We start from the raw sequence: 48,921 nt of genomic DNA, 5'->3' as shown, positions 1-48,921 counted from the left end.
CGAGATCTACACGACGGTCAACAAAGCCAGCACCACGGAAACGCTGGTCAACGCCGCCAAGCGTCTGGTCGATGAATTGCCCGAGGGCACGCCGCCCGATCAGGTCATCAAACATTGGCTCGAACGCGCGAAGGCGGACGATGCCGCGCGCGGTGTGATCTGGCCGACGATCACGCCGGATCAGATGTCCAAAGCGGGCCTTGCCTGGAGCATCTTCCCGAACATGGCGATCCTCCAAGGCATCACGTTTGCCTTGTGTTATCGCGCGCGCCCGTATGGCGACGATCCTCACAAGTGCGTGTTCGAGTCTTATGCAATCGAGCGTTATCCCGAAGGCGGCGAGCCGAAGACCGAGTGGGTGTACGCCGACCCGACCGAGGCGAACTGGGGCCTCGTGCTCTCGCAGGATTTCTCGAACATGGCGGCGGTGCAGAAGGGCATGCGTTCTCGCGGCTTCCGCGGAACGCTGCCGAACCCGCACCAGGAACGAAAGATCACCAATTTCCACCGCAATCTGGCCAGGTACATGCGCGCTGGCGCACCCAGTGTCTTGCCAAGCGGCTCCAAGTAACCAAACAGTCAACGAGCATCCGACCATGGCCGTCAAAGTTTACGAACGCATCCTGCACTTGTTCGAGGCCGAGGGCATCGACACCCTTTTCGGCATTCCCGATCCGAACTTCGTCCATATGTTCATCACTGCGGAGAAGCGCGGCTGGAAAGTCGTTGCGCCTCACCATGAAGAATCCGCGGGATTCATGGCCGAAGCGGCGTTTCGCATGACCGGCAAGCCGGGGCTTTGCATCGGCACGCTCGGCCCGGGTGTGGCGAATCTCGCTGGCGCCATGATGTGCGCGAAGGTCGAGAATTCGCCCGTCATCTTCCTGGGCGGGCAGCGTGCGCGCATCACCGAGCAGCGCGTGCGTCGTGGCCGCATCCAGTTCATCAAGCAGTCGGGCTTGTTCGAACCTTCGGTGAAGTACTGCGCGAGCATCGAGTACGCGAATCAGACCGATGAAATCATCCGCGAAGCGCTGCGCGCGACTCAGACTGGCACGCCGGGCCCGGCCTACATCGAATATCCCGCCCATGTGATTCAAGAAGAGCTCGATGTCGGCGAGCCGCTGCCGCCACCGGCGTATCGATTGGTGGAGCAGGGCGCCAGCGCGCAGATGATCGAGAAGGCGGTGCAGCTGATCAAAGCGGCCAAGAATCCCATCCTGCTCGTCGGTCACGCCGTGCATTGCTTCCGTGGCGGCGAGTCGGTCAAGGCGCTGGCAAACATTCTGAACTGCCCGGTCATTCAAACGTCCGGTGGCACCTCGTTCATCTCTGGCCTGGAAGATCGCACCTTTCCGTACGGCTTCTCGCCAGCGGCGGTCGAGGCCGTCGTCAAGTCGGATTGCTGTATCGCCATTGGCACCGAGCTGGGCGAGCCGGTGCACTACGGTGTCGGTCGGCACTGGAAAGAAAACGATGCGAATCGCAAGTGGATCTACGTCGAGCTGGATCCGAAAGCGATTGGCGTGAATCGCCGTTTCGATGCGCCGCTGGTCGGTGACCTGCGTGCGATCGTCCCGCAGTTGGTGGAGGCGCTGAAAGACTCGCCACGGAAGGCGGCGCCGGATCTGGCGACGTGGGTGAAAGCCGATGAGAAACGCATCGCCGATCTGGGCGAGTCTGCACCGAAGGGCGGCGAGCGCGTTCACACCGCGCGTTTCGTGGTGGAAGCGACCAAGGCTTTTCCAAAGGACGGCATCATGATTCGCGATGGCGGCGCGACCGTCATCTTCCAGTGGACGTATTCGCAGGCGAAGCCGCGCGATGTGATCTGGAATCAGAACTTCGGTCATCTCGGCACGGGTCTGCCGTACGCCGTTGGCGCGATGGTTGCTGAAGGCGGCAAGCGGCCCGGCATGTTGCTCACCAGCGATTCGGCATTCCTCTTCCATGTCTCCGAGCTGGAAACCGCTGCGCGCTTGAAGCTGCCGCTGGTTTGCGTCGTTGGTGTCGATCACCAATGGGGCCTCGAGGTCGGCGTCTACAAGCGCACCTTCGGCAAGGGCTCGGCCGAGACGGGCGTCCATTGGAGCAAGGATGTGCGCTTCGACAAGATGGCGGAAGGCTTCGGCTGCTACGGCGAGTACGTCGACAAGGCAGAGGACATCGGGCCGGCGATTGCGCGAGCTTATGCGAGCGGCAAGACGGCCGTCATTCACGTCGCCATCGATCCGACGGTGAATTCCGAGGAGATGCCGAACTACTCGGAATTCCGCACCTGGTACGCCGAAGGAACTCAATAACCATGCGCGAATATCTAAAGTTCTATATCGACGGCAAGTGGGTCGACCCCGTCGAGTCGAAGATAGCCAACACTGTCAACCCGGCGACCGAAGCGGTGTCCGGCACGATTGCGCTCGGCACGGCGGCTGATGTCGATCGCGCGGTCAAGGCTGCGAGGCAAGCTTTCACGACGTGGTCGAAGACGAGTCGTGAAGAGCGGCTGCAGGTGCTGGAGCGGATTCTGGCCGAGTATCAGAAACGCGTCGGCGATCTCGCGGCGGCGGTCACTGAGGAGATGGGTGCACCGAAGGCGCTGGCCAGCGGATATCACGTCGGGCTGGGGCTCGGTCATCTCACCACTGCGATCGCGATCCTGAAGAGCTTCAAGTTCGAGGAGCAGAAGGGCGGCACGCTGATCGTGAAAGAGCCGATCGGGGTGTGCGGCATGATCACGCCGTGGAACTGGCCGATCAATCAAGTGACGGTCAAGGTGTTTCCGGCGCTCGCGACGGGTTGCACGATCGTGCTCAAGCCGTCGCAAGAGTCGCATTTCTCGGCGCACATCCTCGCGGAGATCTTCGATGCCGCGAGGGTGCCGCCGGGGGTGTTCAATCTCATCCAGGGCAAAGGCTCGGTCGTGGGTGCGGCGATGTCGACGCATCCGGGGATCGACATGATCTCCATCACGGGCTCGGAAGCGGCGGGCATCGAGGTCGCGAAGAACGCAGCTGGCACGGTGAAACGCGTGTGTCAGGAGCTGGGCGGCAAGAGCGCGAACATCGTGCTGGATGACGCGGACTTCGCAAAGAATGTGGCGAAGGGTGTCGCGGGCATGATGGTGAATTCCGGCCAGACGTGTAGCGCGACGTCGCGCATGTTGGTGCCGAAGTCACGAATGGTTGAGGCAATTGCTGCGGCGAAGGCGGCGGCAGCGTCGGTGACGGTCGGCGATCCCAATGGCGATGCGGCGATGGGGCCGGTGGTCTCCAAGGCGCAGTTCAACTCGATTCAGGAATACATCCAGAAAGGGATTGCGGAAGGCGCAACGCTCGTTGCGGGCGGGCCCGGTCGGGTCGAGGGACTGGCGAAGGGTTTCTATGTGAAGCCGACGGTGTTCGCGAATGTCAGCAACGACATGGTGATCGCGAGAGAGGAAATCTTCGGCCCGGTGCAAGTCATCATCGGTTACGACAACGTCGAGCACGCTGTGCAGCTTGCCAACGACTCGGACTTCGGGTTGGCAGGCAATGTTGCCGGCGTCGATGTCGAGAAGGCGCGAGCCGTGGCGAGGCAGATCCGCGCCGGCTGGGTGTCGATCAACGACGGCTTCGATTTCAACGCCGCGTTCGGTGGCTACAAGAAGAGTGGCAACGGGCGCGAGTGGGGCGAGTTCGGCTTTCACGAGTATTTGGAGATCAAGTCGTTGCTGGGCTACGCACCGACCTGAGCCGCGGGCGTGGGAAGGGGGATTTAGTGAGCAAGTCTGTTGTCGTTGTCCTTTGCCAAACCGTTCTTCTCTCCACCATTGCAGCCGAGGCAGCCCAGAGTCAGGAGGTATCGGCGCGGTCACTGGAAGAAGTCGTCGTTACCGCTCGTAAGCGGGAGGAGTCGCTTCAAGACGTTCCCGTAGCCGTGGCCGTCGTCGGTCAGGAGCAGCTGAGGAACAACGTCGCAAGCGATCTCTCCAAAGTCGGCGAGCTCGCGCCGCAGGTGAGCATGTCCCAGGGTGGCTCCGGCACGGGTGCCGTCATCACCGTGCGCGGTGTCAGCTCCGCATCGAACGACTCCGGTCTCGATCAGAGCGTGGCAATCGAAGTCGACGGCGTGCCCATCAGCCGTGGCCAAGTCATCTCAGCGTCGGTTTTCGACTTGCAGCAGGTCCAAGTCCTCCAGGGTCCGCAAGCTTTGTTCTTCGGCAAGAACTCCCCCGCCGGCGTGATCTCGCTGCGCTCAGCGGACGCCACCGATACGTTCGAAGCCTACGTCACGCCTGGCTACGAATTCGAATCCGAGCAGCGCTTCGTGGAAGGCGCCGTCTCCGGCCCGCTCAGCGATACATTCAAAGCGCGCCTGGCGTTCCGAGGCAGCGAGATGGACGGCTGGGTGAAGAACACGGCGACACCGGTCACCGACATCGTCAATCCCACCGTCACCGATCCCGGCGCGACGATGGGCCGTACCGGCCCGGATGACGAGATCTACGCAGCGCGACTGACGCTGCAATGGCAGCCCAGCGACGACTTCGATGCGAATTTCAAGCTGATGATGAACTCGCAAGAGCGCAACGCCGGCAACGCCAGCTCCGAGCCGTTTTGTATCAACGGCCAGACGACGCCCGTCATCCTGGGCACGCGCCCCATCCCCGGCGCCGATTGCAGGAAGGATCGAACGAAATCGCACGGTGCGGTCGCGCCAGTCTACGCCGCGAATGTGCCGTACTCGAACGGCGGCGTGCCCTACCTGGATTCCAGATTCACGCTCGCGTCGTTGAACCTCAACAAGACCTACGACTCCCTGTCGCTGACATCGACGACCGGCTACTACGACCAGACCGTGCAGCAGATGAGCGTCTCGGACTGGAGCCCGTACGCGACGATCTGGGCGGCGAGCAAGGAAACGTATGAATTGATCACGCAGGAAGTCAGAGCGAGCAGCGACTTCGACGGGCCGCTGAACTTCATGGTCGGCGTGTACTACGAGACCTTCGATCGTCCGTACCTGAACTCATCCGACCTGTTCCACGTCTTCAATCCGGCCGCGCAGAACTACGCAACGGTGATCATGGACTCCAAGTCGAGCGGCGACTACTTCTCCGGATTCGCGCAGCTCCGTTGGGACATCACGGATGCATTGGAGCTGGCAGCGGGCGCGCGCTACAGCCACGACGAGAGGGACATTCGCATCGTGAACCTGGAAACGGGGCCGGCGCAGCCGACGCTCTATGCACGAGGGCAGGCGCTCACGTCGAGCTACAAGGACGACAACGTCTCGCCCGAGGTGACGCTGACCTGGAAGCCGGTAGACGATCAAACCCTCTACGTCGCCTACAAGACGGGCTACAAGGCCGGCGGCATTTCCAATCCGTTCCTGGTCTTCAGGAACGCGACAGCCGACAACTTGCAGTTCGAGCCCGAGGAGGCGAAGGGCGTCGAGGCCGGCTACAAGGCCACGTTGCTCGACCGCACGTTGCGGTTGGATCTGGTCGCCTATCGCTACGATTATGAGGATCTGCAGGTCGTTTCGTATAACGCCGAGACCATCAACTTCACCATCAACAACGCGGCGCAGGCGGAGATCAAAGGGGTGCAAGGCTCGTTCGAGTGGTCGGCCCTCGATGAGCTGACTTTGCGCGGAAACGTCGGTTACAACCGCGCCGAATACGACAGCTTCCCGAATGCTCAGTGTTACCCAGGTCAAACCGCGGCGCTCGGGTGCGTCGGCGGCGTGCAGAGCCTTGCCGGCAAAGCGTTGCTGCGCGCGCCGGAGCTCACGTACAGCCTGGGCTTCGACTACCAGCCGCGGCTCGTCTCGGGTTGGGACACGACGATCTCGGCACTCGCATCTCACAGCGATGCTTACCAGGCGGCGACCGATTACGCGCCTGGGGGTTTCCAAGAATCGTACTGGCTGGTGAACGCAGCGCTGCGAGTCGGGCCGGACAGCGGTGCGTATGAAGTGGCCTTGATCGGCCGCAATCTCACCGACTCCTACTACATGCTCAACGTCAACGGCTGGTCGGGCGCCAGCAATCCCAACCAGTTCGTCGGTTTCTTCAATCGGCCGCGAGAGCTGGTGCTACAGGCGACCGTGCGGTTTTGACGTTCAGTCCAGTATGAGGTCAAGGATCGGCGCCAGCGCCTCGAAGCCGGACCTTTCGGCGAGCCAGTTGTAACCTTCGCTCATGGATTGGCGTGCGGCGCTGACGCTGGGCAGACTGCCGGCAGGGCAGGAGACCAGTGGAATGCACAAATCGAGCGCGTGCTCGGCTTCTGCAATCAGATGCAGCTTGCTGCTATTCACACCGGAGCCACTGCACGTGAACCGCTTGCGATAGACGCCGGCCGCAGCGTTGCCGCCATCATTGGTCGCCGGCCCGACATCGAAATCCGCAGCGGAGCTCGATTTGCTCAGCGCATTGCAGAGCCTCACGGACTGCCGCGAAGGCACCAGGGGGTCGGCGCGGCCGTGAATGAGGAAGTAGCGCGATCGTGTCGAGCTGTCGGCGATGCGGGTCGGCAAGCTGTTGCGCGCCACGAACGCATCGTTGGTGTTCACCGTCTTCACCGACTGACCGAGGTAATCTTCGAGAATGCTCAGTGCTTCCGGTGAATCGACGACCGGCGGCACCTGCTGATAGCGGCTGATGATGTCCCTTGCATCGGTCGGCGAGTAGAGCATCAACGCGCGCTTGACCTCCGAAGGATGCTCCACGGCGAGGATACCCGCCAGGTGAGCGCCTGCGGATTGGCCCATGACGTAAACGTCGTTGTTGGCCGCGGCTCCGAAGCGAGTCTTGTTGGTCTGCACCCACGCAAAGGCATCGTTCATGTCCTGCAGGATGTCGGCGCCCTTCGCATCGTTGCATTCGAGGTTGCCATCGCTGCTGCCGACGAGCCGATAGAAGGGCGCGAAGACCACGAACCCTCGCTGTGTCAGGTGAGAGATCTGCGACTCCAGGCCGAGGAACGCGGCGCCTCGGTATTTCCAGCTGCCGCCGTGCACGGCGATCGCCGCTCGCTGATTGTTGGCCGCGAGGTCCTTTCTGTAGACGCGCATTTCGAGCTTGCAGGGCGTGGTCTCGACTTGCGTATACAAGGGACCGTTACAGACTCTGCGGCGTGGAATGGAGTCCAGCCACTCGCACGTTTGCGGCGCGATCTGTCGCGTGTAGCGCCGGATTGTCTTGTAGTTGACGCGCTTCATATACGGCTGATTGTTGTTGCCGATGCTGAGCACTCCCACGTCGAGGCGGTTGCCCGGCGTCAACGTCCAGGGTCGTTCCGTGATCAGCGTGGTGTCGCCATCCCAGATATCGGCGTTGCCGAGCTTGCGCTTCGAATCGACGGCCACTTCGCTGCAGTAGTCCGCAAGCGAGGTCGCCTGGAAGTCCGTGGTGCCGGCAGGCAGCGGCGCGATGCTCATGTCCCTGAACAGGTTGCCGCTCGCCTGGCAGGCGACACTCGTGCCGAGCAAGGTCACCAGCTGATCGCCGTCGCCGAGATACAGGGCCCGCAGCACCTGGTCCTGGTTGTCACGGAGAAACTCGTAAGACACCGGGAATCGCAACGGATATCGGTTGACGAATCTCAGCAGCTCTTTGGCCAGGTCGACCGCGACGTACGGGACGAAGAACGATCTTGCGTTGAGGTTCGCGTTGAGGTTGGACTGCGTCGTCGCCAGCCAGGCGGCCAGGTTGCTGTTGGCGACGTTGACTGTCAGCGCGTTGGACTCCGCGTAGCTCTCCACGAAGTAGAGGAAGCCGTCATCCAGGGCTCGCCCGAGGATGCCGCCAAAGGGTCTGCCATCGAGAAGGCGCAGCAACGGCGAGAAGTCACGGACGCGGAAGTCGACGGCCTTGTTCGTGATCGAGATGAATTCGCCTTTGAGCTCGGCGGTGGGATCGAACGAGATCTGCAGCCCGTTGGCGACGGGGGTCACCACCGGATTGAGGCGCAGGATGAGCGACATGGTCATCGCTACGTCCGCGTTTGCGCTGACATCCAGGGTCTCTTTGTCATAGCGAATGCACTTGCCGAGCACGCGGTGCCCGAGGCGCACTGTGACGCGTCCGTCGACTTCCACCGTGCCATAGATGTCCATCGTGGCGACGATCGGTTTCGCCAGCGCTTCGAGCTGCACGGCAAAGGAGGAGTCCGCGGAGAGTTGGGCGCTGACGTGTTGTCTGCTGAGCACCGTGCGGGCCGTGCAGCCGCTTCTGAGCGTGACATCGTCGAGGGATCGCTGCCAGAACAAGGCTTCCTCCGTCAGGCGGATTCCCTGCTGATCCAGGACCTGCTGGACCTGGTCGCCGAGCAGGCGCGACAGCGGTTTGCCGGAGGTTCGGGAGTCCGCGACGAACTGCGCGATGTCGCCGACCGTGAAACTGAAGGTCTGCGCGTGAACTGAGATGCTGCTGAAGAGTGCGACCAATGCAGCGCCCATGAGCACTGCGAATCTACGGCTGTCCGCCATGAAGCCCATCTACTTCTCCCTGATATTCCCTGGCCTGAAGCGTCGTCCGACGTGCCTGATGCGCGGTCCCGCCGCAGATCAAGCGTTGTGAGAGTGCTGGTCGATCAGCGGACGTCGCTGAGTTGCAGTAGCCCTTCCGGGGTCGTGCAGTCGCCCGCGATGGCGTATGTGATCTGCACCGGAGTACCCGTTGCCTTCGCCGTCGCCATCAGGGCGTAAAAGTCGGTGAAGTCGGCGGACTGTTTGCTCAAGAAGGCGTGAGCCTGCCGGTACTCGCCCGCGCAGTCCGTGGGACGCGCGACGAATCCGACGTAGATGCCGCCATCGCCTTGGACGATCAGCTTCACGACTACGCCGTTCTGGGTCTTATCGGCAGCGTGGGCGCTTAGAGGGAGCTGCAGCGCTGTACATAAGCAGAGTGCAGCCAGGTAACCCAAGTTCTTCCTGATCACGAGTGGTCCTTCATTCTCACGTGAGCCGACGATCCTTCGCTCGCGCAGCCGCTGTTACATTCTGATTGCGAAGCGATGTAGCTTGTCGATCCCACATCCGTGGGCTTCGTTCTTGTATGTAAATTAACGACTATGCGTGAACCAAGTCAACAACGAATTCACGGCGTCGGTCCAGGCAGTTCGGCTGTTGACAATGGCCACTGCCTGTTGCACGTTACTTTCGACCTTGAGTGGCCATGGCAGCGAAAAGAACAAGCGCAGCGCGGATCAAGGAACGTCGAATTCGGGAGTAATTCGTGAAGCTGTGTCTTTTATTGCTGTTGCCGGTGGCGTGGTTCGCCACGACGGCGCACGCGGATGAGCCCATCATGGGCGCCTATGTGGGTGCGGGCGCGGGCCGGGCGACTCTGCACCGCGAGCGCTTCGGCAGGTCGGGCTTCGAAGCGCACGATGCGGCATTCAAAGCTTTGATTGGCTACCGAACGTTGCGGGGGCTTGCGTTCGAAGCGAGCTACGCCGACTTCGGCGAGATGAGCAACGGCGACCGATTGACCGGCGATATCCAGGCGCTCAGCGTCGCTATCGTCGGGTTGATCCAGCTCAGGCAGGTCGACCTGTTCGGTAAAGCCGGTTTCGGGGCCTGGCGCGGCACGACCGCCGACCGTATCGGACAGGAAGTCCGCGATGACGATATCGATCCCATCATGGCCCTGGGCGTGCAGCTGCGCAGCGGACGCTTCGCCGTTCGCGCCGAATTCGAAGCCCAGTTTCTCAGTTTCGCTGCCGGCGAACATGGCCGCGACGGCGATTGGCTCGATTGCATTTCTGTCAGTGCGAACTGGAGTTTCGGTCGCTAGTGTTTTGTGTTCTCGAAGGATGAATTCATGAAACGGATGTTTGCGTCGTCTGCTTTGGCTCTGGTCATGGTTCTGTTGTCCCAGCACGCAGCGGCCGAAGCCGTTGGCCGTGTAGTAGCGGTCGGCTGCCACAATACCGACAACGTGTGCTGGGTCGAGGTCGAGGGCTTCACGGGCTCACCTGCTTGCGGCACGAGTTATCAGCTTCGCTGGGACGCTGGCACGGCATGGGGGAACCGGTGGTATGCAACGCTGTTGGCAGCGAAAGCGTCCGGTAACCGGGTCCGGTTGGAGATCGCCTCGTACTGCTCGGCGCAGGGCTATCCAACCTTTCTCTATGGATCGGTCATCGACTGAGTCAGGACCATTCCAGCAGCGTTTCCCCACTGAGCTGATTCGACAGCGTCTGCGCCGACGAGCGCAGCGCCGTGGCGAGCGACGATAGCCCGGAACGCTGCGCGCTGCCGATGCCGATTGCCACGAGGGCGTGGCTCAGCTTGGCACGCGCTTTCCAGACTGGTGCGGCGACGACGGTGACACCGGAGATGTAGTTGCCATCGTCGACGGCATAACCCTGCGCGCGCGTTTGTTTGACTTGCGTTTGCCACTGCTCGAACGTCGGCGCCTCGTCCCACCGCAATGTTTTGAACTTCGTTTCGAGCCTCGCCTCGGGGTAATCGCCAAACGCCGCTATACAGCGGCCGGTCGCGCTGATGAGCGCGGGAAAGCGACTGCCGATCTGCGTGCTGAGCTGCAGGTTCTGGCCTGACTGCGCGATGGCGACCACGATGATGTGATCCAGCCCGACGATGTGCACGCCAAGCATGGTCACGCCGAACGACTGAGCCAGTCGATCCAGCGTGGGCTGGGCGAGATCGGTGAACTGGTTTCGTCGCAGCCAGTGCCGCGCCAAGGTGAGCACGCCGGCCTCGAGCGAATAACGCTTGGTGTCCGGGTCGAAAGAAACAAACTCCTCCGCGACCAGCGCCCGCAACACATGCAGGCAAGTGCTCGGCACCAACCCGAGCTCACGCGCAACCGATTGCACACCGAGCGGGGCGTCGCTCTTGCCGAGCAGACGCATGACAGCGGCTGCGCGTGAAATCGCGGGCGCTTTGCTGGTTTCCATGGCCTTCGCGAGCTCGCGCGGCGAGGAGGAGGTCTGGCGTTTGGTCATCATGGGAATCCCCTGGCAGCCTGGATCGGATGTTCTATATATCGAATAACATTGAATATTTGCAATAGCTTATCTCGTTGTGGCAAGTTGCCGCCGTGCCCGCGACGACAAAATTTATGGCGCTCACCGACTACACCCGCTTCGCAGATGCTCAGCAGTTTGCAAACTCCAAGGCGCTGTGGGAGTTGTTCGAGGGCAATAGCGAATATTTGAACATCGCGCGCGAGTGCATCGGTCGTCACGCCGACGGCTCGGGCCGCACCGCTGTCCGTATCGCTCATGCCAACGGTACCGACGAGATCCTGTCGTTCGACGCCATCGCCGCCGGCTCGGCGCGCTTTGCGCATTGGCTGGCGGCGAACGGCATCCAGCCCGGCGACCGGATCGCCTTCATGCTCGACCCGTCGCTGCCGTTCTACATCAGCCTGTTCGGCGCGATGATGACGGGCGCAATCAGCGTGCCATTGTTCACGCTGTTCGGTCTTGACGGCCTGCGACTGCGGGTCGACGACTGTCAGCCGAAATTGCTGATTACCAACGCCGAGAAGGCACCGATCGCCCGACAGATCGAAGGCGTCCGCGTGGTTGTGGCCGATGCCGCGCTCCTCGAGGAGATCTCGCGCTTTCCGACGACGTATCAAACCAGGACGCGCGCCAACGACATGGCCGTGTTCCAGTACACGTCCGGCACGACCCGTGAATTGCCGGCAGCGGTGAAGCACACTCATCGCGCTATCGTGACGCTGATGTTTGCAGCGCTATACGGCACCGGCATTCGCCCGGGCGACGAGTTCTTTTGTCCGTCGTCACCTGCGTGGGGACATGGGCTGTGGCACGGCACGCTGGCGCCGCTCGCCTTGGGTGTGACGACAGGCACGTTCGCCGGCCGCTTCGACGCCGTGCGCCTGATGAAGGCGCTGCAGGACTTCAAGATATCGAACATGTCGGCGGCGGCGACTCACTACCGCATGATGAAGAACTCGGAGCGTGCCAACGAATTCAAGTTCTGCTTCAAGAAGCTTTCCTACACCGGCGAGCCCATCGACCCGGCGACGCTGGAGTTCATCGATCGGACCCTTCATGTGCCCGCGTGCAGCATGTATGGCACGACCGAGATCGGCGTCGTGCTGGTCAACTATCCGGGCGCGGGCGACTACGTCGTCAAGCCGGGCTCGCTCGGCAAGCCGATCCCCGGATTGAAACTGCAGGTGCAGAAGCCGGATGGAACGCCCTCGGAGCCCGGCGTCGTCGGCGAGCTGATGCTATGGCGTCGCGACCGCTGGGAAACCACCAAAGATCTGGCGAAGGTCGATGAGGATGGCTATTTCTATCACGCCGGCCGCGCCGACGACGTCATCATCTCCGCCGGCTGGACCATGAGCGCGGTCGAGATCGAGAACACGCTGCTCAAACATCCGAACGTCAAAGAAGCCGCTGTTATCGGCGTACCCGATGCTACGCGAGGGCAAGTCGCAAAAGCCTTCATCGTCAGCGACCGCTCGCCGAGCGACGCCTATGTCGACGAACTGAAGCAGTTCACGCGCGACCGGCTCAGCCAGCACGAATTCCCACGTCACATCGCCTTCGTGAGCGAGCTGCCGAAGACGCCGGCCGGCAAGGTTCATCGCAAGGTCTTGCGCGATCGCGAAGCCGCGGCCGCCGTCAACAATTGAGTTATCGCAGGAGAGAGGAATGTCCACGGTTCAAAGCGTTGTCGAGAGTCGCTTCCCCAAGATCACCGAAGAAGGTCTGGAGGATTTGCGCAAGCGGATCGGCGTGCAGATTACAGATACGGTCGAGCCGTGGAACTATGAAGCGACGCGCGACGCCATCCGTCATTACGCGCACGGCATCGGCGATGACAATCCGCTGTGGACCGATCCGGCGTACGCGGCGAAGACGAAGTACGGCTCGATCGTCGCGCTGCCGAGCTTCCTGTTCTCGACCAGCCGCATCGTGTCGGGCTATGTCGGCGGTCTCGCCGGCGTGCATGCGATGTGGGCGGGCGCGGACTGGACCTGGTACAAGCCGGTGCTCCGCAACGACGTTATTTCGACGCAGTCCTACTTGAAGGATCTGATCGAGCACAAGACGCGCTTCGCCGGTCGCGCGTTCCAGCAGATCTATCATGTCGACTTCTTCAATCAGAAGGGCGACAAGGTGTCGGAGTGCGATTCCTGGGTGTTCCGCACCGATCGCGACGAAGCTCGGGAGCGCGGCACGAAGTACACCGACGCTCGCGGCCGGGTCGAGAAATTCACCAACGAACAGCTCGCCGAGTTCTACAAGCTGTACGAGAAGGAAGAGATTCGCGGCGCGAACGCTCGCTATTGGGAAGACGTGAAGGAAGGCGAGCAACTGCCGCGCATGATGAAGGGGCCGATGACCGTCACGGGCTTTATCTGCTATGCGCAAGGTTGGGGCGGTCTCTACATTCGCGCCAACAAGCTCGCGTGGAAGATGCAGAGCAAGCATCCGGGTCTGGGCATCAAGAATCGCTTCAACGTGCCTGATTGTCCGGAGCGCGTGCATTGGGATGAGGCGTTCGCTCTCGAGGTCGGCGCGCCCGGCGCCTATGACTACGGTCCGGAGCGTTGCTCGTGGCTGACGCACCAGGTAACCAACTGGATCGGCGATGAGGGTTTCCTGCGCAAGGCCAAGTGCCAGATCCGTCGTCACAATCCCGATGGCGATGTGGTCTTCATCGACGGCGTGGTCAGCCGCAAGTACGTCGAAGGCGGCAAGCACCTGGTGGAGATTTCTCAGAACGCCCAGACGCATCGGGGCGAGGTGTCGGCGCATGGCTCGGCGATCGTCGAGTTGCCGGCTCGGGGCGCGCGCTGAGCTAGGATAGCGGCCCGACTGGAGATGCGTCGATCATGAGCGCTGCCCACTGGGCCGGACCTTTGCAGGGCGTTCGCGTCCTCGATTTTACTCGGGTGTTGGCAGGGCCGGCGGCGGCGCTGGCGCTTGCCGATCTCGGGGCGGAAGTGTGGAAGGTGGAGCCACCGGGAACAGGCGATGACACTCGCCTGTTTCCTCCGTTTCGCGAGGATGTGAGCCATTACTTCTTGAGCGTGAACCGCGGCAAGAAGAGCATCGTCATCGATCTGAAGACCGAAGCAGGCGTCGCGCTGGCCAAGGACCTGGCCGCCCGCTGCGACATCCTGATCGAGAACTATCGCCCCGGGGTCATGGATCGATTGGGGTTGGGCTACGAAGCGCTGTCGGCTATCAATCCGCGACTGATCTATTGCGCGATCTCCGGCTTTGGCATGACGGGGCCGCTGCGCGACCGGCCGTCGTTCGATATCGTTTTGCAGGCGATGTCGGGCGCGCTGAGTGTGAATGGCGAAGCGGGTGGCGCGCCTACGAAGCTGGGCCTTCCGCTGGGAGATCTGGTCGGTGGCGTCAACGGGCCGATCGGAATTCTTGCGGCGCTGTACGAGCGCAGTGTGACGGGCCGAGGCCGGTTGATCGATGTGAGTTTGCTCGATGGCATGTTCGGCATGCTCGGTTATCTTGCGCAGCTCGCGTTCTTCACGGGCAAAGATCCGCAACCGCAGGGATCGCAACATCCCAACCTCGTTCCATATGGAACATTTCCGGCGCGGGATGGCTCGATCATCATTGCTTGCCTGACGAACGGCTTCTGGGCGCGCATCTGCAACGCGCTCGGCATGCCGGAGTTCACTAGTGATCCGCGCTTCGACACGCTGGAGCGTCGTCATGACAATCGTAGTGAGGTGAACGAGCTGATCGCGACGGTCACACGCACGAAGACCGTACAGGAACTGGTTGATGTGCTCGTCGAGCATGAAGTTCCGCACGCACCTATTCTCGGCATCCAGGAAGCGCTGTCGCAGCCGCAGGCCGTCGCGCGACAGATGGTGGTCGAAACGGATCATGAAGTGCTGGGCAGGATTCCCATCGTGAATCGACCGATCAAGTTTCCGGGCGATGATCAACCCGTTCCTGCAGCGCCGCCCGTGCTCGGGCAACACACCGACGAGATCCTGCGCGACGTTCTAGGCCTGGCGCCCGAGCAGATCGATCAGCTGCGGAATACGAAGGTCGTCGCCTGATCGAGCTGCGACGGCCGCGCGGATCGGCATCAATCGTCGCCTGAGGTCGAGATGTGACGGCTGCGCGGACGTAGCATCTGTGCAATAGCCGTTAGCTGCTGGGGGATCTTTCGATGGCCGAGCTCAGATTCGACGGTCGTGTCGCTGTCATCACCGGCGCCGGCCGAGGGTTGGGTCGCGCTTATGCGCTACTGCTCGCTGCTCGGGGGGCGAAGGTCGTCGTCAACGATCCAGGCGCCAGCCTGAAGGGCGAGGGCATCGACAGCGGTCCCGCGCAGCAGGTCGTGGACGAGATCGAAGCTGCGGGCGGCGAGGCGATTGCGTGCACGAGCTCGGTCGCCACTGTCGAGGGCGGCAAGGCCATCATCGGCACGGCGCTGGATCATTTCGGTCGCATCGACATCCTGATTCACAACGCCGGCATCGTTCGTCGCGCGTCGCTCAAAGAAATCACGCCCGAGGACTTCGAGCAGGTCATCGACGTTCACCTGCGTGGCGCATTCCACGTCGTGCGTCCGGCGTTCCCGCTGATGTGCAAGGCCGGTTACGGGCGCATCGTGCTAACGTCGTCGATCAATGGGCTGTACGGCAACAAGAACGTAGTGAACTACTGCGTGGCGAAGGCCGGCATCATTGGCTTGTCGAATGTCGCGGCGTTGGAAGGTGCGGACGAGGGCGTGAAGTGCAACGTCATCCTGCCGGGTGCGGTGACGCGCATGGCTGAAGGATTGGACACGAGCGCCTATCCGCCGATGGAACCGGAGATGGTGGCGCCCGTCGTCGGCTGGCTGGCGCACGAGTCGTGCTCCATTACCGGCGAAATACTCAGCTCGATGGCCGGTCGCGCCGCGCGCGCCTATGTCGCCGAATCGCCCGGTGTGTATCGCCCGACGTGGACCATCGAGCAGGTCGCCGAGAGCATCGACGCCATCCGCAGCACCGATGCGCCGCTAGTGTTTCCTCCGGTGCCGTCCGGACATCTCGATCACATTCGTTACAGCTTCGGGATGGCCAAAGGCGCGAAGTAGTCAGGCCGGCCATACGACGCTGCTTGACACACCGGAGCGCGACGGCAACCTTATGAGCCGTCCTCACACAACGGATGTAAGCGGATCATGAGAACATCGGCAAGAATGATCGTGGCGCTGGCGCTGGCGTTACCTATGGCCGCATCGGCGGACGAATGGACCGTGACGCAACCTATCACGGTACTGCAAGTCTACGGCGCAACCGAAGACGTCTATCTCACGGGTGGATCGACCTGGGGATCGCCTTCATGCCCGGGCGCCACTTACGTCAGGATTCCGCAAAGTTTGGCGGGATATAAACAGGTACTGGCCGTCAGCCTGGCTGCCAAAATGTCCGGCACACCGATCCGCGTGTACGGCACGTGCGGGGCAAACGGATACTTCGACGCCACTAATGTGAGCGTCGAATCTTAGTCCGCACCGCTGGGATCACGCCGGCTTGAGCGCCAGCACGCTGCCTTCGGCATCCGCCGAAATGTATAGCGTGCCGTCCGCGCCGGCGGCGATGCCGGCGAAGGGGCCCATGGGGCCGGACAGTGTGCCGACGGCCTTGAGCACTTTCGGTGTGACTCCACGCGGAGCGCCGACAGGCAGATCGAATGCGAGCGTGCGACGACGGCCGTTGCTGAGGTTGTACTCGATCAACTCCTTCAAGCCGGCATCGACGACGTAGAGCGAGTCTCCGCGGGCCAGGATGCCTTGCGGCTGTCGCAGATCGTTGAAGACTGTCACCGTGCGGCCTCCAGACAGCTTCACGACGCGGCCGCCGGCGGATTCGGTGACGAAGCACGTGCCATCAGCGCTGACTGTCACACCCGATGGTTGTTTCAAGTCGGTCGCAAGCGTCTCAACATTCCCAGACTGCACCGAGTGCACGCGGCCTGCGCCTTGCTCGACGAAGACCACCGCGCCTTTGGGTGCGACGGCCACGCCATAAAGCTGATCGAAGCCGCTGGCGAGCACTTGGTTCTCCCGCTTCGCGGGCCAGTAGCGCGCCACGTCGCCATTGGCTGTCGTCACGATGAATTCGCCGGGACCCGCTGCAGCCACGCCGCGCGAATATCCGGGATAGCCGGGGGTGAACAAGAAACCGACTTGCTGCCGCGGTTGACCTGAGCGGAGCGTGTAGGAGAACGGGCCGTCGGCGACATAGATGGAACCGTCGGTATCCACGGCGAGGCCAAGCGGCCAGTTGAATCCATCGGACACCAGATCGCGCGTCTGGCCACCTTCCAAGATCTCTGCGATGTAACCCGAGATGTTCGAGACGAACGTGCGCCGGCCGACGAACGTGACGTTGTCGAGGCCGGGCGTGAGGTTCGCCAGCACGGTTTTGTCGCCGGTACGCGGATCGATGCGCAATACCTGGCCGCTGTGAACCTGCGTCGAAACGATCTGGCCTTCCGCATCGAACTTGACGGAGTCGGGCACGCCGAGATCGCGAGCGACGACTTCATGCGCGCCGCCGTCGAGGCTTACTCGCCAGATCTCATTCGTTCCCATCACCGGGATGTACAACTTGCCGTCCGGGCCCACGTCGAATGCGTTGGGCATAGGCACGTTGTCGAGCAGGACGCGAGGCGCGCCGCCGTTCAGGTCGAGCTGCATGATGCGGCCGCCGACCCGGCACTCACCCGCGATCAACCGTCCGTCGTGGAAGGTGATGGGATTTGCGACTGGCATGTCGCCCGCGATCACGCGAGTGGTGCCGTTCGGGGCGCGCATGCTGACGCGACCTTCGGTGATTTCAGTGGCGTACAGATTGCCCGCGGGATCGAACACCAGATCGTCAGGCGCGACGATGTCGCCGCCCTTCGGGCTGATCGCTTCTATCGCGCCCGTGGCGACATCGATCGCAGTGATCTGACTGCCAGACACCTGCGCCACGTAGATGCGCCCATCGGGCCCCGTGCGCAGTCCATTCGCACCGAACAAACGGCTCGGGGGCGTGAGTCGTTGCAGTGTCCAACCGTCGACGGTGCGGGCGGGCTGCGAGGCGGTGTAGCGTCCGATTTGTGGCGACATGGGATTCGATAGGTGCAATGAGAGGGGGTGGACGGAGCCTGGAAAAGCCGCATCTTTCCCGCGTTTTCCCGCTGTTTCAACACGTCGTCGAGGCCGCTGTCGGTGTCGTGTGGAGTCAAGAACGGGCTTCGGTCGCGGTGCTAACCTGATCGTCTCGCGGCATGCCGCGGAGCCGATCAAACCCACAAGAGGTTTGCATGATGAAGCGGGGGAAGAGTGCGCGTGAGATGGAATCTCTGCGCGCGATGATTCATGGCACGGCCATGGTGCGCCTCGGTGCGTTGCGCGGCTTCAAGGAAGTCGTCGCGAGCCTAGGCGGCGATGCCATGGCGCTGCTCGCGCACGCGGGCATCGAGCCGGCGTTGCTGGAGCAAGGCGACGGCGAGATCCAATACAGACAAATGATCGAGTTGTTCGAGGCGGCCGCCGCGCAGTTGGCGTGCCCGGACTTCGGCATGCGATTGGCAGCGGTCCAGGCGGCACAGGGCGCGACGAAAGTGCTCGGTCCGCTTGAAGTGGCGATGCGAAACTCGCCGACGCTCGGACATGCGTATCGTTATTGCGCCGAGCATATTCACGCGTACAGCAGCGCGGCGCAGATTTGCTTCGAGAAGCTTACGAACGATTCCCGGATTTTCATGTTATTCGAGGCGCTGCTGGTCGGTGGGGCGCACCAGCGACAGTCGATCGAGCAGGCACTGGCGCTGACTCAACATGGCATCCATGCGACCAGCCGAGGGCAGGCGAGGGCACGCGAAGTGTGGTTTACACACGAGCCGCTGGCGCCGCTGTCGACCTATCGAGCGCATTTCAATGCGACGGTGCGGTTCGGGCAGAGCATGAATGGTCTGGTGTTCGATGAGCGGGACTTCAATCTGCCGCTGCCGGATTCGGATCCGCAGTTGTATGAGATGGCGACGAGCTTCATCGATCATCGGTTCCCGAGCTCGGCGATGCCGCTTCGCACGCGGGTACGAATCAACATTGCGCGATCGCTGGTCGAAGGCAACTGCACGCAAGAGCATGTGGCGTCGGCGCTCGGATTGCATCCTCGGACTTTGCAGCGACGGCTGAGGGAAGAAGGAGAGTCGTTCGAGGCGATCAAGGATTCGGTGCGGCGGGATGTAGCGCTGCGTTATTTGCAGCAGCCGGATGTGTCGCTTGTTCGCGTAACGGAGATTCTGGGTTATTCCGAAACGTCGGTGCTGTCGCGGAGCTGTCTGCGTTGGTTCTGCGCTTCGCCGCGGGAACTGCGGGCAGAGTTGAGTCGCTGACGCCTCAGGCGCTTTCTTTGGTTTGCTCTTCACCTCCCTCTGGAGTCGCGCCGGACCGCAACTGTCGAGGCGACAACCCGAACCAGCGATAACAACTGCGTGACAGCGCCGACGTCTCCGAGTACCCGAGCAGTTTCGCAATCCGACTCAGCGGCAGTGTCGACTGCTTCAAATGTCGAAGGGCGATATCCCGCCGCACCCCATCTTTGATCGACTCAACCGACTTTCCCTCCAACCGCAATCGTCGTTGCAGCGTGCGCGGGTGCATTCCCAACAGGGTGGCGACGCTGGCATGCGTGCAGTCGCCTTCGGCCAGCAGTCGTTCGACGATCGTCTGTACGCGAGGTGCCAACACCGCGTCGGCGGACGGGAAGCGCTGTTCGATGAAGTCGGTGCTCAGTTCATAGATCTGCGCGTCGGGATTCGGGATCTCTACGTCGAGATCGGCTTCCGTGAAAACCAGCCCATTCATCGGCTGGCCGAAGCGCACGTCAGCGCCGAAGTACTCGCGATACTTCGCCGGCGATGACAGCGGCTGGTGCGCCATCCAGACTTCGCGGGGCCGGACGCGGCCGTGCGTGATTTCGATGGAAATATCCTGAGTCAGCTTCAGCGCGCGCTCCACGCTTTGCGGGTGTGGCGGCAGGCGCGCGACGGAGATTTCCAATTGGAAGAATAGTGCGTCCGGCACCAGGTCGCGTCGGATGCGCATCTGCGACGCCGTGCTGTAAACGTGGACGTGCTCGGCGCAGTAATGAAACGCCTCGCGCAAGGTTCGCGAGTTGCGCATGGCGAACTCGAGCGGGCCGAGGACTTTGATGCCACCTTGCGTCGTGGCCAGGCGCATGCCGAAGTCGGGGCAACGGAGTTCCGCTGCAGCGTGTTCGAGGATCAGCACCAGCGAGCGGTAAGGCATGACCGCGTGCCGGTGATTCAGGATGGCCGGATCGATCTGTACTTTGGCCAGCAGGCTCTTGGGATCGCCGCCGAGCTTGGTCACAACGTCCGTGAACTTGCGAAGCGCGTCGACGCGCACCATGGCGGTGCCCTGATCGGGCGTTTCGGAATCCGCTGCGGCGTCGAGCTTTCTGTCCACGGGGTCCGCACCTTTTCGGCTGGCTTGACTGAGCATAGCCACGCGCTGGCGCGCGGACAATGCGACGCTGGAGCGCGACGCGGGTTTTTGGCGTCAGCGGTCAAGATCCTGCGCGGGGCCAGCCGGTAACGTGGCCGACCATCAGCCGTGACGAGCTCGAGACGGGATGGACTTCTCCTGGGACGATGAGCAGCGCGCCTTCCGGGCCACTGTTCGCGAATTTCTTGCAGCCCACTTGCCCCGCGATTGGGAGTCGCTGGCGCACGGTCCCGGCACCGATTGGCAAAGCACGTTTTCCAAGCAGTTCTGTGGCGCGCTCGCCGCGGCGGGCTTGCTCGTGCCGCATTGGCCGAAGCGGTGGGGCGGGCGCGATGCCGATCCGTGGACGTCTTTCATTCTTGCCGAAGAAATGTGGGAGGCGGGCGAGCCGCGCGGCGGCCAGTACATGAATGTGAACTGGATCGGCCCGACGCTGATGCGCTTCGGTTGCGAGGAGCAGCAGCAACGTTACATCCCGCCGATGGCGCAAGGTCAGACGATCTGGTGCCAGGGATTCTCGGAGCCGGAAGCGGGCTCCGACCTTGCATCGTTGCGTACGCGTGCCGACAAAGAAGGTTCGACCTATCGAATCAACGGCCAGAAAATCTGGACGTCATACGCCGGCCACGCCGACACCTGCTTCCTGCTCGCGCGAACCTCGCCGGGTCGCAATGGCATTTCCATTTTCCTGCTGCCCATGGACACGCCGGGCATCACGGTGCGCCAGATTCCCAGCGTGATCGGCGAAGGCGACATTCACGAAGTGTTCTTCGATGATGCCGCCGTGCCGGCGACAGCGATGCTCGGCGAGGAAGGCAAAGGCTGGGAGATCGTTCGCACGGCGCTGTCGCTCGAGCGGGTCGGCATTCCTCGATTCGCGCTGGCGACGCGCATGCTTCATCGCGCCGTCGACAAACTCAAGCAGACGGGACGCTTCGGAATCGGCGCCATCGAACAGGCAGCACGAGCGCGAGCGGCGTGCGAGTCGGCGCGCTTCTACAGTTACAACATCGTCGACCAGCGACGTCATGGGCTCACGGTGGGGGCGGAAGCGAGCGCGGCTCGTTACGCAACCGTGATGGCCGAACGACTGGTCAGCGAGTTCGTCGTCGAGCATGTTCCCGAAGCGCTGGCGGGCGCGGATCAGATGCTGCTGTCTCATCATCAGCGCGCCATTGTTGCCGGCATCGCGTCGGGCGCCGCGGAGATTCAGTTGAATCTGATCGCCAGCGATTTTCTGGGCCTGCCCAAGGAACCGCGCTGATGGATTTCCGACTCACATCCGATCAGGAATCGCTGGTCGAGGCGGTCGACAAGCTGGCGCTGCAGTTTCAGCACAAGCCCACCGAGTTTCATGGCTTCGCACTGGTTGGCGATGAGCTGGAGAGCGAACTGCGGCAGGGTGAGTATTTCGATATCGCGCAGGTGCCGGAGTTTGGGCCGCTGACGGCCGCGATGGCAGTCGAGCGTCTGGCGCGACTGCCGTTCACGGCTGAGATCGCGCTTTCCATGCTCGTCCGTCCGCAGCTGCCGGTGGATTTGCCGCGTCCATTGGCGGTGGTCGAGAACGGTCGGCCGGGGCGCTTCGTCGGCACGGCGAAGACTCTGTTAGTGATCGAGGGCGAACGCATCAGCATCGCGCGGCCTTCAGCGGATGACGTCGAATCCGTCGAATCGTTGTTTGGCTATCCGATGGGTCGGCTCAAACGAACGATCGATCTGGAGCGGCTATCGGACGCGGACGCATACGCGACGCGGAAGTGGCTGCGAGTTGCGCTCGCCGCCGAAATGAGTGGCCTGTTGAAAGCTGCCATCGATTCGACTGTGGAACATCTCACGTTGCGCAAGCAGTTCGGTCGGCCACTCGGCACGTTCCAAGCGCTGCGACATCGCATGGCTGAGTGCGCCGTGCTCGCCGGTGGCGTGCGTTGGCTCATGCTGAAAGCGGCAGGGACCGCCGATGATGGCGATGCGGCGCTGGCGGCGTCTCATGCGCAGGAGAGTGCGACGCGTGTGGCGTACGAAGTTCATCAGATGCTCGGTGCGATGGGCATGACGCTGGAGCACCCGTTGCATCTTTGGACCTATCGACTGAAAGCATTGTTGTCCGAGCTGGGCGGGCGTGGCGGGCAGGCAAGCGCCGTCGCGAAATTGATCTTCTGATCTGACGGCGAAAATATGCGAGCAGCGCCATACAAAGTCGTGCAGTGGGCCACCGGGAACATCGGCACGCGCTCGCTGCGATCCGTCATCGAGCATCCGAACCTGGAGCTGGTCGGGCTCTACGTCCACTCCGGGGAAAAGGCCGGGCGCGACGCTGGCGAGTTATGCGGCCTGGCTCCGACTGGCATCAAGGCGACCAACTCCATCGATGAGGTCATCGCGCTCCGTCCGGATTGCGTGCTCTACATGCAGCAGGGCGCGAATATCGATGATCTGTGCGGGTTGCTGTCCGCGGGTGCGAATGTCGTGACGACGCGAGTGGAGTTCCACGATCCGCTCACGCTCGATCCCGGTGTCAGGCAGCGGCTCGAAGACGCATGCAGGAAGGGCGGCACGTCATTGCACAGCACGGGCAGCAGTCCGGGGTTCATCACCGAGGCGCTGCCGATCGTGTTGCTGTCGCTACAGCGGCGGCTGGAGGGTCTGACCGTCAACGAGTTCGCCGATGTGTCGAGCCGCAACTCGCCGGACATGTTGTTCAAAGTCATGGGCTTCGGCCAGCCGCCGGCGGTGCTCAACAGGCACATTCTGGCCGAGGTGAAAGTCGGCTTTGCGAATTCGTTTCGCGCGCTGGCGAACGCCATCGCGATGCCACTCGATAGTGTCGAGATCGAAGGCGAGTGCGCGACGGTGCGCAATTCAACGCGCATTGCCGCGGGCGTGATCGAGAAGGGAACAGTGGGTGCGCTGAGAATCACGGTCTCGGGGATGCGGCAAGGGCGGGCGCTCATGCGCATGCGGCTGAACTGGTACTGCAGCAAGGACATCGCCGAGCCGTGGGACCTGCGTGACAGCGGCTGGCATGTGGTCGTGGAGGGCGACGTGCCGCTCGATGTTTCCATTCGGTATCCGATCGCAATCGAGCAATATGCGCAGATGACTCCAGGGCTGACGGCGCATCGGGCGGTGAATGCGGTGCCGGTTGTTTGCGAAGCCGCGCCGGGCATTCGCACGACGGCCGAGTTGCCGCAAGTGATCTCGCAGCTCGGATGAACTCAGTGCCGAATGATGCCGCGCCGGCGGCAACGATAGAGGAACGAAGCGCCACTCACCGTTCGGCGCTCGCCGAGTGGCGCGAACACTGGCCGATGGTTGTCGCCGCCATGGCGGGATTGTCGTTCGCGACAGTCGCCGTGTACTCCATGGGCTTGTTCATGGAGCCGCTCAGTCGCGAGTTTGGCTGGACGCGCGCGCAGATGTCATTGGGTCTGTCCATTGTCGCGCTGTTCGCTGTGCCGTTGTCGCCATTCGCCGGAGCGCTCATCGATCGCTGGGGATCGCGCCGACTCGGTATTCCCGGCATCGTCCTCAGTGCGATTGCATTCGCCGCCTTCAGTCTGGCGACCGGTTCGCTCACCCAGTGGTACGTGCTGTGGGTGTGTTACGCGATCGTCGCAATCGCCATCAAAACCACGGTGTGGACAGCCGCCGTTTCCAGTGTGTTTCAATCGAGCCGCGCGTTGGCGCTGGCCGTAGTGCTCAGTGGCGCGGCAGTGTCACAAACCATCACGCCGTTGATCGCGCAGTGGCTCATCGATGGATACGGCTGGAGACAGGCGTTTCTATGGATGGGCCTGGGCTGGGGCAGCGTCGTGCTGGTGCTGCTGTTGCCATTCTTCTTCGATGCACGCGATCACGAACGCCGTGCGCCGTCCTCGTCGGCGGAGCGCCCAGCACTCACCGGGCTGACACTCGCCGAAGGCGTACGCGATCCGGCTTTGCTACGAATCGCCGCTGCGTTATTCATCACGTCGTTTCTTGGCGTCGCGGTGACTGTGCACAAGGTGCCGATACTCACGCAGACGGGATTGTCGCGGGAGGTCGCGGCGCAGATCGCGGCATCGGCAGGCATCGCCGGCATCACTGGCAAGCTCCTCACCGGATGGTTGATGGATCGATGGCAGAGCGGCTGGATCGGCGGCATCTGTCTGTCGCTGCCGGCGCTCGCGTGTTCGTTATTGCTCGAGCCAATTCGCACGCCGGCACTGATCGTCGCGTCGATGATGATCTTTGGCTACTCCGCAGGCGCGTACTTGCAGATCTGCACGTATCTCACGACGCGCTACGGCGGACTGCGTCACTTTGGCAAGATCTTCGGCATCATGGCGGGGCTCATGGCGCTCGCGACCGGTATCGGGCCCATCGTGGCCGGTGCTGTGTTCGACCACTTCGGCAACTACACCGCGCTGTTGCTCGCGGGCATTCCCATCGGTCTGGTCAGCGGCTGGCTGGTCGCAGGATTGGGCCCGTATCCGGATTGGCAACCGGCTTGTCGTGCGGTGTCAAAGCCCCGTCCTCGGTGATCAATACACTCCGGCATGCGCACGATAGCTTCACGCCATCTCATGCGAGGCAGATCTGTGGAGGCTGAGTCACGCTATCACCCCGGCGCCGCTTCGTTGGAGGAGATCGGCATGGTCGGGATGGGCGTCAGTGAAGCGCGAGGCGGCAGTGGCTTCGGAGCCGCCGAAGAGGCGTTGATCGTCGTAGGACTCGGGCGACGGCTGGTGGCGCCGGCGGTGCTCGCGACAATCGGCGCGATGCATGCTCACATCGATCTACGAGAGCGACGAGTGGCGGCGGCGTATCGCCGCGGCGAGCGCATCGTCGTCATCGAAGATCCGCAAGCCGAGCTCGTGCTGGTTCGCGATCGCGATTGCGCGGCGTTGTACGAGCTCAAAGATTCCAGCGACAGCGTCGATCATCGCCTCTGGCTCGCCCACCTGCGGAGCACGACCAGCTTCGGCGAGCCCATCGCGCGCTTCGATTCATCTCAACAACTTCGATTGCTGCTCATCGACGCCGCGGCGCTGGCGGGCATCGCCGAAGCGACGCTCGATATGAGCGTGGCGCGAGTCGGAATGCACGAATTGGTCAAGCAACATTGCGCGAACATGGCCATCGCCGCACGATGCGCACGCGATCAGACGAGCTTCGCGGCTGTCGCGATCGATGAGGAACGCGAGGACGCGGCGTTACAAGTTGACAGCGCGCTGTTCGTCGCTGGCTCTGCGGCGCTGGAGAACGCCGCGAAGAACGTGCAGATCCATGGCGGCGCTCCTGCGGGCGTGCAGCCGGATCCGCATCTTTACCTGGAGCGCGCACAGCTGTTGGTCGCCATCGCGGGCGGCCTGGATGCGACCAACAGGCGCGTCGCGAACACGAAGGTTGGCGATTGATATGCAAGTCGCGATTGTCACAGGCGCGAGCAGCGGGATCGGCTTTGGCACAGCCGTGAAGCTGGCCGAGATGGGCATGGCCGTGCTCGGTGTCGGTCGCGATGAGTCGAAGCTGGAGCAGTTGGCCAAGGCAATCGATGCGCCTGAGCGCATTGCGACTCTCGCCGTTGATCTCACGCAGGATGACGCCCCCAAGCGAGTTGTCGAACTCGCGATGTCGCGCTGGGGTCAGATCGATTTTCTGATCAACAACGCTGGCGTCGGAAGTCCCAGGCCTTTGCACGAGACCGACGACGCATCGCTCGACTACTTCCTCGGTCTGATGCTTCGCGCGCCGTTCCGGCTTGCGCGCGATGTATTGCCGCACATGAAGCCCGGCTCGGCCATCATCAATGTGACATCGACGTTCGCGATGATCGGCGGCCGACGAGGCGGCGCGTACTCAGCTGCAAAGGGCGGCTTGACCGCACTGACCATGCACATCGCTTGTCAGTACGGCGCTCAAGGCATTCGCTGCAATGCCGTGGCTCCAGGCGTCACGGTGACGCCGATGACCGAGGGCCGTCTCGAAGATCCGATGTTCAAGCGGATCAACGTCGAGATGACGCCGCACCAGCGCCTCGGCCGCGTCGATGACATCGCCAGCACCATCGCATTCCTGTGCTCGCCGGGCGGCAGCTTCATCAATGGCCAGACCATCGTCGTCGACGGCGGCTGGAGCTCGACCAAGTACCTGTCCGAGTTCGCTCTCACTTCGCAGTGGCTACCGGGGAAAACACCATGAGCGTCGCACCGCTGGGCAAACCATCGACGTCGGGCGGCGGCGCCGATTGGCCGCCGGGCTGGCGGACCATGCCACACGGCATCAGCGTCGGTCGTTATATCGATCCGGGTTTTCTGCGCCTGGAGTTCGACAAGCTCTGGACTCGCACCTGGCAGGCCGCGGCGCGTCTCGATGAGATCCCCGAGGCAGGCGACTTTACCGTCTACAACATCGGCGATCAGTCGGTGCTGTTGGTGCGCGCCGATGAGTCGACGGTCAAGGCATATCACAATGTTTGTCCGCATCGAGGCACGGCGCTCGGCGAGGGCTGCGGCAAGTTCGAGAACTCGCAGATCATGTGCCCCTTTCACGGCTGGCGTTGGAATCTGCACGGCGAGAACCAATTCGTGCTCGAACGGCAGGAGTTCCGCGGCGGCCAGCTTCAGAACAGCGATGTCGCGCTCAAGCAAGTGAAGGTGGCGGTGTGGGCCGGGTTCGTGTTCATCAACTTCGATCGCAACGCGCAGCCGTTCGAAGAGTTCATCGCGCCGGTGCGAGACATCGTCGAAGGGCTCGCGATCGAGGACATGCACCACTACTGGTGGAAGTCGATTCCGGTGCCGGCGAATTGGAAGGTGGCGCAGGAGGCGTTCTTCGAAGCGTTCCATGTGCCCATGACGCATCCGCAATTGGAGAAGGGCGGAGCGGAAGTGGTTCGTGGTTTGCGCGACGAGGCGGAGTTCACGCACCGCTATGTTGCGTACGAAACGTATGCTCAAGGGCACGGCCGTTTCTACGGCGGTAAGAAGACGCCGATGGCCGGGCACATCAACAAGCAGCAACAGCAGGGCGATCCACTCGAGGACATGGCCAATCGACTGATGATGCTGGTCGATGGCATGGACGCGATGGTGCTCAAAGAAGATGTCGAAGTGCTTCGGTCGTTGCGAGGCAAGCCGATTCCCGAAGGCTCGTCGCTTGGCGGCGAGTACGTGAAGGCGCTGTACGCGACGGCGGCGGCTCAGCAACGGCCGATGCCCAAGCCCGTGCCCGAGATCCTCGGCATGTGGGGCGGTGAGGTATTTATTTTCCCAAACCTGATGATCCTGCCGCAGGCGGGCAACGCGATGATCTATCGCGTGCTGCCGGATCCGGTCGATCCGGATCGCTGCACGTTCGAGATCTATTCGACCAGGACTTATCCGGCAGCGGCCAGGCTCGAGCGCGCTACGGTCGAGAGCGTCACCGATCTGCACGACCCGGAACAGCTGCGTCTGATTCCCCGGCAGGACCTCGGCAACATTCCACGCATCCAGAAGGGATTGCACTCACGCGCCATGCGCCAGACCTGGCTGGCGGTGGAGCAGGAGAAGTTGATCCTGAACATGCATCAGGAGCTCGATCGGTATCTGACGGCGGAATGATCTAAGCTGCACTCATGAAGCAAACTGAACTGACACCACGCGTCGCGCCCGTACTGCCGCCGGATTGGGACGCGACCGTGCTCGATGCGGTGAGCGCGTTTCCTCATGGCCGGGACTTCGTGCTGTCGACTTACAAGCAGGGCGGCGCGCGAGGAATGCATGGGCTCGGGGTGATTCTTTCCCATCCGACGCTGGCCAAGGCGTTCCTGACTTTCAACAATCACGTTGCTATCGCCAGCAGTGTTTCCAGACGCATCCGGGAAATTCTGATTCTGCGCATCAGCTGGCTGCGACGCGCCGAGTATGAGTTCGTCCAGCACGTCGTGCTCGGCCTGCGCGCCGGGTTGTCCCAGGTCGAGATCGATCGAATCCAGCAGGGCCCGGATGCGCCGGGTTGGGATGCAGTCGATGCGGACTTGGTTCGCGCGGTCGATGAGCTGCACGCGGATGCGTGTATCGGCGATGAGACTTACGAGCGACTGTCGGTGCACTTCACTCCAACACAGCTCATGGACATCGTCTTCTGTGTCGGCTGCTACGATCTGCTCGCGATGGTGTTCAAGACTTTTGGCGCGCAAGTAGAACCGGGTGTCGATTCGCTCGATCCCGCCGTCCGGGCGCGCATGCACGCACAGAAGCCAGCATCATGACTGACTCCACGATTCACGGCCCCGCGCTGACCGAGGCGTCGTTCGGTCCACTGACACTGGGAGGTTTCTTCCGTGAGGTGTGCCGGCGCAATGGCGACAAAGAAGTCATGGTGTTTCATCCGCCCGGCCAGCCGGTCGTTCGGTACACGTACGCGCAGTTGTGGAGCGAGGCGCTTGCGGTCGCGCAGGCGCTCGTGGCTCGCGGGGTAACCAAGGAAACACGCGTCGGCTTGTTGGCGACGAATCGCCCCGAGTGGGTGAGCGCCGCGTTCGGGATCGCGATGGCGGGTGGTACATGCGTCGCTCTGAGCACGTTCGCCAAGAGCGAGGAGTTCGAATATCAGCTGCGCGTCGGCGATGTATCGCTGTTGATCTTCGAGCGTTCGATCCTGAGCCGCGACTTCGCTGCCGAGCTGACGGACATGTGTCCTGAGCTGGCGACCAGCGACGGCATCGCGCACTCGACGCGCCTGCCGTTCCTGCGTCGCGCGGTTTGCATCGACGAGACGATTTCAAAAGGGGCGATCGAGTCCTGGAAGGACTTCGTCCAGGGCGACTTGAAAGCCTCGGCGACGCTTGTGGATGCAATCGATGCCGAGATCGCGCCCACCGATCGCGCGATGGTGTTCTTCTCGTCCGGTTCCACGGCGAAGCCCAAGGCGGTGCTGCACACTCATCGCGCCGCTGCGATTCAATGCTGGCGATGGAGCCGCGTCACCGCGCTCGATTCCGAAGTGCGTACGTGGACGGCCAATGGGTTCTTCTGGTCCGGCAACTTCACGCAGGCCATCGGTTCGACATTGTCGGCCGGCGGCTGTCTGATCTTGCAGCGTTACTTCGATCCCGGTGAGGCTCTCAAGCTGATGCAGACTGAGCGAGTCACGTATCCGGTGGCGTGGCCCCATCAGTGGGCGCGACTCGCGGACGATCCGCTGTATGGCGATGTGGATCTGAGCACCTTGAAATACGTGGGCGAGACGTCGCCGCTGCGTGCGCATCCCACGGTCAAAGCCGATTGGCAGGAGCCGATGGCGTGCTATGGGAACACCGAGACGTTGACGCTATGTACGGCTCACTACAGTGGCACAGATCGGTCCATCGCCGATGGCAACCATGGGTTCCCACTTCACGGCAACACCGTGCGTGTTGTCGATCCACTCACGGGCCGGGTGCTCGGACGGAATGAGAACGGCGAGATTGCGGTCAAGGGGCCGACGCTCATGCTCGGCTACCTGCGCATGCCCGCGGAAGAAACATTCGACGCCGAAGGGTTCTTCCGTACCGGGGACGGCGGCTTCGTCGACGACCAGGGTCGCTTGCATTGGCAAGGACGGCTCAACGACATCATCAAGACCGGCGGCGCCAACGTTTCGCCGCTCGAGATCGACGCCGTGCTGGCCGAATGCCCTGGCGTCAAGATCGCGGCGACTGTCGGCATCCCGCATGACAAGCTCGGCGAGATGGTCGTCGCTTGCGTCGTGCCGGAGAGCGGCGCAGCTGTGGATGAGGCGTCGGTGCGAGCGTTCGTATCGAAGCGCTTGTCGAGTTACAAGGTGCCGCGTCGAGTGCTGTTCCTGCAGGAGTCGGATTTGTCGCTCACCGCGTCCAATAAAGTGAAGACGGCGCCGCTGCGAGAGCTTGCCGCTCGCCGATTCGCTGAAACGCCTGCTTGAGATGAGCGAGCTTCAGCAGCTGACACTGCAGGCGCTGGCTCGAGAGTCCTCGCGGCAGGCCATCGAGTTCGAGCAGCGCTGGATTACGTGGGGCGAGCTGCGACAGGTCGCCGATCAGCTGAGCTCGCTGTTGGATGCGAGCGGTGTCGATCCACGCGCTCCAATTGCCTTTGTGCCGCGGAATCGGCCGTCTGCCATAGGCGCACTGCTCGGGCTGATCGCGAAGGATCGATCGATCCGGATGATCTATGCATTTCAGTCGGCGACGGCGCTGGCGAGAGATGTCGAGCGACTGAGGCCGGCTGTCATCGTCGCCGCCGCTCAGGATTATTCGGCGGAGTTGTTGGCAGTCGTGCGAGCCGAAGGGATCGCGGCCATCGCACTGTCGGAGGTGAATGCGGCCGCTGTTCCCGGCTTTGAGAAGACCGCGCGGCGCGTTGACGCAGCCTCACCAATCTCGCCTCGGATTGAGATCCTCACCAGCGGCACAACCGGGCCGCCTAAGCAGTTCGCCATCAGCTACGACTTGATCGCGAAGCACATGGTGGGCTCGAGCGTGATCCCGTCGAGCCCGACGGATGATGTGCTGAAGTTGCCGCCGACTTTGTTTCTCATGCCGCTGGGAAATATCTCGGGCGTGTACTCGACGCTGCCGGCGCTGTTGAAGGGGCAGCGCGCGGTGCTGATGGAGAAGTTCACTGTTGCCGGCTGGCACGATCACGCAGTTCGCCATCGGCCGCAGGTGAGCGGGCTGCCGCCCGCGGGCGTGCAGATGGTGCTCGATGCGAATATTCCTCGGGAGGATCTGTCGAGTATCCGCGTCATCGGCACGGGAGCGGCGGCGCTGGATCCTACGGCTCACAAGGCCTTCGAAGAGCGCTACGGCATTCCCATACTGTTGTCCTACGGCGCCACGGAGTTTGGTGGGCCGGTTACTGCGATGACAGCCGACCTGCACGCGACTTGGGGCAAGCAGAAGTTTGGCAGCGTCGGGCGCGCCCTTCCGGGCGTGCAGCTGCGAGTTGTCGATCCGGGTAGCGAGGCAGTGCTGACAGCGGGCGAGGAAGGGATTCTCGAGGTTGTCTCACCTCGCATCGGCGAGGAGTGGATCCGCACGTCGGATGTCGCTGTGATCGATGCGGACGGATTCCTGTTTCATCGTGGCCGCGCTGACGGAGCGATCATGCGGGGCGGTTTCAAGCTGCTGCCCGAAACGATCGAGCGCGCGCTCATGCTTCACGAAAGGATTTCAGCAGCTGCTGTGGTCGGGATCGCGGACAGGAGACTTGGCCAGGTGCCGGCGGCTGCAATTCAACTCAAGCCCGGCGCCGAGCTGCCCAGTGTGGCCGACCTGGAAGCGCATTTGCGCGATCACATTCTCGCCACCCACATTCCGGTCGAGTGGCGCTTCGTCGCGACGTTGCCGACGACGCCTTCGCTCAAGACAGACAAACCTGCGGTGCGCCGGCTGTTCGAAGCAGGTTAGAACCCCCACGGGCACAAGGAAGTGCCCATTCTCTGTTTCCTTTTTGCCCTTCAGAAGTTGTACCGCAGCTCCACTCCGTACGTGCGCGGCTCGCCGTACGCCTTGGTGACGATGCCGAACGGACGGATGTCGGGGCGGGCCGACTCGTACAGCTGAATGCCGCCGAGTGAATATTCCTTATCGGCGACGTTCTTCACATAGGCGCCGATGTCGAAGCTGCTGCCCATCACGCCAGTCCAGCCGGCGGACAGATCGAGCAACGTGTACGCATCCTGCTGCATGAACGGCAGCACGGACGCCGGCGTGCGGCGGATCGCCTGAATTGTCTGCAGGGAATTGATCCAGACATGGCTGCGATACGACGCGCTGGCCGAGAATCGCAGCTCGCCCGCACCTTGCATCGGCACCGTGTACGTCAGTGACGCGGCCGCCGCGTGTTCTGGCGTGAAGTGGAAAGGCGTGTCGGTCAGGTCGTCGCCGGTGAACGGATCCACCCAATCGTCGTACTCGGGCTTCGTGTACGCGTAGTTGAGTTGCAGCGACAGGTTGTCGGTCGGCGCGATCGTCTGCTCGACTTCGATGCCGAACACATTGGCCTTCGCGGCATTCTGAATCGCGGAGCCGGGGACGCCGATAGGATTGGTCACGCCGACGGTGCGCTGGATGTCGTCGTACCACTGGTTATACGCCGCCACGTTGCTGCGCATCCGCCAGTCGCCGACGAACCAGTCCGCCTTGATGCCGAGCTCCAGGTCGATCACGGTTTCGGGATCGAACGGCGCGTATTCCACCGGCGTGGTCGCGCGCAGGTTGAAGCCGCCCGAGCGATAGCCAAGCCGGCTGGCGGCATACAAGAGCACATCGTCGCGCACTTTGTAGTCCAGCGACAGTGTGCCGGTGGGTTGCGAGAACGAATCGGACAGCGTGACCGAACACCGATCCGCCGGCAGTAGCGCGCCGGTGTTGGGATCGCGCAGCGAGCAAGCCGCCGGCGTCTTGCTGCTCAAGGTCATTTCCTTCTCGTCGTAGTTCCAGCGCACGCCGGCGGTGAGCGACAGCTCCGGTGTCAACCGGTAGATGCCTTGAGCGAAGAACGAGTAGCTGCTGTTGTCGACCGCGCCCAGTTGCATGAACGGATTGTTGGGATTGACGCCGACGAGCACGTCGCCGGGCGAGTTCTGCACGCCGTCCTCGTTGTACCAATACAGGCCGGTGACCCAGTCGAAGCGGTTGTCGAACGCGGAGCCCAGCAGCTGCAACTCATAACTCGCATGCTGGAGCGTGGCTGTTTGCATGGAAGTCAGGATGCCAGGGATCGCCGAAGCGTCGATGTCGTACTCCGAGTAGGTCTCGAAGTCACGGTAGCCGGCAATGCTCTTCAAGGTCAGCGTGTCGCTGAGCGAGACGGTGGTGGTATTGACGATGCCCCACACTTCGGTCTCATCGCGCTGGCGCATGTCGCTCTCGACATCGTTCCGATCGCGTCCACGCGCTCGCTCCAGCGCATCGAAGTAGGAGGGCAGAGCCTCGCTGGCGCCGCAGGGCCCATTCGGGTTCGTCGGGCCGTCGTAGCAACGCAGCGTCGTGGCGGGATTGATTGCCTGCAATACCGTGCCGCGCCCGTTGGTGTCCTTGCTGTCCCAGCTGACGATGGTGTAGTTCTCGACGTTGTCTGTCACATCCCACACCGCCGACACGCGGGCTGATCGCGTGCTTTCGCCGCCGAGCTTGGCGCCGTTCATCGGGCCGGGAGCAACGTTTGTTTGATAGCCGTCGCTGTCGATGGTGCGGCCGGAAAGGCGCATGGCGAAGCTGTCGGCGAACGGCATGTCGAGGCCGAGCTGGGTCTCGTTGCGGCCGTAATTGCCGAAGCCGATCTTCACATCGCCGCCGAACTCGCGGCCCGGCCGCTTCGGCGTGAGCAGCACCGCTCCGCCTGTGGTGTTGCGACCGAACAGCGTTCCCTGCGGACCTTTCAACACTTGCAGCGAGGCGAGGTCATACATGCCGAGGTTGGTGCCTTCGGCGGGCGAAATCACCACGTCGGCGAAATACACGGCGACTGTCGGGTCCTGGCCGTACAAGGCTTCGGTCGGGCGGATGCCGCGCAAGGAATAAACAGGCGCATTGGGGCGACCTGACGCTGCACTCACGGAGAGCGCAGGAACCACGGTCTGCAGATTCTCGAGGCTCTCGACGCGATGATTCTCGAGCTCGGCGGCGCCCAATGCAGTCACCGCGATGGGAACCGATTGCGCGCTTTCTTCACGACGACGCGCAGTCACCATCACTTCTTCGAGCGACTGACCGACCTGGGGCTCGGTCGAGCTTGCTACGGCTTGCGCGTGCGCGAAGCCGCTGGAAAGGACTGTGGTCGCGGACACCGCCGCTGCGCAAATCATTCGCTGACGATGCGTGCGACGAGCCTGGTTCTTGGCCATGCAAATTGCCCCCTGCGTCATGATTGTCATGGCTGTTTCTCGAGGAATAGCCGTGCTCGCATCACAGCGAGAAACCCGGGAGGAGGTCTTGATGCCGGGCGACGAACTCGGCTGCTTTCGCGACAGGGTTCAGGCGCGGGCGCCGTGCTCGCTGAACCGGGCGTGCAGCTCTGGAAACTTTTCCGGCCGCAGGTTGCCGTACAGCGCGAGCCGGAGCATTTCACGAGCGAAACGCTCGCTCATTTCCTGACGCTCCTTCGCTGTGCGTGCGTGCGCGCGGATCCATACCGGCCAGAGAAACGTGCCGGCCAGCACCAGCACCGAATGCACTTCCACGTCGATGTCTTGCTGGGCGAAATCGGTCTCGGCGAAGCGCGCCATGATCTCTTTGTAATAGCGCCAGAACTTATCCTTGGTGGGCCGTTTGGAAGCGAGCAGCTCGTACAGCCAGATGCGGCCGAGCTCGGAGTTCTCCATGGCGAACGAGCACAGGCCGGACATCACCTTTTCCACGTTGTCGCTCGACACCGGCCCGGTGCTGGTGATGCCTTCATCGCCGAATGCAGCTCGATACATCTTGTCGCTGACCCAGTCCGTGGTCGCAGCGATCAACTGCTCGCGCGTCTGAAAATGCTGATACGCCGTGCCACGATTGACCTTGGCCAGGTTGGCGACCTGCGCCACGCTCAAGCCTTCCTTGCCATCTTGCGCAAGCACGTGACGTGCGGCATCGAGAATGGACTCGCGAGTGCCTTCCGGGTCGCGTCTGCGCGGCCCGCCTCGACGCGCGGCGCTGGTGGATCGCTCTGCCATGTTTGTTATCTGACCGCCATGGATCGATCGATCCTAATCGAATCGCGCTGGCGATAACAGGACAGGAGGCGGCGACGCGCTGTCGCGTGCCGCCCATGTGTGAATTTCAGGGATTGGAGATCGGTGCGGGACTCGCCGCCGTCACGGATTGTTCCGTCGGAGCGGCTGCCGGCGTCGCTGCCGGAGCAGGAGCAACCTCGGCCGGCGGCGGAGTTGGTGGCTCTTCTGCAACCAACGCCGCGACGTTGATGACGCTCGGATCGTCCCGCAGTTTCAGATACAGCCCTTCCTTGCTCGGACGCGGCACCGGCAGGGCACGTCCCGGAAAGCCGACGGGCACGGCAACCGGCTCTTTGAACTCGGCAGTGCTGGCGATCGAATCGACCAGAAACAGGTTGGCGCCGGTGAGCTTGCAGGACTGCGTGGCATCGGACGGACATTCCAGTTCTTTCAGCACGGGCAGTCGCACCAAGGTCACGAGCGGCTGCCAGTCGCCCGCGACACCTTTGTTCACGACCCGGAACTTCAACGGTCCGAACGCCGAGAAGCCGAAGGCCTTGGTGGGATCGAACGTGGCGACCGCGACTTTGCTGTCGGCGAGCGTGAGTGTGCGATTGGCGAAGCTCAGCGTGGTCGAGAGCGCTTCATCGGCGCTGGCGACTTCGATGTTTGCTTCGCGGCTGAAGAAGGCCGGCGACTTCGCACGCACCGAGAAGATGAGCTGTGCATCTTGCGGCAACTGGTTCTCGCTCGCGAGCTGGATATTGCTCGTGTTGCCGCCCGACGCGAGTTGCACGCTCTTGCCGACCAGTTCGACGCGCGGACGCGGCGCGGCCACGGCGACGTTCACTGGATAGCTGCGGCCATCGTGAAGCGTGACCTTTCCTTTCGCAGTCTCGCCTTGCTGCAAGCTCGGCGCCGGCGCGTTCGACGCGTCTGCTCCTTCGGCAAGTTTCACTTCCAACTGCAGCTGATCGCTCTGCGGATTGGTGACGGCGCTCGAAGGGACGAACTCGAGCCCCTTCAACGACAGGCTGGCCACGTCGCTGAGCCGGCTGCCTTTGAGAAGGCCGTGCGATTCGCCTTCATGCAGGGTGAAACTTTCGAAGCGCCCGGCTTCGGGATAGGCGCGCAGCTCGACCGGATGCGGCTCGCTCGAACCGAATTGTTTGACGAACAGCGTCACCGCGCCGGGCTGCGCCTGTTGCAAGGGCAGGGTGATCTCGACCTCGTTCGCCTTGACGGGCGACCAATCCACGCGCAGCTCCTTACCGGTGGGATCCTTCACCATGATGCGGTCGATGCACGCGACGCTGCCGGCTTGCAGGTGAATCGTGTTGGCGCGGCCGACGATCAGTGAGCTGTCGTCCTGCGAAGCGGGCGTCCAGGTTTGCGAGTGCGTGTTGACCAGCTGAAAGCCGGGTCCGTCGAACTTGTCGAAGCCCCAGTAGCCATGCAGCGAGCCTCTGAAACGGTCGGTGAGCGTCGCGGCGCCGAGCGAAGAGGTATCGATGAGGAAACCGCCTTGAGTGGCATCCGCCGTCGCGGGCAGCTCGATCGCTTCGCCATTCTTGCCGGTCACGCGAAGAACCGTGTTGTGCGCGTATTCGGTTGCGAACACGAGCGGCGCACCTTCGACTGGCAGCACGAGCCGGTCCTTGCGCGCGCAATAAATATCTTTCGGGCTCACGGCATGCAGCGGCGGCGGCAGCGCATCTTCCACGGCGGGCAAGGCTGCGACCAGCACGGACTTGGGGTTCTGAAATGACGGCGGTGTGTTGAGCGTCAGCGTGAGCTCTTTATCCACCGCGGTCGCGAGCGCCGGAATGTACTGATAGTTGGCGACGCGGAACGAGTCGAACAGCCGGCCCAGATCCAGCAGCGAAGAAATATACGGGCTGTAGTAGCCGTAGTCCGCTTGCGGTGTGTGGCTGGCCGCCATGACCAGGTCGCTCGCCGGACCGGTCGTGAGCGCCTCGACGATGGACATGCTGTGGCCGTCGTTGAGAATCAACGTTTCCTGTCCCTCCATCAGGCAGGGCGCCTGCAGCTGCGGCAGGCGGTCGAGACATTTCTCATCGACGCGGATGCCGAGGCTGCGCGCCAGCAGCGGCGTGGTGTCCTTGAGCACCGCCGGGTTCGCGGCGTTCAGATGGCGAATCGAAGTGAGATAGCGCTCGAGCCGCGAGCGATCGAGCGTTGCCTGGTTCAGATCCTGCGTCGAGCGCACGAATGCGCCCGGCCGGCCGCGCACCGCGTTGACCAATGTCTTGAAATCGCCGCCGTCTTCGGGCGCCAGAAAGATGAGGGCCTGTTGCGCGCCCTCGGGAACGGTGACGGTGAGCCCTTTGCCGGCGCAGGTTTTCTTCCAGGTCTCGCATTTGAAGAACCAATCCTTCGGCGGCGGATTGGTCGGGCCGCGCAGGAAGCTGAGCACCAGCAGATAGTGCTCGGACTGCGACTGCGGAAAATCGGCCTTGATCCACAGCTTGTCGCCCTCGGCCAGGTGCGGCACCTGAGCGATCGGCAGCGTGGTTTTATCCCGGGAAACGGTGACCTCGAGCGTCGGCCCGCGCAGGTCGAACGGAGCGTTGGTGGCCGCGTGGGCGGAGGTGACCGAGAGAACCGCGAGGGTCGAAAGCCATCGGCGAAGTCGGGAGCTCATGGGGGCGAATCGTAGGGCAGAGCGCCGCAACGGCCAACCCGCTTGACAGCCCCCGGCGCGGGTTTTTTTGCTCACAAATCAAGGTCGGGGCCCAGGCCGATCAGCTCCCGTTCAGCTTGGGCCCCGCGAGCTTCACTGCTTCGCCGCCGGCGTCGGCGCGGGCTTCTCGATGCCGAAGCGCTCGACCAGCGCGTCATATTGCTGACGCGAGATCGTGATCATGGCGCCATGGCGGACTTTCGGCGGCAGGCTGTATTTGTCCCAAGTCGAGAAGAACGTGTAGCCGGAGATCTGATACCACGGGCCCGAGAGCTTGTCGGCGACCGACAGGCCGTATGACACGCCCGGATACTGCTCGTAGTAGAGATACCAGATCTCGCCATTCGGCGAAGGAATCAGCATCGGCGCTTCGCGGAAGTTCGGGCTGAGCGGCGGGCTCAGGTTTTCGTAAGGGCCGAGCAGGTTGTCGGAGCTGGCGATGCGGATGGTCTTGCCGGTGACCCAGTCGAGCGTCGGATAGGTTTCGTCCTTGATGATCGCCCAGTACTTGCCTTCGGCCTTTCTCAGGAACACATCGATCGTGCCCATCTCCCACGGCAGCAGGCGCTTCGGCGGCGCCGAGAATTGCTTCATGTCCTTGGAAGTCACATACAGCGTGCGCTGGCTCGCCCAGTACCGCTCGGCGTCCTCCTTCGTGCCTTCCAGATGCGGCGTGTGCCACGTCATCACGAACTGCTTCGAAGGCTCGTCGTAGTAAAGCTTCGGCGCGCCGATTCTCTGCAGCGCCTGCGAGTAGCCGGGCGTCGCTTTCAAGTCGGGCGTGTAGGTGCTGAAACGTTTCCATTCGATCAGATCGCGGGACGACCAGATGTTGATGGTCGGCGACGAATCGCTCTCGTTGCCCGCGATGTAGTAAGTGCCGTCGGGGCCGCGCGCGATATCGGGATGGCCGCGATAGTCGTCGGTGATGCGCTTGCCGTCGTTCAACCGATACCAGTGCAGGCCATCGAGACTGACGCTGTAGTAGAGGCGGCCGTAGTCGGCATGCGTCATGTGCGCGAACAGATAGGCCTCGTTGACCGGTTTGTCGCCGGGGCGGACCTGGCCCGGCGGATCCGGTTGACGCGCCAACGCGGCGGCCGCGAAGAGCGTCGCCCCCAGCAGCAGCGGTCGAAAAATCTTCAATGCAATCATGGTAGTTCCCCCGTCGGTACGGGTCACAGACTAGCTCGAACGGATTTATAAGACAAATAATACTTGTCAGATTTTAGCCTGTGTGTTTCAGTACCCGACCATACGCGCATCAAGCGCACCGTCACGTCGTCCTTTTGGGGGTTAAAGGCAGCATGAGGCTCAGAAATTCGTTCCTGTATTCGGTGTCGGCACTGACACTGCTCGGCTCGGCGAGCGCATTTGCTCAGGAAGCCGCACCGGCCGCAGGCGTCGAGCAACTCGAAGAAGTTGTCGTCACCGGCATCCGTCAAAGTCTCGAGCGCGCCGCCGAGATCAAGCGCGAATCGGCGCAGGTCGTCGATTCCATCGTCGCCGAAGACATCGGCAAATTCCCGGACGCGACCACCGCAGCGGCGCTTCAGCGCGTGCCCGGCGTGCAGGTCACCGTCGGGGCCAATAACGAAGTCCAGGGCGTTTTGATCCGTGGTCTGGGCGATATTCTGACGACGCTGGACGGCCGCGAGATCTTCTCGACGACCGGCCGCGGCTTCGCCGTGCAGGATCTGCCGGCCGAAGCGCTGTCGCGCGTCGACGTGATCAAGAGCAGCACCTCGAACCTGATCGAAGGCGGCATCGCCGGCGTGACGGATCTGCGCCTCCACAAGCCGTTCAACTTCAATGAGCGCACGTTCGTGGCGACTGCGCGTGCGAACTATCCGGACAACGTCGACGAAGTGAACCCGCAGTTCGGCTTCCTCGCGACCGATCGCTGGGATGTCGGCAACGGCGAAATCGGCGCGCTGCTCAACGTGACCTGGTACAAGAACGACTTCGATCGTCCGATCTCGTTCGTCGCCGAGCGCCGCAGCCTGGTCGGCGCGCCGCACGGAGAAACCGGCGTGCTGGCGCCGAACACCTTCGGCGGCTTGAACGATTACGGCTGGTACGAGCGTCCGCAGGCGAACCTCGCCATCCAGTGGCAGGCCACCGACAACCTCGAGGTCTACTTGGACGGCCTCTATGCGGGTTACCGCGACGAGCAACAGTCGGCGTTCGTCGCGACGCCGTTCTTCTTCGCAGAGACGCAGCTGGAGAGCCTGGAGGTCGATGAGAGCCGCTGCTTCCTGTCGCGCGTGACGCCGGGTGGATTCAACCCCAATCTGAACGACCTCGGTCGGAAGGACGCGGAGGGCAATCCCGATCCCAATTTCGACACGGACACGCTGTGCAATATGGAGTCCGCGCGTTTCTCCAACGTACGCGGCTTGACCAGCACGCAGGCCAAGAAGCAGGACGTCGATAACTATCTCGGCGCGATCGGCTTCAAGTGGAACAACGGCCCGACCAGCGTGAAGTTCGATACGGCGTACCAGCGGTCCGAGCGGGAGTTTTCCAACGTCATCGTCGACATCGGCAAACACATCACCGTCGACATCGACACCGATGTGAACGAGGGCGGCATGACCTGGCACCCCGGCAATCCGCTCGGCACGGAAGGCGGCTGGTTCCTGCGCAATGGCTTGAACCAGAACTTCGAAGAATCCACCGGCGAATTGTGGCAGACGCGGCTCGATTTCCGTCACGAGCTGGATGGCGCGTTCGGCTTCATCCGCGCCGTCGAGGCTGGCGTCCGGTACGCCGATCGCAGCGCGCTGTTCGAACAGGCGCAGCTCAATGTGGGGGCGCCTGGCGGCGACCTGGCCACGTCGCTGGACGGTCTGCCGCTGCCGGCTGACTTCCTGGTGCGCTCGCCCGGTATCGATCGCATCAACAACGGCGCGTCGGTCCTCCTGCCGAATCCGGATTACCTGCGCTCGGCGGCGGGTCGCGATGTCCTGCGCCAGATTTATGGCGCCCCGACGGGCAATCCGGCGTTCCAGCCGCAGCGCCGCTTCGATGCGTCCGAAGACACCTACGCCGCTTACTTCCAGTTGGATTATTCGGTCCCGGTCGGCGGTCTGACCATCGATGGTCTGATCGGCGCGCGTCCGACGCGCACGGAGCGGCACATCGAAGGCGCCGGTGTGGTGAACGACGTGGTGGTTCCGCGCATTGCGGACACGACCGACACGGAGGTGCTGCCAAACGCGAGCGCCCGTATCGACTTCAACAATGGCTTCCAGGCTCGCGCGTCGTACGCGAAGACGATGCGTCGTCCGGAGTTCAACGCGCTGAATCCCGGTCTCAACTACATCGTTGCGACCAATCCTTCCGTGATCAACTCCGGCAACGCCGGCAACCCGAATCTGAAGTCGCAGATCTCGGACAGCTACGACGCAACGCTCGAGTATTACTTCGGGCCGAGCATGGTGTCGGCCGCGGTGTACTACCGCGATCTCAAGGATCGCGTGATCACCGCCCCGAACACGGAAACGATCGATGGTATCGACTACAACATCAGCCGTCCGCGTAACGTCGGCGCCGCCACGCTGCAGGGTATCGAGGTGAGCGGCCAGACGTTCTTCGATTTCCTGCCAGGCGTCTGGTCCGGCTTCGGTGCGTTCGCGAACTACACGTATGCGGACACCGAAGTGAAGGGTGACGACGTGCTGGCGGGCTTCCCGCTGCAGGGCGTGTCCAAGGACAACTTCACCGTCGGCTTGCTGTACGACAAGCTCGGCGTGTCGGGGCGTCTGGTGTACACAGCGCGTTCGCGTTACTACGATGCGGATATGACGGGTACCAACGTCGCCCGTCCGATCGAAGCGGATCGCGTAAATGATCTGGAGTACATCCCGACGGTGTTGAACTATGTGCGGCCGGGTGGCCGTCTGGACTTCAGCATCGGCTACGACATCACGGACGCCATCCGCGTCGATGTCGGCGGCAGCAACATCCTGCGCAACCGGTACAAGAGCTACTTCGACGTCGATTGGCTCAATCGCGACTTCCGGTACGACGACACGATCTACACGCTCGGCGTCCGCGTCCGGATGTAAGCGATGGCAGTGAAGAGCTTGCTCAAGCAGGTTGGAGCGGCGCTGGCAATCGGCGCCGCGCTCTGGGCACAGACCTCATCGGCGGCGCCAGCCGCCGATGAGCGTCCGAACTTTCTGATCATCATGGCCGACGACCTCGGTTATTCCGATGTCGGCGCCTATGGCGGTGAGATCGATACCCCCAACATCGACCGCCTCGCATCGGGCGGGCTGCAGTTCACGAACTTCTACAACTCGGCGCGCTGCTCGCCTTCGCGCGCCAACCTGCTCACTGGTCGCTATGCGCATCGCGTGGGCATGGGCGAGAACGGCGGCAGCATGTCCGTCGACGTGCGCACCGTGGCGCAGGAGTTCAAAGATGCTCGCTACCGAACCGCAATGGTCGGCAAGTGGCATCTCACGCGCGCGACGCCGCTCGCCGATCCGGCGGAGCATTTGAAATGGATCAATCATCAGGCGTATCTCGACCGTGACTTCGGCGATCGCGCGACCTATCCGGCGGCGCGCGGCTTCGAGACTCACTATGGTTTGATCTGGGGCGTTTCCAGCTTTTTCGATCCGTTCTCGCTGGTCGAAGGCTTCGAGCCGGTGCGAACCGTGCCGAAGGATTTCTATCTCACCGACGCGCTCAGCGATCGCGCCGTGAGCGATATCGAATCGTTCGCCAAGGACGAGCGTCCGTTCTTCATGTATCTCGCCTACACCGCGCCGCACTGGCCGTTGCATGCGCCCGAGAAGGCGATCGCGAAGTATCGCGGCCGGTACGACGGCGGTTGGGAACAACTGCAAGAGGCGCGTTACGCCAAGCAGGTGAAGCTCGGTCTCATCGATCCGAAGACCGCGCCGAAGACGCAACTGTCCGGTGACTGGGCGCAGAATCCGGAGAAGCCGTGGGATCAGTTGAGCCAGGCCGAGCGCGCGCAGGCATCCGCGAAGATGTCTGTGCATGCGGCCATGATCGATGTCATGGATCAGGGCATCGGCCGGGTCATCGACGCGCTGAAGCGCACCGGCCAATATGAGAACACGGTGATCGTGTTCGTCTCCGACAACGGCGCCTCGCCGGAAACGATGACGAGCACTCGGGGCTATCAGCCCGGCTACGATCGTCAGAGCGAAACGCGTGACGGCAGAAAGATCCATTACGGCGTCGATCAGCCGGCGCTGGGATCGGCGACCAGCATGGCCGGCATCGGCTCCTACTGGGCGAATGCGGCCAACACGCCGTGGCGCTACTGGAAAGCCGAAGCGTACGACGGCGGCGTGCATACGCCGTTCATCGTCAGCTGGCCGAAAGGGCTCAAGCTGAAGCCGGGCACTCGCGTGCACACGCTCGGCCACGTCATGGATATCGCGCCGACGTTCTATGAGCTGGCCGGCGTGAAGCCGCGCACCGAAGGTCAGCCGCCGATCGACGGCATCTCCCTGACGAAGGCGTTGGCCGGCAAGAAGATGTCACGCGGCAAGCCGCTGTTCTTCGAACACGAAGGCTCGCGTGCCGTGATCCTCGACGATTGGAAACTGGTGGCGCGCGCGCCGGGGCCGAAGTCGAAGGTCTACGCGCCGTGGTCGCTCTATCATCTGAAGACGGATCGCACCGAAACCCGCGATCTGATCGAATCGGAACCGAAGCGCGCGGCCGCGATGGCCAGGCTTTGGAACGAATGGTCTACGTCGGTTCACGCACGTCAACGAAGCGAGCCTTGATGAAAGATCGAGTTGGGCAAGGAGCCGCAGCGCTGGCGGTGATGCTGGCGCTGTGTGCGTCGACGGCACTCGGTGAAGCAAAACGCAAACCGCCCGCCGATGACATCTTTCTCGATCATCCCTCCCAAGATAAGAACGCGACGGTGATGCCGTCGGCGACTGCGCGGCCCGTCGAGTCCTTGTTCTCATCCCGCGCGTTGCTGGATGCGTCGATGGTCCGCTCCTCGAACAACGAGTGGTTTCTGACGGGCACGGTGCTGCGTGAGATGCCCCGCGACGGCATTCAACTCTGGACGTCGACGGACCGACGCAACTGGCGCTCGCTCGGCATCGTTCATGCGAAGGGCGAGCGGGTCACGGCGCCGGACGTTTCTGTTCGCGGCGAATCGCTCTATCTCACCTATACGGATGCGGCCGGCTGCGCTCGCGTAGCGCGTGGCTCGGCAGCCAAACCCGCCGAGCCTTACGTGGGCTCACCTTGTCTCGTCGAGAATGCTTCAGACACTTCGTTGTTCATCGATGACGATGGCTCGGCGTATCTGCTGTGGGGCGGCGGGATGATCGCGCGCTTGCAGCCTGATATGCAGCGTCTCGCTGAGACGCCGCGCTTTCTGAAGCCGGATCCAGCACTGTTTGCGACCAACCCTCCGCCTGGAAAAGACTGGCCGGTGCGGACGCGTGTCGGTTCGGCGGGCGCCGCAATGTTCAAAGACAACGGCCGCTACGTGCTGATGGCCAACGAAGTCACGGGACGCATGCGCAGCCCGACCGACGATGTGTTCATGGCGGAAGCGCCGACGCCTTATGGTCCGTTCTCGTTCCGTTATCTCGCCGTTCCTCACGCTGGGCAATCGTCCATCGTACGGGATGAGCAGGGCGCGCTGTACGCGAGCTACAACCCGAAGTGCGAAGACGATTTCTCGATGTTCTGCGAGCAGGTCGGCCTGGTGCCGCTGGAGCGCTCGCCGGACGGACGTCTGCGACAGTCGGCAAACATTCTGACCGAGAACAGTGCGGTCGCGTCGGCGCGTGCGCTGCTCACCAGCGAGACCATGCGCGATCCGTCCGTCGCGCTCGGCGGCGACGGCCAATATTATCTGGTCGGCACGCAAGGCGGTTTCGGCTACGCGTACCCCGACGGCGGCATCTCGTTGTATCGCTCGGCGGATTTGAAGACCTGGCAGAAGGGCGGGACGATCTTCAATTGGAAAGGCCTGGGCCGCACGTTCAAGAGCACCGCCGAGCTGTGGGCGCCCGAGATCACCTGGGTGGAAAGCGACCGGACCTACTACATCGCGTTCTCCATCATGGAGCGTAATGTCGGCGGCAAGACCTGGATCTATCGCTCCAAGACCGGCAAGGCGGAAGGCCCGTATGAAAACGTCGCGCGCGAAAACTTCGTGCAGGGCATCGACGGGTTCCTGTTCGAAGATGGCGGCGATCTTTATTTGCTATGGGGCGGCGGCAACCTCGGCAAGCTGAACGCGAAGCGCGACGCGTTCGATGGGCCGGTGCGCCGGCTGGTCGATACCGACGGCGCGCACATCGGCTACGAAGGCAACGCGCTCATCAAGATCGGCGATACCTATTTCGTGACCGGCGCCGAGTGGAACGGTCCGCTGCGCACCCATGGAACCTACGACATGATGTACGGCAGCTCGAAGTCTCTCTTCGGTCCCTACACCAAGCGCAGGCTTGGCGCTCCGCATGCCGGTCACGGCACGCCGTTCCGAGACAAGGAAGGTCGCTACTGGTCGACGATGTTCGGCAACGACGTGACTTCGCCCTGGCGCCGGCAGTTCGGCCTCATCCCGCTGGAAATCGGCGACGACCGGGCGATTCGCGTGCCCGGCATCCAGCGCTAGAGGCTCCGCAGCCAGGCGTGCCCGGGGTGGCAAACCTCGAGTGCTTGCGCCAGCCACAGCCGGTCCGCCGGTTGTAGCGTCGGCAATGTTTGCTCGAAGTCGTCCTGATCCTTCGAGCGCGGATTCTTTGCTTTGTAGAGCAATACCACTGGCGGGCAGAGATACGGGATGCCGCCGATCGACCGGCGGCTCATCGCCGACAATGGCAGCGAGATGGAGAGGTCGCGGCGGAACAGCCAGTGAGTCTCGGAGGCTTCGTTCAACAGGAACTCGAGCCGAGTTCCGTTACGCTCCGCGTGTACTTCGTGAATCGGCAACTCGAGCTGTTCTGATTCCATCCATGGCTGCTGTAGTCCATGGGCCCTCTTGGATAGAGACCAGCCGGAGAGGAATTGCCGAAGACTGTGCTGATCCCGCCGCAGTACTGCGACGTCGATGTCCTGGTGAGCGCGATAGCTCTCGCCTCGATGCAGATCCAGTGCCCAGCCCCCGGCAATCCACCAGGGAGCGTCGCATCCAGCGAGAATCTTGCAGACGAGAGCTAACGCGTCCAATCAGGATTGCGGCCGGTTCGTTTCCGGGAGCTGACCGAGAAAGTCATTGAGGCTGCGACGGCCGTCCTGCCATTCCTCGTAGCGGCGGGGCGCTTCGGGGATGCCGCGGGCGGTGAGCTCGATGCGAGTCGAATTGGAGATGGCGCGAAGGTCGTCGCGGCTGATGGGAAAATAGATCTGGCTCGATCCCGGAATGGGCAAGGGCAGCGCCTGGCTGATGCCCAGCTCCGAGACTTCGCCGGTGTGCGGCGTGAGTGCGACGCTGCGATCGCCCAGATTCACTTCGACTTGTTTGAAAGCGCTCTTGAACGTCCCGGACTCGTCGGACCAGGGCTCGGATGAGCCCCACAGGATGGCGACCAGATACAGCTTGCGCTCGCCCATGCGATTGACTTCGATCGCGGTCAGCTGCGCGTAGTCCCGCTCATTCAGACTGGGCGCAGGCTGGGCGCGGATCAGGACGAGCGGTTCGGTCTGAGCGGTGATCGTGACCGACGACTTGGGATCCATCCAAGACTTCACGGTCGGCTGCGCCGCGCAGCCCGCCAGCATCAACGTCAGAAGCAGCGCTGAATATTTCATGGAGGACCCCACAGGCCAGGATGGGCTGATCTTACAAGAAGCGCCGGATCAGCTCTCCGGTTCCGCCAATGCCGACAGCGCGTCGATCTCCCGCTGACACTGCGCCGCCTTGGAGCGCTCGTAGATCAAGGAAACGACCAGCCAGACGACCAGCATTCCGAGCACACCCCAGGGCGCAGATGTTCCTCGGGTCTGCGGATCGCCGAAGAAATTCCAGCTCAGCATGGCGATGACGCCGGGCGCAATCGGCAGCAGGTACCAGCGCCACAGCGTCCGATGGATATCGCGCTTGCGCTCCAGCTCATGCTTATAAAACGACAGGCTGGCTTCGCTGGATTTGGACGGGTCGGTCCGGAACGACGCGGTCCGCCGATGCCATTGCCACCCGCTGTAAGCGCCGCCGATCAGTATCAGGGCCGCCGCCGCTTTGACCCACGGATGCGGCGCCATGAGGATGACTACCAGGCATCCGGCAAACCCCAGCACGCCCGCGCCCTGCTCGAGCCAGTTGCGGATGCGGAAGGCTCGATGCAACTCGCCAGAGCGATGGCGAACATAGGAAACAGACATCGCGGGTACCTCCGTGGATTGCGCGCGCCAGAGAGCTTTGATGGGATCGTCGTTACGCTCGGTCATGACTGATGTCCCTCGTACAACTGTACGAGCAGGCGTTTGGCTCGATGGATTTTTACGCCGACGTGACTCACGGACAGGCCGGTGACTTCGCTGATCTGCGCGGTGTCCAGGTCATCCAGATACAACAGCACGATCTGGCGATCGAGCGGCTTGAGCTGGCCGATCAGCTTGTTCAGCAGGCCGAGCCGCTGCTCATCGTCGAGCTGACGGGCCGCATCGTGCGGGTCGATGGGCTCGATGATTTCTTCCAGGTTGCAGAGCTCGCGATGGCTCAGGCGCTGGCGTCGAGTGACATGTCGGGCCGCCAGGTTGTGCGCGACTCGATATACCCAAGTGCCGAGCGAGCAGCGGCCGTCGAAGATCGCAAAGCTGCGCCACAGCTCGAGATAGATCTCTTGTTGCAGATCCGCCCGCAGCTCGCGATTGGCTTCGTTCGCGCCGACGATGCGCGCTATGGCCGGCCCAAATTCGGCGAGGGCGCGGGCAAACAGTCGATCCGCTTCATCGGTGGTTTGCGCGGGTCGAGGCAGCGCGTCCAAAACTGTGTCGGGTGAAAGGCCGTCCATGCATAGTTAGTTCGCGCTGCCCGGATTTTCTTACAACCGATTCAGTTGCCGGTCGACGGACTGCATTTCTCCGGCGTGTACGGCTCGCCGCCGGCATCGAGCGCGCTCACGATTTTTTCCATGCGCTTCACGTTGGCGTAAGTGTCCGCCAGGATCAGCTTGTTCGCGCAGGGCAGGGCGACCAGGTGGCCGTTTTGCGGGACCAGCGGGCGCAGCACCGGCACCAGCATCGCGGCCGGCACGTTCTTGACCGAGAGAATGCGAGTCACGTACTCGGCGCTCGCGTAAGAACCGTCGCCGCCGGTTAGCACCGGGCCGGCAAACTGCCGCGAGTTCGCATCGGGCACGACGCGGACATATTTGCCGTCATCGACAGCAGAGAATCCGTTCAGCTCCAGCACGGACAGCAGCGTGGGGTAGTCGAGGTTATCGGGGTCGAGCCCGATGACCGTCACATCGCCGACAACGCGCCGCTCGACCAGAAACTTCTTGCCGGTTTTCCTGGCCGTGCCTGCGATCACTTGCGTGATCGGAACAGCGCTGGGACTGGCCGGAGCCGGGCTTTCCGCTGGCGCGTGAGGGGCGCTCAGCAGCGCAAGAACGGCACAGGCGTGCGCAAACAGGCAGGCGCGGGACTTCATCGGGGGACACTCCTTTCGGGGATGAGATCGGATTCGGAAAGTGTTTGCGTCGGGCGGGACCGCTGTTGCTGCGCGTCTTGCTCATCGAGGCGAACGAAGCCGGAGTCGCCGCGAGCATAACGCTCCATTGACTGCAGTTCGCGCATCAAGCCATAGGCATCGACCACGCGAGTGAGGTGGGTCAGGTTCACGTACAGATAGATCGGCCGGGCGAGCGGATAGGTGCCGTCCGCAAACGCCGCGGTGGAGGGCTCCGGGCCTTCGAGGGCGCTGACGGAGAGTTGGCCTCGATTCTCGCGATAGAACTCGTAGTCCACCAGCACGAACGCATTCGGGTCGGCCCACAGATTCTGGGGAATCAGCGAAGCGGTTTGCTCGACTTCCGAATAGAGACGATCGTCACGCACCGTGTGGCATAGATCCGCGTGCAGGT

Annotated in this window: 40 protein-coding genes (1 of these 40 cut by a window edge); 25 read left to right on the top strand and 15 right to left on the bottom strand. The window is 62.6% G+C overall.

The features are described from left to right. The 4 genes from GYH35_RS34665 to GYH35_RS25630 all read left to right on the top strand — a co-directional run. On the top strand, positions 1-571 hold a 571-nt coding region (locus GYH35_RS34665; RefSeq protein WP_202624679.1), incomplete at its 5' end, for an SRPBCC family protein. Positions 572-596: 25 nt separating this feature from the next. Continuing rightward, positions 597-2,303: a thiamine pyrophosphate-binding protein gene (locus tag GYH35_RS25640; RefSeq protein ID WP_161829879.1), complete on the top strand. Its 1,707-nt coding sequence runs from the start codon at positions 597-599 to the stop codon at positions 2,301-2,303. A gap of 2 nt (positions 2,304-2,305) precedes the next feature. Then, the gene (locus GYH35_RS25635) at positions 2,306-3,730 is read left to right on the top strand and encodes an aldehyde dehydrogenase family protein (RefSeq protein WP_161829878.1); all 1,425 of its coding nucleotides are present in this window, start codon (positions 2,306-2,308) and stop codon (positions 3,728-3,730) included. Positions 3,731-3,756: 26 nt separating this feature from the next. Next, positions 3,757-6,102 carry a TonB-dependent receptor gene (locus GYH35_RS25630; protein ID WP_161829877.1) on the top strand — a complete coding sequence of 782 codons (2,346 nt, stop codon included), beginning with the start codon at positions 3,757-3,759 and terminating at the stop codon, positions 6,100-6,102. 3 nt (positions 6,103-6,105) lie between these two features. On the opposite strand, the gene GYH35_RS25625 is transcribed toward GYH35_RS25630, so the two are convergent. Beyond that, positions 6,106-8,484, bottom strand: coding sequence for an alpha/beta hydrolase (locus tag GYH35_RS25625; RefSeq protein ID WP_161811610.1), 2,379 nt, complete (start codon positions 8,482-8,484; stop codon positions 6,106-6,108). A 95-nt stretch (positions 8,485-8,579) separates the two neighbouring features. Then, positions 8,580-8,822 (bottom strand): hypothetical protein, encoded by a 243-nt coding sequence (locus tag GYH35_RS25620; protein WP_161811611.1) that lies wholly within the window; start codon positions 8,820-8,822, stop codon positions 8,580-8,582. Between the two features lie 401 nt (positions 8,823-9,223). On the opposite strand from GYH35_RS25620, the gene GYH35_RS25615 reads away from it, so the two are divergent. Then, a complete protein-coding gene (locus GYH35_RS25615; RefSeq protein WP_161811612.1) occupies positions 9,224-9,784 on the top strand; it encodes an outer membrane beta-barrel protein in 561 nt (186 codons plus the stop codon). Positions 9,785-9,811: 27 nt separating this feature from the next. Then, positions 9,812-10,141, top strand: a complete 330-nt coding sequence (locus GYH35_RS25610) for a hypothetical protein (RefSeq protein ID WP_161811613.1) — start codon at positions 9,812-9,814, stop codon at positions 10,139-10,141. A 1-nt stretch (position 10,142) separates the two neighbouring features. On the opposite strand, the gene GYH35_RS25605 is transcribed toward GYH35_RS25610, so the two are convergent. Next, entirely contained in the window at positions 10,143-10,964 is an 822-nt protein-coding gene (locus GYH35_RS25605; RefSeq protein ID WP_161811614.1) for an IclR family transcriptional regulator, read from the bottom strand. A 113-nt stretch (positions 10,965-11,077) separates the two neighbouring features. Between GYH35_RS25605 and GYH35_RS25600 the strand changes: the two genes are divergently transcribed. From GYH35_RS25600 to GYH35_RS25580, 5 genes are all read left to right on the top strand, one after another. Beyond that, positions 11,078-12,634 (top strand): acyl-CoA synthetase, encoded by a 1,557-nt coding sequence (locus GYH35_RS25600; protein ID WP_161812501.1) that lies wholly within the window; start codon positions 11,078-11,080, stop codon positions 12,632-12,634. 19 nt (positions 12,635-12,653) lie between these two features. Further along, positions 12,654-13,805, top strand: coding sequence for an FAS1-like dehydratase domain-containing protein (locus GYH35_RS25595; RefSeq protein WP_161811615.1), 1,152 nt, complete (start codon positions 12,654-12,656; stop codon positions 13,803-13,805). A 35-nt stretch (positions 13,806-13,840) separates the two neighbouring features. After that, complete coding sequence (locus GYH35_RS25590) at positions 13,841-15,046, top strand: CaiB/BaiF CoA transferase family protein (RefSeq protein ID WP_161829876.1); 1,206 nt, start codon at positions 13,841-13,843, stop codon at positions 15,044-15,046. Between the two features lie 113 nt (positions 15,047-15,159). Beyond that, positions 15,160-16,074, top strand: coding sequence for an SDR family NAD(P)-dependent oxidoreductase (locus GYH35_RS25585; RefSeq protein ID WP_161829875.1), 915 nt, complete (start codon positions 15,160-15,162; stop codon positions 16,072-16,074). Positions 16,075-16,161: 87 nt separating this feature from the next. After that, a complete protein-coding gene (locus GYH35_RS25580; protein ID WP_161811618.1) occupies positions 16,162-16,488 on the top strand; it encodes a hypothetical protein in 327 nt (108 codons plus the stop codon). 15 nt (positions 16,489-16,503) lie between these two features. Here the strand turns inward: GYH35_RS25580 and GYH35_RS25575 are convergent, their stop codons facing one another. Next, the gene (locus GYH35_RS25575) at positions 16,504-18,099 is read right to left on the bottom strand and encodes an SMP-30/gluconolactonase/LRE family protein (protein ID WP_161829874.1); all 1,596 of its coding nucleotides are present in this window, start codon (positions 18,097-18,099) and stop codon (positions 16,504-16,506) included. 197 nt (positions 18,100-18,296) lie between these two features. Between GYH35_RS25575 and GYH35_RS25570 the strand changes: the two genes are divergently transcribed. Next, the gene (locus GYH35_RS25570) at positions 18,297-19,373 is read left to right on the top strand and encodes an AraC family transcriptional regulator (RefSeq protein ID WP_161829873.1); all 1,077 of its coding nucleotides are present in this window, start codon (positions 18,297-18,299) and stop codon (positions 19,371-19,373) included. A 4-nt stretch (positions 19,374-19,377) separates the two neighbouring features. On the opposite strand, the gene GYH35_RS25565 is transcribed toward GYH35_RS25570, so the two are convergent. Beyond that, the gene (locus GYH35_RS25565) at positions 19,378-20,469 is read right to left on the bottom strand and encodes an AraC family transcriptional regulator (protein WP_161811621.1); all 1,092 of its coding nucleotides are present in this window, start codon (positions 20,467-20,469) and stop codon (positions 19,378-19,380) included. 166 nt (positions 20,470-20,635) lie between these two features. On the opposite strand from GYH35_RS25565, the gene GYH35_RS25560 reads away from it, so the two are divergent. From GYH35_RS25560 to GYH35_RS25515, 10 genes are read left to right on the top strand one after another with little or no spacing between them, the layout of a single operon-like run. Continuing rightward, positions 20,636-21,772 (top strand): acyl-CoA dehydrogenase family protein, encoded by a 1,137-nt coding sequence (locus GYH35_RS25560; protein WP_161829872.1) that lies wholly within the window; start codon positions 20,636-20,638, stop codon positions 21,770-21,772. After that, positions 21,772-22,671: an acyl-CoA dehydrogenase family protein gene (locus GYH35_RS25555; protein ID WP_161829871.1), complete on the top strand. Its 900-nt coding sequence runs from the start codon at positions 21,772-21,774 to the stop codon at positions 22,669-22,671. The genes GYH35_RS25560 and GYH35_RS25555 overlap by 1 nt, the downstream gene beginning before the upstream one ends. Positions 22,672-22,686: 15 nt before the next feature. Continuing rightward, positions 22,687-23,724 (top strand): NAD(P)H-dependent amine dehydrogenase family protein, encoded by a 1,038-nt coding sequence (locus GYH35_RS25550; protein ID WP_161829870.1) that lies wholly within the window; start codon positions 22,687-22,689, stop codon positions 23,722-23,724. Next, complete coding sequence (locus GYH35_RS25545) at positions 23,721-25,034, top strand: MFS transporter (RefSeq protein ID WP_161829869.1); 1,314 nt, start codon at positions 23,721-23,723, stop codon at positions 25,032-25,034. Before GYH35_RS25550 ends, GYH35_RS25545 begins: the two co-directional genes overlap by 4 nt. 57 nt (positions 25,035-25,091) lie before the next feature. After that, a complete protein-coding gene (locus tag GYH35_RS25540; RefSeq protein WP_161829868.1) occupies positions 25,092-25,910 on the top strand; it encodes an acyl-CoA dehydrogenase family protein in 819 nt (272 codons plus the stop codon). Position 25,911: 1 nt separating this feature from the next. Continuing rightward, a complete protein-coding gene (locus GYH35_RS25535; protein WP_161811627.1) occupies positions 25,912-26,694 on the top strand; it encodes an SDR family NAD(P)-dependent oxidoreductase in 783 nt (260 codons plus the stop codon). Next, a complete protein-coding gene (locus GYH35_RS25530; protein WP_161829867.1) occupies positions 26,691-28,097 on the top strand; it encodes an aromatic ring-hydroxylating oxygenase subunit alpha in 1,407 nt (468 codons plus the stop codon). The genes GYH35_RS25535 and GYH35_RS25530 overlap by 4 nt, the downstream gene beginning before the upstream one ends. 14 nt (positions 28,098-28,111) lie before the next feature. Next, positions 28,112-28,747, top strand: coding sequence for a carboxymuconolactone decarboxylase family protein (locus tag GYH35_RS25525; RefSeq protein ID WP_161829866.1), 636 nt, complete (start codon positions 28,112-28,114; stop codon positions 28,745-28,747). Then, positions 28,744-30,420: a class I adenylate-forming enzyme family protein gene (locus tag GYH35_RS25520; RefSeq protein ID WP_202624677.1), complete on the top strand. Its 1,677-nt coding sequence runs from the start codon at positions 28,744-28,746 to the stop codon at positions 30,418-30,420. The genes GYH35_RS25525 and GYH35_RS25520 overlap by 4 nt, the downstream gene beginning before the upstream one ends. Position 30,421: 1 nt before the next feature. Continuing rightward, positions 30,422-31,906 carry a class I adenylate-forming enzyme family protein gene (locus GYH35_RS25515; RefSeq protein WP_161829865.1) on the top strand — a complete coding sequence of 495 codons (1,485 nt, stop codon included), beginning with the start codon at positions 30,422-30,424 and terminating at the stop codon, positions 31,904-31,906. Positions 31,907-31,956: 50 nt separating this feature from the next. Here GYH35_RS25515 and GYH35_RS25510 read toward each other — a convergent pair whose 3' ends face one another. The 4 genes from GYH35_RS25510 to GYH35_RS25495 all read right to left on the bottom strand — a co-directional run bounded on the left by GYH35_RS25510 (position 31,957) and on the right by GYH35_RS25495 (position 39,019). Beyond that, positions 31,957-34,347 carry a TonB-dependent receptor gene (locus GYH35_RS25510; RefSeq protein WP_161829864.1) on the bottom strand — a complete coding sequence of 797 codons (2,391 nt, stop codon included), beginning with the start codon at positions 34,345-34,347 and terminating at the stop codon, positions 31,957-31,959. Between the two features lie 129 nt (positions 34,348-34,476). After that, positions 34,477-35,160, bottom strand: coding sequence for a TetR/AcrR family transcriptional regulator (locus GYH35_RS25505; RefSeq protein WP_161811632.1), 684 nt, complete (start codon positions 35,158-35,160; stop codon positions 34,477-34,479). Positions 35,161-35,266: 106 nt separating this feature from the next. After that, positions 35,267-37,825, bottom strand: a complete 2,559-nt coding sequence (locus tag GYH35_RS25500; protein WP_161811633.1) for a hypothetical protein — start codon at positions 37,823-37,825, stop codon at positions 35,267-35,269. Positions 37,826-37,957: 132 nt separating this feature from the next. Then, positions 37,958-39,019 carry a glycoside hydrolase family protein gene (locus GYH35_RS25495; protein ID WP_161811634.1) on the bottom strand — a complete coding sequence of 354 codons (1,062 nt, stop codon included), beginning with the start codon at positions 39,017-39,019 and terminating at the stop codon, positions 37,958-37,960. 152 nt (positions 39,020-39,171) lie between these two features. On the opposite strand from GYH35_RS25495, the gene GYH35_RS25490 reads away from it, so the two are divergent. The 3 genes from GYH35_RS25490 to GYH35_RS25480 are packed head-to-tail and all read left to right on the top strand — an operon-like array spanning position 39,172 to position 45,509. Then, on the top strand, positions 39,172-41,937 hold the full coding sequence (locus GYH35_RS25490; protein ID WP_161829863.1) for a TonB-dependent receptor: 2,766 nt from the start codon (positions 39,172-39,174) through the stop codon (positions 41,935-41,937). 3 nt (positions 41,938-41,940) lie between these two features. Beyond that, entirely contained in the window at positions 41,941-43,644 is a 1,704-nt protein-coding gene (locus tag GYH35_RS25485; RefSeq protein ID WP_161829862.1) for an arylsulfatase, read from the top strand. After that, the gene (locus tag GYH35_RS25480) at positions 43,644-45,509 is read left to right on the top strand and encodes a family 43 glycosylhydrolase (protein ID WP_161829861.1); all 1,866 of its coding nucleotides are present in this window, start codon (positions 43,644-43,646) and stop codon (positions 45,507-45,509) included. The genes GYH35_RS25485 and GYH35_RS25480 overlap by 1 nt, the downstream gene beginning before the upstream one ends. Here GYH35_RS25480 and GYH35_RS35515 read toward each other — a convergent pair. The 6 genes in view from GYH35_RS35515 to GYH35_RS25450 are tightly spaced (at most 48 nt apart) and all read right to left on the bottom strand, a layout consistent with a single transcriptional unit that may run on beyond the window. Beyond that, complete coding sequence (locus tag GYH35_RS35515) at positions 45,506-46,063, bottom strand: nucleotidyltransferase domain-containing protein (RefSeq protein WP_161811638.1); 558 nt, start codon at positions 46,061-46,063, stop codon at positions 45,506-45,508. The two genes, GYH35_RS25480 and GYH35_RS35515, sit on opposite strands and share 4 nt — an antisense overlap. Further along, complete coding sequence (locus tag GYH35_RS25470; protein WP_161811639.1) at positions 46,064-46,645, bottom strand: hypothetical protein; 582 nt, start codon at positions 46,643-46,645, stop codon at positions 46,064-46,066. 48 nt (positions 46,646-46,693) lie between these two features. Next, positions 46,694-47,281 (bottom strand): hypothetical protein, encoded by a 588-nt coding sequence (locus GYH35_RS25465; RefSeq protein WP_161829860.1) that lies wholly within the window; start codon positions 47,279-47,281, stop codon positions 46,694-46,696. Next, positions 47,278-47,847 carry an RNA polymerase sigma factor gene (locus GYH35_RS25460; RefSeq protein WP_161829859.1) on the bottom strand — a complete coding sequence of 190 codons (570 nt, stop codon included), beginning with the start codon at positions 47,845-47,847 and terminating at the stop codon, positions 47,278-47,280. Before GYH35_RS25460 ends, GYH35_RS25465 begins: the two co-directional genes overlap by 4 nt. A 41-nt stretch (positions 47,848-47,888) precedes the next feature. After that, positions 47,889-48,488 (bottom strand): secretin N-terminal domain-containing protein, encoded by a 600-nt coding sequence (locus tag GYH35_RS25455; protein ID WP_161829858.1) that lies wholly within the window; start codon positions 48,486-48,488, stop codon positions 47,889-47,891. Then, on the bottom strand, positions 48,485-48,921 hold the 3' end of the coding sequence (locus GYH35_RS25450; protein WP_161829857.1) for a substrate-binding domain-containing protein. The gene runs 1,015 nt beyond the window's last position; only the last 437 of its 1,452 coding nucleotides appear in the window; its start codon lies off the right edge, out of view; it ends in the stop codon at positions 48,485-48,487. The genes GYH35_RS25455 and GYH35_RS25450 overlap by 4 nt, the downstream gene beginning before the upstream one ends.

This window comes from Steroidobacter agaridevorans, from assembly GCF_009932555.1.
Lineage (GTDB): Bacteria > Pseudomonadota > Gammaproteobacteria > Steroidobacterales > Steroidobacteraceae > Steroidobacter > Steroidobacter agaridevorans.
This window is presented reverse-complemented; position numbering and strand designations above follow the sequence as displayed.

Excerpts from the sequence above, each read along its gene's own strand:
- GYH35_RS25640 (WP_161829879.1), top strand. The coding sequence starts at position 597 with ATGGCCGTCAAAGTTTACGAACGCATCCTGCACTTGTTCGAGGCCGAG.
- GYH35_RS25635 (WP_161829878.1), top strand. The coding sequence starts at position 2,306 with ATGCGCGAATATCTAAAGTTCTATATCGACGGCAAGTGGGTCGACCCC.
- GYH35_RS25625 (WP_161811610.1), bottom strand. The coding sequence starts at position 8,484 with ATGGGCTTCATGGCGGACAGCCGTAGATTCGCAGTGCTCATGGGCGCT.
- GYH35_RS25610 (WP_161811613.1), top strand. The coding sequence starts at position 9,812 with ATGAAACGGATGTTTGCGTCGTCTGCTTTGGCTCTGGTCATGGTTCTG.
- GYH35_RS25605 (WP_161811614.1), bottom strand. The coding sequence starts at position 10,964 with ATGATGACCAAACGCCAGACCTCCTCCTCGCCGCGCGAGCTCGCGAAG.
- GYH35_RS25600 (WP_161812501.1), top strand. The coding sequence starts at position 11,078 with ATGGCGCTCACCGACTACACCCGCTTCGCAGATGCTCAGCAGTTTGCA.
- GYH35_RS25595 (WP_161811615.1), top strand. The coding sequence starts at position 12,654 with ATGTCCACGGTTCAAAGCGTTGTCGAGAGTCGCTTCCCCAAGATCACC.
- GYH35_RS25590 (WP_161829876.1), top strand. The coding sequence starts at position 13,841 with ATGAGCGCTGCCCACTGGGCCGGACCTTTGCAGGGCGTTCGCGTCCTC.
- GYH35_RS25585 (WP_161829875.1), top strand. The coding sequence starts at position 15,160 with ATGGCCGAGCTCAGATTCGACGGTCGTGTCGCTGTCATCACCGGCGCC.
- GYH35_RS25580 (WP_161811618.1), top strand. The coding sequence starts at position 16,162 with ATGAGAACATCGGCAAGAATGATCGTGGCGCTGGCGCTGGCGTTACCT.
- GYH35_RS25575 (WP_161829874.1), bottom strand. The coding sequence starts at position 18,099 with ATGTCGCCACAAATCGGACGCTACACCGCCTCGCAGCCCGCCCGCACC.
- GYH35_RS25570 (WP_161829873.1), top strand. The coding sequence starts at position 18,297 with ATGATGAAGCGGGGGAAGAGTGCGCGTGAGATGGAATCTCTGCGCGCG.
- GYH35_RS25560 (WP_161829872.1), top strand. The coding sequence starts at position 20,636 with ATGGACTTCTCCTGGGACGATGAGCAGCGCGCCTTCCGGGCCACTGTT.
- GYH35_RS25555 (WP_161829871.1), top strand. The coding sequence starts at position 21,772 with ATGGATTTCCGACTCACATCCGATCAGGAATCGCTGGTCGAGGCGGTC.
- GYH35_RS25550 (WP_161829870.1), top strand. The coding sequence starts at position 22,687 with ATGCGAGCAGCGCCATACAAAGTCGTGCAGTGGGCCACCGGGAACATC.
- GYH35_RS25545 (WP_161829869.1), top strand. The coding sequence starts at position 23,721 with ATGAACTCAGTGCCGAATGATGCCGCGCCGGCGGCAACGATAGAGGAA.
- GYH35_RS25535 (WP_161811627.1), top strand. The coding sequence starts at position 25,912 with ATGCAAGTCGCGATTGTCACAGGCGCGAGCAGCGGGATCGGCTTTGGC.
- GYH35_RS25530 (WP_161829867.1), top strand. The coding sequence starts at position 26,691 with ATGAGCGTCGCACCGCTGGGCAAACCATCGACGTCGGGCGGCGGCGCC.
- GYH35_RS25525 (WP_161829866.1), top strand. The coding sequence starts at position 28,112 with ATGAAGCAAACTGAACTGACACCACGCGTCGCGCCCGTACTGCCGCCG.
- GYH35_RS25520 (WP_202624677.1), top strand. The coding sequence starts at position 28,744 with ATGACTGACTCCACGATTCACGGCCCCGCGCTGACCGAGGCGTCGTTC.
- GYH35_RS25515 (WP_161829865.1), top strand. The coding sequence starts at position 30,422 with ATGAGCGAGCTTCAGCAGCTGACACTGCAGGCGCTGGCTCGAGAGTCC.
- GYH35_RS25510 (WP_161829864.1), bottom strand. The coding sequence starts at position 34,347 with ATGGCCAAGAACCAGGCTCGTCGCACGCATCGTCAGCGAATGATTTGC.
- GYH35_RS25505 (WP_161811632.1), bottom strand. The coding sequence starts at position 35,160 with ATGGCAGAGCGATCCACCAGCGCCGCGCGTCGAGGCGGGCCGCGCAGA.
- GYH35_RS25500 (WP_161811633.1), bottom strand. The coding sequence starts at position 37,825 with ATGAGCTCCCGACTTCGCCGATGGCTTTCGACCCTCGCGGTTCTCTCG.
- GYH35_RS25495 (WP_161811634.1), bottom strand. The coding sequence starts at position 39,019 with ATGATTGCATTGAAGATTTTTCGACCGCTGCTGCTGGGGGCGACGCTC.
- GYH35_RS25490 (WP_161829863.1), top strand. The coding sequence starts at position 39,172 with ATGAGGCTCAGAAATTCGTTCCTGTATTCGGTGTCGGCACTGACACTG.
- GYH35_RS25485 (WP_161829862.1), top strand. The coding sequence starts at position 41,941 with ATGGCAGTGAAGAGCTTGCTCAAGCAGGTTGGAGCGGCGCTGGCAATC.
- GYH35_RS25480 (WP_161829861.1), top strand. The coding sequence starts at position 43,644 with ATGAAAGATCGAGTTGGGCAAGGAGCCGCAGCGCTGGCGGTGATGCTG.
- GYH35_RS25470 (WP_161811639.1), bottom strand. The coding sequence starts at position 46,645 with ATGAAATATTCAGCGCTGCTTCTGACGTTGATGCTGGCGGGCTGCGCG.
- GYH35_RS25465 (WP_161829860.1), bottom strand. The coding sequence starts at position 47,281 with ATGACCGAGCGTAACGACGATCCCATCAAAGCTCTCTGGCGCGCGCAA.
- GYH35_RS25460 (WP_161829859.1), bottom strand. The coding sequence starts at position 47,847 with ATGGACGGCCTTTCACCCGACACAGTTTTGGACGCGCTGCCTCGACCC.
- GYH35_RS25455 (WP_161829858.1), bottom strand. The coding sequence starts at position 48,488 with ATGAAGTCCCGCGCCTGCCTGTTTGCGCACGCCTGTGCCGTTCTTGCG.